General features: G+C 40.8%; 47 protein-coding genes (1 of these 47 only partly in view). 23 read left to right on the forward strand and 24 right to left on the reverse strand.

The window, feature by feature from the left end:
* From HQQ94_RS20350 to ampD, 7 genes are all read right to left on the reverse strand, one after another.
* Positions 1-326 carry the 5' portion of a patatin-like phospholipase family protein gene (locus tag HQQ94_RS20350; RefSeq protein WP_173296131.1) on the reverse strand. 1,942 nt of this gene lie to the left of the window's left edge, so the window shows 326 of its 2,268 coding nt (coding positions 1-326); its start codon is at positions 324-326; its stop codon lies off the left edge, out of view.
* 124 nt (positions 327-450) lie between these two features.
* Positions 451-1,881, reverse strand: a complete 1,431-nt coding sequence (gene lpdA, locus HQQ94_RS20355) for a dihydrolipoyl dehydrogenase (protein ID WP_173296132.1) — start codon at positions 1,879-1,881, stop codon at positions 451-453.
* A 177-nt stretch (positions 1,882-2,058) separates the two neighbouring features.
* Entirely contained in the window at positions 2,059-3,924 is a 1,866-nt protein-coding gene (gene aceF / locus HQQ94_RS20360; RefSeq protein ID WP_173296133.1) for a pyruvate dehydrogenase complex dihydrolipoyllysine-residue acetyltransferase, read from the reverse strand.
* A 13-nt stretch (positions 3,925-3,937) separates the two neighbouring features.
* Positions 3,938-6,601 (reverse strand): pyruvate dehydrogenase (acetyl-transferring), homodimeric type, encoded by a 2,664-nt coding sequence (aceE, locus tag HQQ94_RS20365; protein WP_173296134.1) that lies wholly within the window; start codon positions 6,599-6,601, stop codon positions 3,938-3,940.
* A 77-nt stretch (positions 6,602-6,678) separates the two neighbouring features.
* Positions 6,679-7,431: a pyruvate dehydrogenase complex transcriptional repressor PdhR gene (gene pdhR, locus HQQ94_RS20370; RefSeq protein WP_173296135.1), complete on the reverse strand. Its 753-nt coding sequence runs from the start codon at positions 7,429-7,431 to the stop codon at positions 6,679-6,681.
* Between the two features lie 260 nt (positions 7,432-7,691).
* Entirely contained in the window at positions 7,692-8,543 is an 852-nt protein-coding gene (ampE, locus tag HQQ94_RS20375; protein ID WP_173296136.1) for a beta-lactamase regulator AmpE, read from the reverse strand.
* Between the two features lie 66 nt (positions 8,544-8,609).
* Complete coding sequence (ampD, locus tag HQQ94_RS20380) at positions 8,610-9,176, reverse strand: 1,6-anhydro-N-acetylmuramyl-L-alanine amidase AmpD (protein WP_173296741.1); 567 nt, start codon at positions 9,174-9,176, stop codon at positions 8,610-8,612.
* Positions 9,177-9,462: 286 nt separating this feature from the next.
* On the opposite strand from ampD, the gene nadC reads away from it, so the two are divergent.
* The 9 genes from nadC to mutT all read left to right on the forward strand — a co-directional run bounded on the left by nadC (position 9,463) and on the right by mutT (position 17,506).
* A complete protein-coding gene (gene nadC, locus HQQ94_RS20385; protein WP_173296137.1) occupies positions 9,463-10,353 on the forward strand; it encodes a carboxylating nicotinate-nucleotide diphosphorylase in 891 nt (296 codons plus the stop codon).
* Positions 10,354-10,926: 573 nt separating this feature from the next.
* Positions 10,927-11,337, forward strand: a complete 411-nt coding sequence (locus HQQ94_RS20390; protein WP_173296138.1) for a type IV pilin protein — start codon at positions 10,927-10,929, stop codon at positions 11,335-11,337.
* Between the two features lie 96 nt (positions 11,338-11,433).
* Positions 11,434-13,149: a type IV-A pilus assembly ATPase PilB gene (gene pilB, locus HQQ94_RS20395; protein ID WP_173296139.1), complete on the forward strand. Its 1,716-nt coding sequence runs from the start codon at positions 11,434-11,436 to the stop codon at positions 13,147-13,149.
* Positions 13,150-13,194: 45 nt separating this feature from the next.
* Positions 13,195-14,463, forward strand: a complete 1,269-nt coding sequence (locus HQQ94_RS20400; protein ID WP_173296140.1) for a type II secretion system F family protein — start codon at positions 13,195-13,197, stop codon at positions 14,461-14,463.
* Between the two features lie 40 nt (positions 14,464-14,503).
* Complete coding sequence (locus tag HQQ94_RS20405) at positions 14,504-15,415, forward strand: A24 family peptidase (RefSeq protein ID WP_173296141.1); 912 nt, start codon at positions 14,504-14,506, stop codon at positions 15,413-15,415.
* Between the two features lie 40 nt (positions 15,416-15,455).
* On the forward strand, positions 15,456-16,052 hold the full coding sequence (gene coaE, locus HQQ94_RS20410; protein ID WP_173296142.1) for a dephospho-CoA kinase: 597 nt from the start codon (positions 15,456-15,458) through the stop codon (positions 16,050-16,052).
* Between the two features lie 19 nt (positions 16,053-16,071).
* The gene (zapD, locus tag HQQ94_RS20415; RefSeq protein ID WP_173296143.1) at positions 16,072-16,806 is read left to right on the forward strand and encodes a cell division protein ZapD; all 735 of its coding nucleotides are present in this window, start codon (positions 16,072-16,074) and stop codon (positions 16,804-16,806) included.
* A gap of 72 nt (positions 16,807-16,878) precedes the next feature.
* Complete coding sequence (gene yacG / locus HQQ94_RS20420; RefSeq protein ID WP_173296144.1) at positions 16,879-17,091, forward strand: DNA gyrase inhibitor YacG; 213 nt, start codon at positions 16,879-16,881, stop codon at positions 17,089-17,091.
* A gap of 4 nt (positions 17,092-17,095) precedes the next feature.
* The gene (mutT, locus tag HQQ94_RS20425) at positions 17,096-17,506 is read left to right on the forward strand and encodes an 8-oxo-dGTP diphosphatase MutT (protein WP_173296145.1); all 411 of its coding nucleotides are present in this window, start codon (positions 17,096-17,098) and stop codon (positions 17,504-17,506) included.
* A 138-nt stretch (positions 17,507-17,644) separates the two neighbouring features.
* On the opposite strand, the gene HQQ94_RS20430 is transcribed toward mutT, so the two are convergent.
* Together HQQ94_RS20430 and zntR are read right to left on the reverse strand one after the other, a co-directional pair.
* The gene (locus tag HQQ94_RS20430; RefSeq protein ID WP_173296146.1) at positions 17,645-18,862 is read right to left on the reverse strand and encodes an SO_0444 family Cu/Zn efflux transporter; all 1,218 of its coding nucleotides are present in this window, start codon (positions 18,860-18,862) and stop codon (positions 17,645-17,647) included.
* Positions 18,862-19,344: a Zn(2+)-responsive transcriptional regulator gene (zntR, locus tag HQQ94_RS20435; RefSeq protein WP_173296147.1), complete on the reverse strand. Its 483-nt coding sequence runs from the start codon at positions 19,342-19,344 to the stop codon at positions 18,862-18,864. Before zntR ends, HQQ94_RS20430 begins: the two co-directional genes overlap by 1 nt.
* A 393-nt stretch (positions 19,345-19,737) precedes the next feature.
* On the opposite strand from zntR, the gene purH reads away from it, so the two are divergent.
* The 6 genes from purH to pncB all read left to right on the forward strand — a co-directional run bounded on the left by purH (position 19,738) and on the right by pncB (position 27,139).
* Complete coding sequence (gene purH, locus HQQ94_RS20440; protein ID WP_173296148.1) at positions 19,738-21,327, forward strand: bifunctional phosphoribosylaminoimidazolecarboxamide formyltransferase/IMP cyclohydrolase; 1,590 nt, start codon at positions 19,738-19,740, stop codon at positions 21,325-21,327.
* A gap of 133 nt (positions 21,328-21,460) precedes the next feature.
* Positions 21,461-22,753 (forward strand): phosphoribosylamine--glycine ligase, encoded by a 1,293-nt coding sequence (gene purD, locus HQQ94_RS20445; protein WP_173296149.1) that lies wholly within the window; start codon positions 21,461-21,463, stop codon positions 22,751-22,753.
* 203 nt (positions 22,754-22,956) lie between these two features.
* The gene (locus tag HQQ94_RS20450) at positions 22,957-23,370 is read left to right on the forward strand and encodes a rhodanese-like domain-containing protein (protein WP_217274082.1); all 414 of its coding nucleotides are present in this window, start codon (positions 22,957-22,959) and stop codon (positions 23,368-23,370) included.
* A gap of 33 nt (positions 23,371-23,403) precedes the next feature.
* Complete coding sequence (locus tag HQQ94_RS20455; protein WP_173296150.1) at positions 23,404-25,269, forward strand: methyl-accepting chemotaxis protein; 1,866 nt, start codon at positions 23,404-23,406, stop codon at positions 25,267-25,269.
* A gap of 342 nt (positions 25,270-25,611) precedes the next feature.
* The gene (locus HQQ94_RS23160; RefSeq protein ID WP_375335725.1) at positions 25,612-25,809 is read left to right on the forward strand and encodes a hypothetical protein; all 198 of its coding nucleotides are present in this window, start codon (positions 25,612-25,614) and stop codon (positions 25,807-25,809) included.
* Positions 25,810-25,969: 160 nt separating this feature from the next.
* Positions 25,970-27,139 carry a nicotinate phosphoribosyltransferase gene (gene pncB, locus HQQ94_RS20465; RefSeq protein ID WP_173296151.1) on the forward strand — a complete coding sequence of 390 codons (1,170 nt, stop codon included), beginning with the start codon at positions 25,970-25,972 and terminating at the stop codon, positions 27,137-27,139.
* 22 nt (positions 27,140-27,161) lie between these two features.
* Here pncB and HQQ94_RS20470 read toward each other — a convergent pair whose 3' ends face one another.
* From HQQ94_RS20470 to rbsD, 7 genes are all read right to left on the reverse strand, one after another.
* Positions 27,162-27,920, reverse strand: a complete 759-nt coding sequence (locus tag HQQ94_RS20470; protein WP_173296152.1) for an isocitrate lyase/phosphoenolpyruvate mutase family protein — start codon at positions 27,918-27,920, stop codon at positions 27,162-27,164.
* Between the two features lie 378 nt (positions 27,921-28,298).
* Positions 28,299-29,294 (reverse strand): LacI family DNA-binding transcriptional regulator, encoded by a 996-nt coding sequence (locus HQQ94_RS20475; protein ID WP_173296153.1) that lies wholly within the window; start codon positions 29,292-29,294, stop codon positions 28,299-28,301.
* Positions 29,295-29,358: 64 nt separating this feature from the next.
* Positions 29,359-30,273: a ribokinase gene (gene rbsK / locus HQQ94_RS20480; protein WP_173296154.1), complete on the reverse strand. Its 915-nt coding sequence runs from the start codon at positions 30,271-30,273 to the stop codon at positions 29,359-29,361.
* Between the two features lie 45 nt (positions 30,274-30,318).
* Entirely contained in the window at positions 30,319-31,197 is an 879-nt protein-coding gene (rbsB, locus tag HQQ94_RS20485; RefSeq protein ID WP_173296155.1) for a ribose ABC transporter substrate-binding protein RbsB, read from the reverse strand.
* A gap of 40 nt (positions 31,198-31,237) precedes the next feature.
* Positions 31,238-32,209, reverse strand: a complete 972-nt coding sequence (gene rbsC, locus HQQ94_RS20490) for a ribose ABC transporter permease (RefSeq protein WP_173296156.1) — start codon at positions 32,207-32,209, stop codon at positions 31,238-31,240.
* A 13-nt stretch (positions 32,210-32,222) separates the two neighbouring features.
* Positions 32,223-33,707: a ribose ABC transporter ATP-binding protein RbsA gene (gene rbsA / locus HQQ94_RS20495; protein WP_173296157.1), complete on the reverse strand. Its 1,485-nt coding sequence runs from the start codon at positions 33,705-33,707 to the stop codon at positions 32,223-32,225.
* Positions 33,704-34,126, reverse strand: a complete 423-nt coding sequence (rbsD, locus tag HQQ94_RS20500; RefSeq protein ID WP_173296158.1) for a D-ribose pyranase — start codon at positions 34,124-34,126, stop codon at positions 33,704-33,706. The genes rbsA and rbsD overlap by 4 nt, the downstream gene beginning before the upstream one ends.
* A 314-nt stretch (positions 34,127-34,440) precedes the next feature.
* Here rbsD and HQQ94_RS20505 point away from each other — a divergent pair, with 314 nt between their 5' ends.
* Both HQQ94_RS20505 and HQQ94_RS20510 read left to right on the forward strand, forming a co-directional pair.
* Positions 34,441-35,727 carry a S8/S53 family peptidase gene (locus HQQ94_RS20505; RefSeq protein WP_173296159.1) on the forward strand — a complete coding sequence of 429 codons (1,287 nt, stop codon included), beginning with the start codon at positions 34,441-34,443 and terminating at the stop codon, positions 35,725-35,727.
* 265 nt (positions 35,728-35,992) lie between these two features.
* Complete coding sequence (locus HQQ94_RS20510; RefSeq protein ID WP_173296160.1) at positions 35,993-36,703, forward strand: hypothetical protein; 711 nt, start codon at positions 35,993-35,995, stop codon at positions 36,701-36,703.
* A 273-nt stretch (positions 36,704-36,976) separates the two neighbouring features.
* On the opposite strand, the gene hemE is transcribed toward HQQ94_RS20510, so the two are convergent.
* Entirely contained in the window at positions 36,977-38,041 is a 1,065-nt protein-coding gene (gene hemE / locus HQQ94_RS20515; protein WP_173296161.1) for a uroporphyrinogen decarboxylase, read from the reverse strand.
* 487 nt (positions 38,042-38,528) lie between these two features.
* Here hemE and rsd point away from each other — a divergent pair, with 487 nt between their 5' ends.
* The gene (gene rsd / locus HQQ94_RS20520) at positions 38,529-38,996 is read left to right on the forward strand and encodes a sigma D regulator (protein WP_173296162.1); all 468 of its coding nucleotides are present in this window, start codon (positions 38,529-38,531) and stop codon (positions 38,994-38,996) included.
* 383 nt (positions 38,997-39,379) lie between these two features.
* Complete coding sequence (locus HQQ94_RS20525) at positions 39,380-41,686, forward strand: TonB-dependent receptor (protein ID WP_173296163.1); 2,307 nt, start codon at positions 39,380-39,382, stop codon at positions 41,684-41,686.
* Positions 41,687-41,749: 63 nt separating this feature from the next.
* On the opposite strand, the gene HQQ94_RS20530 is transcribed toward HQQ94_RS20525, so the two are convergent.
* Positions 41,750-43,420: an alkaline phosphatase gene (locus HQQ94_RS20530; RefSeq protein ID WP_173296744.1), complete on the reverse strand. Its 1,671-nt coding sequence runs from the start codon at positions 43,418-43,420 to the stop codon at positions 41,750-41,752.
* Positions 43,421-43,984: 564 nt separating this feature from the next.
* Between HQQ94_RS20530 and HQQ94_RS20535 the strand changes: the two genes are divergently transcribed.
* Together HQQ94_RS20535 and HQQ94_RS20540 are read left to right on the forward strand one after the other, a co-directional pair.
* The gene (locus HQQ94_RS20535) at positions 43,985-44,410 is read left to right on the forward strand and encodes a hypothetical protein (protein WP_173296164.1); all 426 of its coding nucleotides are present in this window, start codon (positions 43,985-43,987) and stop codon (positions 44,408-44,410) included.
* A gap of 9 nt (positions 44,411-44,419) precedes the next feature.
* Complete coding sequence (locus HQQ94_RS20540; RefSeq protein ID WP_173296165.1) at positions 44,420-46,258, forward strand: phospholipase D-like domain-containing protein; 1,839 nt, start codon at positions 44,420-44,422, stop codon at positions 46,256-46,258.
* A 77-nt stretch (positions 46,259-46,335) separates the two neighbouring features.
* Here HQQ94_RS20540 and HQQ94_RS22380 read toward each other — a convergent pair whose 3' ends face one another.
* From HQQ94_RS22380 to HQQ94_RS20570, 6 genes are all read right to left on the reverse strand, one after another.
* Entirely contained in the window at positions 46,336-46,635 is a 300-nt protein-coding gene (locus tag HQQ94_RS22380; protein ID WP_217274083.1) for a hypothetical protein, read from the reverse strand.
* 148 nt (positions 46,636-46,783) lie between these two features.
* The gene (locus HQQ94_RS20550) at positions 46,784-48,076 is read right to left on the reverse strand and encodes a type III PLP-dependent enzyme (RefSeq protein WP_173296166.1); all 1,293 of its coding nucleotides are present in this window, start codon (positions 48,074-48,076) and stop codon (positions 46,784-46,786) included.
* Position 48,077: 1 nt separating this feature from the next.
* On the reverse strand, positions 48,078-50,006 hold the full coding sequence (locus HQQ94_RS20555) for an IucA/IucC family siderophore biosynthesis protein (RefSeq protein ID WP_173296167.1): 1,929 nt from the start codon (positions 50,004-50,006) through the stop codon (positions 48,078-48,080).
* Entirely contained in the window at positions 49,984-51,150 is a 1,167-nt protein-coding gene (locus HQQ94_RS20560) for an MFS transporter (protein WP_173296168.1), read from the reverse strand. The genes HQQ94_RS20555 and HQQ94_RS20560 overlap by 23 nt, the downstream gene beginning before the upstream one ends.
* Positions 51,147-52,976 (reverse strand): IucA/IucC family protein, encoded by a 1,830-nt coding sequence (locus HQQ94_RS20565; RefSeq protein ID WP_173296170.1) that lies wholly within the window; start codon positions 52,974-52,976, stop codon positions 51,147-51,149. The genes HQQ94_RS20560 and HQQ94_RS20565 overlap by 4 nt, the downstream gene beginning before the upstream one ends.
* Positions 52,976-54,163, reverse strand: a complete 1,188-nt coding sequence (locus HQQ94_RS20570) for an ATP-grasp domain-containing protein (protein WP_173296172.1) — start codon at positions 54,161-54,163, stop codon at positions 52,976-52,978. Before HQQ94_RS20570 ends, HQQ94_RS20565 begins: the two co-directional genes overlap by 1 nt.
* Before the next feature lie 334 nt (positions 54,164-54,497).
* On the opposite strand from HQQ94_RS20570, the gene HQQ94_RS20575 reads away from it, so the two are divergent.
* Positions 54,498-55,271, forward strand: coding sequence for an HpcH/HpaI aldolase/citrate lyase family protein (locus tag HQQ94_RS20575; RefSeq protein WP_217274084.1), 774 nt, complete (start codon positions 54,498-54,500; stop codon positions 55,269-55,271).
* A gap of 16 nt (positions 55,272-55,287) precedes the next feature.
* On the forward strand, positions 55,288-57,420 hold the full coding sequence (locus HQQ94_RS20580; RefSeq protein WP_173296173.1) for a TonB-dependent siderophore receptor: 2,133 nt from the start codon (positions 55,288-55,290) through the stop codon (positions 57,418-57,420).
* The last annotated feature ends 251 nt before the right edge of the window (positions 57,421-57,671 follow it).

Here is a 57,671-nt window from a genome sequence, read left to right on the forward strand (position 1 = left end):
CTTTGCTGCTTATTACGGTAACCTAGTGACTCCCTTGGAATTGTATCTGAATAACCATCAGACCAAGATTCATTCATCATGATCTTTTCAATTTCTGTTGCACTATACCCTAATGCATACATACCTGCGATATAAGCGCCAATGCTGGTTCCAACAATATAGTCTACGGGTACTCTGTTTTCTTCTAGTACTTTAAGCACACCAATATGAGCCGCTCCTTTTGCCCCACCCCCACTGAGTACTAATCCTATTTTAGGCCGCACTTCTGCATATGTTTGCATCGAGATAAAACAAAAAATTAAAAATAGTGCGATAAAACGTATCATAAGGGCTTATCTCTTCATTAGTCGACTTTAGAGGCTGCCGTATTGTATCAAAAAATACTTTACATATTCGACCCACAAAAAAGGCGCTAATAAAGCGCCTTTATGTTATCAAACTACATTCAAACTACTTCTTCTTTTTTTTTGCCTTTGGGTTCGGCAAATCTGTAATTGAACCTTCATAAATTTCTGCAGCAAGACCGACGGACTCATGAAGCGTAGGATGGGCATGAATGGTTAACGCTAAATCTTCGGCATCACAATCCATCTCAATCGCAAGACCGATTTCACCTAATAACTCACCACCGTTAACACCAACAATAGCTCCACCGATAACACGATGAGTCTCTTTATCAAAAATAAGCTTAGTCATGCCTTCGCTACAATCAGATGCGATAGCACGGCCACTTGCAGCCCAAGGGAAAGTCGCTGTTTCATAAGCAATACCTTGCTCTTTAGCTTCTTTCTCTGTAAGACCAACCCATGCGACTTCAGGATCGGTATATGCAATCGAAGGAATAACCTTAGGATCGAAGAAATGCTTAAGGCCAGAAATGACTTCAGCAGCCACATGGCCTTCATGAACACCTTTATGCGCAAGCATTGGCTGGCCCACAATATCGCCAATAGCATAAATATTTGGCACATTTGTGCGCATTTGCTTATCAACATTAATAAAGCCGCGCTCATCGACATTCACACCCGCTTTCTCAGCTTCAAGTGATTTACCGTTTGGTGAACGACCAATAGCCACAAGCACAACATCATAACGAACTGGCTCTTTTGGAGCCTTCTTTCCTTCCATCGTCACATAAATACCGTCTTCTTTCGCTTCAACGGCCGTCACTTTGGTTTCAAGAATTAAATTAAATTTTTTCTTAATTTGCTTGGTATAGACGCGAACGATATCTTTATCAGCAGCTGGAATCACTTGATCAAACATTTCAACCACGTCAATCTGGCTACCCAAAGAAGAATATACTGTGCCCATCTCAAGGCCAATAATACCTCCTCCCATAACAAGAAGCTTACCAGGCACTTCATTAAGCTCTAGTGCGTCGGTTGAGTCCCAAATACGTGGATCGTCATGTGGAATAAATGGCAGTTTGATTGGACGTGATCCTGCTGCGATGATCGCATTTTCAAAATGAATAACTTTAACGCCGTCTTCACCACTGACTTCTATTGTGTTTGGACCTGTAAATTTCCCCAATCCATTAACAACATCAACCTTACGCATCTTAGACATTCCGCCTAATCCACCAGTCAACTGACCAATCACTGTTTTTTTATACTCACGAAGCTTGTCTAAATCAATTTGTGGCTCGCCGAACACAACACCATGCGATGAAATAGCTTTCGCTTCTTCAATTACTTTAGATACGTGTAATAGTGCTTTTGAAGGAATGCAGCCTACATTTAAACATACACCTCCAAGTGTACTAAAACGCTCAATAATAACGGTATCTAAACCTAGATCTGCCGCGCGGAAAGCAGCTGAATATCCTGCTGGGCCTGCACCTAGTACTACTACCTGAGTTCTGATTTCGTTACTCATCTCTTCCTCTATTTTTTGTCATTGCGCTGACGAATATAACGTAAAACGGTTAAGAGTCAGCTATTGAACATTAATCTTCTGTAAGTGGCTGCATTTTACCCCGTGTTTGACACAGATAACAATCATTCACTTACGTGTTAAACATAAAAGGCTGCTTACATTAAGCAGCCTTCAATATTATAAAACTAGCGTGCGAATATCTGATAAACAGCTATTCAGATACGTAATAAATCGCGCACCTTCTGCACCATCAACCACTCGGTGATCATAAGAAAGAGAAAGCGGCAACATCAAACGTGCTTCAAACTCTTTACCATTCCAAACAGGCTTCATTTCAGATTTAGACACACCTAAAATACCAACTTCTGGCGCATTTACAATCGGCGTAAATGCTGTACCACCAATTCCTCCTAAGCTTGAAATAGTAAAACAGCCCCCCTGCATATCAGCAGAGGTCAATTTACCACCACGGGCCTTTTGAGACACAACTTTAAGTTCATCGGACAGTTCATGAATGCCTTTTTTGTTCACGTCTTTGAAAACAGGAACCACTAAACCATTAGGCGTATCAACTGCAATCCCAACATTCACATACTTTTTCATGATTAAGCTCGCGCCGTCTTCAGAAAGAGATGAGTTAAATGTGGGAAATGCTTCAAGCGCTTTAGCGACCGCTTTCATAATGAACACCAATGGCGTGATCTTCATACCTGAGTCTTTTTTCGCTTCCGCAGTATTTTGTGCTTTACGGAATACTTCAAGCTCGGTGATATCAGCATTATCCCACTGAGTCACATGGGGGATTTTCACCCAATTTCGATGCAGGTTTGCACCCGATATTTTTTGAATGCGCGAGAGCGGCTTACTTTCAATTTCACCGAACTTGCTGAAATCAATTTTTGGCCATGGCAGCAAATCTAATTCACTCTTACCACCTTTACTAGCATTGCCTGACTCAACAACTTTTACTGCCGCTTTAACATAGTTATGAACATCTTCTTTAACGATGCGATGTTTACGGCCAGTCCCTTTTACGTTCGCTAAATTGACCCCAAGCTCACGAGCAAGACGACGGATCACAGGCGATGCATGAGCATAAGCTGTGTTAGCCACAAAATCTTCTTTCGCTGATGCTGCATTATTAACAGCAGGAGCTGTGGCTATTTGAGGTGCTTGAGCAGGTATTGCTACGGGAGCCGCAATCAAAACTGAACCAGCAGTTTCAAACGTCATGATTAACGATCCTGTCGCAACCTTATCGCCTATGCTAATTTTAATTTCGGTTACTTTGCCGGCAAAAGGCGCTGGCACTTCCATAGAAGCTTTATCACCTTCAACACTGATCAGAGATTGCTCTTGCGTGACCGTATCACCAACATTAACCATTATTTCAGTGACTTCAACTTCATCACCACCAATATCAGGTACATTGACATCTTGTACCGATACCGCAGTTGATAAAGCCTGAGCCGCGACAGGGACAACCACTGGAGCTGCAGCTGATGAAGAGCCAGCCACTTCAAAAACCATAACCAAACTGCCTGTAGAGACTTTATCACCTACGGCAACCTTAATTTCTTTCAGTGTCCCCGCAAACGGAGCCGGTACTTCCATTGACGCTTTGTCACCTTCAACACTCATTAGCGACTGTTCTTCAGAAACACTGTCACCTAAGCTAATTAAGATTTCGGTCACTTCAACTTCATCGTCACCAATATCAGGGACATGAACTTCTTTCAGCTCAGCAGATACTGCCACAACAGGAGCCGCTACTGCAACGGACTCTGCAGAAGGCGCTGTTACCGAAGTCACATCTGATTCAAAAATCATAATCAATGAACCGGTCGAGACCTTATCACCCACTGCCACTTTCATTTCTTTCACTATGCCAGCTTTCGATGCTGGCACTTCCATCGCTGCTTTATCTCCTTCAACAGAGATCAAAGACTGTTCTTGCTCAACCTTGTCACCAACGCTAACAAGGAGCTCTGTGACTTCAACCTCATCCGCACCGATATCTGGTACATTAATTTCGATTGTCATTATATATTGCCTCTTACGCGTATAGCGGGTTTGTCTTGTCAGTGTCGATGTTAAATTTAGCAATGGCTTGTGCAACGACTGACTTTTCAATATCACCACGTTTTGCGAGCTCACTCAATGCTGCTACCACAACGTAACCAGCATTCACTTCAAAATGACGACGTAGATTTTCACGGCTGTCAGAACGACCGAAGCCATCTGTACCTAACACTTTGAATGTTTCTGAAGGCATAAATGCACGCACTTGTTCAGCATAATTCTTCATGTAATCTGTCGCCGCAATCGCAGGCTCACTTCCCATCACTTGAGTGATATAAGCTTGCTTTGGCTCAGCCTCAGGGTGAAGCATATTAAAACGCTCTACGTCCTGCCCTTCACGAGTTAACTCGTTAAAAGAAGTCACTGAATATACATCTGAAGCAACACCGTAATCTGCACTGAGCACTTGAGCGGCTTTACGCACTTCATTCATGATAGTACCAGAGCTCATTAATTGAACTTTATTACTGCCTTTATGTGACTCTAGTTTATAAATACCTTTGCGGATCCCTTCTTCAACGCCTGCTGGCATTGCTGGCATTGCGTAATTTTCATTCATTAGAGTAAGATAATAAAACACGTTTTCTTGAGTCTCACCATACATACGACGAATACCATCTTGCATGATGATGGCTAACTCGTAAGCAAATGTAGGATCATAAGAAATGCAGTTAGGCACTGTATTCGCTTGAATATGGGAATGACCATCTTCATGCTGTAAGCCTTCACCATTGAGTGTCGTACGGCCAGCAGTCGCGCCTAATAGAAAACCACGAGCTTGTTGATCACCCGCCATCCATGCCATGTCACCCACACGTTGAAAGCCAAACATTGAGTAGTAAATATAAAATGGGATCATCGGTAAATCGTTAGTGCTGTATGATGTTGCAGCGGCAACCCATGACGACATAGCACCAAGCTCGTTAATACCTTCTTGCAATACTTGCCCAGACGTCGCCTCTTTGTAGTAAGACACAACGCCACGATCTTCAGGAGTGTATTCCTGGCCATCTGGATTATAAATTCCGATTTGACGAAATAGTCCTTCCATGCCGAACGTTCGTGCTTCATCAGCAATGATAGGCACGATATTTTTACCAATACCTTTATTTTTTAACAAGATATTTAATGAACGAACAAATGCCATTGTGGTTGAAATTTCACGCTTTTGCTCAATAAGCAAGGTTTGAAAATCATCCACTTCAGGTAGAACTAATGCTTCAGTAAATTTAGGGAGACGCTGGGGTGTATAACCATGTAACGCCTCGCGACGTGCATGTAAATATTCATACTCTGCGGAGCCCTTTTCCAACGTAAGATAAGGAAGTTTTGATACTTTTTCGTCTGTTAGCAAGTCTTCAAGACCGAGACGGTTACGTAACTGGATAACATGAGTCATATCCATTTTCTTCACGCCATGGGCAATGTTTTTACCTTCTGCCGCTTCGCCCATGCCGTAACCTTTTACGGTTTTAGCAAGAATAACCGTCGGTTTACCTTTAGTATCTTGTGCATTTTTAAATGCAGCAAATAACTTAGATGAATCATGGCCACCACGTTTTAGTGCAAAAATTTCAACATCGGTCATATCAGAGACTAACGCAGCCGTTTCTGGATATTTACCAAAAAAGTGCTCACGCACATAGGCACCATCTTTTGATTTAAATGTCTGATAATCACCATCGACAGTTTCATTCATCAACTGCAATAGCTTACCCGTTGTGTCTTTAGCTAATAGCGAATCCCAGTTGTTACCCCAGATCACTTTAACCACATTCCAACCAGCACCTCTAAACAAACCTTCAAGCTCTTGAATGATGCTACCGTTACCCATTACAGGACCATCAAGGCGCTGTAGGTTGCAGTTAATCACAAAACATAAGTTATCTAGTTTTTCACGAGAAGCGAAAGAGATACCACCACGAGATTCAGGCTCATCCATTTCACCATCACCAAGAAAAGCATAAACACGCTGTGCCGATGTATTTTTTAAGCCGCGGCCATCTAAGTACTTAAGAAAACGAGCCTGATAAATCGCTGACATAGGGCCAAGACCCATAGAGACCGTTGGAAATTGCCAAAATTCAGGCATTAGCTTTGGATGAGGGTATGAAGGAAGCCCTTTACCATCAACCTCTTGACGGAAATTGTCTAACTGCTCTTCTGTTAGCCGACCTTCAACAAATGCACGAGAATAAATGCCAGGGGAAATATGACCTTGATAATAAACAAGATCACCACCATCCACGTCGTTTGGAGCACGAAAAAAATGATTGAAACATACTTCATAAAATGAAGCCGCAGATTGGAATGAAGCCATGTGGCCACCGAGGTCTAAATCTTTTTTAGACGCACGTAACACAATCATTATCGCATTCCAACGAATGACAGAACGAATACGACGCTCCAGCGTCGTGTTACCAGGGTAAGCAGGTTCTTGATTTGTAGGAATGGTATTGATGTAGTTCGTGGTGATACCAGTCGCCATATCAACACCGTCTAAGCGTGCCTTATCAAGTACTTGTTCTAATATATATTGAGCACGCTCAACACCTTCTTCGCGTACAACTGACTCTAGAGCAGATAACCACTCATTCGTTTCTAATGAATCTACGTCTTGTAGCATATGTTCAGACATTTTGCAGTCCTTCCCTATATACGTTATGAAATTTGAATTTTCAGAATATGCTCTGATGTTGACCTCATTTTGAGGTCTTAAACACCGCTTTTTAAACGGCGCAGACTTCGCTGCAACCGACTGTCTTCTTCCCTTACAGATAACATAACTTCTTCAATGTAACTTAAATGTTCATTCGAAGCTTCACGCGCTGCATCGGGATCTCGGCGAACAATGGCAGCGAGTAAAGCTCGTCTGTGTTCATTCGCCATAGTGGCAGCTTCCTCTCTTCGCTCAAGAAGCGCTAAATTTTGTGCCACATTTTTATGCAGCACAGGTGATAAACTTAATACAAGATGCAGCATTGCAACGTTATGTGATGCCTCTGCAATCGTGCGATAAAAACACACAATGGCATCAGCTTGATCATCGATACCTATCGCAGCTTCAACATCCATTACTGTTTGTTGAATATTCTGCATATCAGCATCAGTACCACGCAGAGCGGCAAAATATGCCATCATACCTTCAGTTGCATGACGAAATTCAAGCAAATCATACTGGCTCTCAGAATCGCTATGCATTAATTCCACTATAGGATCTGCTAAACTCTGCCACAATTGCTCTTTAACATACGTGCCACCACCTTGACGACGCATCAACAAACCTTTAATTTCAAGCTTTTGAATCGCTTCACGTAGTGACGGGCGTGATACTTCGAACTGAAGTGCGAGTTCACGCTCTGGTGGTAGCTTTTGACCCGGTTGAAGACTTCCTTCAAGGATCATTTGCTCCAATTGCCCCATAATGACATCGGATATTTTTGGCTGGTTTATTTTGCTATAAGCCATATGGCCCTCAGCTTCTATTGTAAATTGGTCTTACCAATTTAATTGACTGACGCACTCTACCAAATCACATTTTGAATGTCTAGCCTGTGTTCGAGATCATACAAATAGATGATGTGTGAGCATAGCCGAAAATTGATTCCTTAGCGGTCAGACCATTATCGGTAAATTGAAATATCGATACGGAGGCATATAAAAAATGAATAAAAGATTAATACCCCCCAAAAAAAAATTTAAATATAACAATTATTTAAAAAAAAGATCTAGGTCACCACTCCAAAAATCGTTAACACAGACAAACAGACAAGAAGAAGTAGAAAGTTACGTTTCCCAAGCTTTAACAAAGCTAGCGTTGCCTGAATGCATATAGGAGCCGATGAACGCTTAGTGTGAGGTTCAGCAGCTAGTGCGACTTGCATCACTATATCCCTAGCACTGCAACTAATAGAAAAACCATACTGCCTCCAACACACAAAAGCATGTGAAAACTGACCACTCAGCACGTATCCAAATGCAAAAATTCTGCTCGGTAGCCAGTCGAGTATTTTTAATGCATCAATCACTAAAGGAAAGTCTAAATTAAGCTTTTGACTTTCATCATTAAAATATCTTACCGTACAATAAAAAACGGCACCCGCGGGTCCTAAGATAATAAGAAATAATGCCACGGCCCCGTAAAAACGATAATTTGACCAAGCTACAATTTGACCAACTCGTGTTCCTAAATCTTCTGTGGAAATAGCCTCTAATGGCACACTAGGGTCTAGCTCATCGGCAAAATGATAACAAGCTTGAGAATCCCCTCGGCAAGCTGCAAGCATATAGCTTTTAAATAATTGTCTTTGTTTCTGATGGCTAAAACATAAAATCGAGATCCCTATCCACAAAATAAGACTCACTCCTCCCCAAAAAAAACCGTCGACAGCCCACATAGCCACCTGTACTGTGATGGCTGGTAAAATCAATGCTAAGACCATCATCACATCAGACGTGAGTTGTTTATTACCAAACAAGGATTTTGAGTAAACATCAAGTACTGAATCCAGTTGCCAAGATTGGGGTAGAAGCTTTAATCTTTCTATCAAAATTGCGACCAACAATGAAAACAGTGCCATCATTTATTCCTTAAATTCTATTGTCCATCTAAAATACTCGTTAAAAACACCTACAGATTATTGATTCTACATCTTACTCAAACCTGTCTTATAACGCACCCAATCAAAACATTCACCTGGATCCGTTTTTCGTCCTGGCGCGATATCACTATGACCAACGATTGTATCCGTATTCAGCATAGGATATGTAGCGAACAAGGCAAGAGTCAATCGAGTAAGCTCTTGATACTGAATGCCAGTATAATCTTGAAAATCAGTGCCTTCCACTTCAATCCCTATGGTGAAATCATTACAAGCTTGCCGACCATGATACTCCGATATTCCCGCATGCCATGCACGTTGTTCGCAGGACACATACTGTACAATTTCCCCATTTCTGCGGATCAAAAAATGTGCCGACACCTCCAAGCCTTTTAGCTCAACAAAATCTCTATCAGCCTCAATATCCAAACACCCCTGAAACAGTTGATCAATATAAGGCCCACCGTAACACCCCGCTGGTAAGCTAATGTTATGGATCACGAGTAAACTCACCTCATTGTCAGGACGCGCATTAAAATGAGGTGATATACACTTTCTAGCACAACCATCAACCCATCCATTATATAATTTAATCGGCAGTTCTCCTCTCATAGACAATAAATAACCCCCTAATGTCTAACATTAATAATGAACACTTTATCAGGTAGAATGATAACTGAGAAGCGCATTGGTGAGCCTCTAGATCATAACCACAAATAAACCTAAAGCCCGTCACACATTAACAATGCATGGACATGTTTACTATACCTCTAACTCTACTTTCTAAATCAAATTTGCTATCATCTAATAAATTTTTTTTTGCTGTCAAATCTAAAACTGATAGCGATGTTTTCATACTCTTAATCTGTTCATTTGCAGTAGTTAAAGGATATCAACCATGTTGGAAAATGACATCAGACTTGCCGTAAAAATCGCACTTGAGGAAGACTTAGGTTATCAAAATGGCACCACTTCAAATAAAGGTGAACCTCTCGATAAAGCATCGGCTGATATTACCGCACAATTAATTTCGGCAGATAAATATGCTCAAGCTAGCTTAATCACCCGTGAAGAAGGAGTATTTTGTGGGAAAGCATGGGCAGAACAAGTGTTTAACCAGCTAGGCGGTGATGTGGCTTTGCATTGGCATGTTGACGACGGTGATCTATTAGTCGCTAATCAGGTTCTTTGTGAATTTTCAGGTCCTGCTCGAACCATACTGACTGGTGAGCGCACAGCAATGAATTTTATACAAACTCTGTCTGGCGTTGCTACGTGCACTAAACACTACAACGACAAGATTGCCCATACTCACACTACACTTCTCGATACAAGAAAAACAATTCCCGGATTAAGAAGTGCCCAAAAATACGCCGTCACTTGTGGTGGCGGGAAAAACCATCGGATCGGTCTATTTGATGCTTTCCTTATCAAGGAAAATCACATTATGGCCTGCGGCGGAATGACTCAAGCGATTTCCAAAGCGCGAGCGCTACACCCAGACAAACTAGTTGAAGTGGAAGTGGAGAGCATATTAGAGCTTCAACAAGCATTAGAAGCGGGCTCAGATATCATCATGCTAGACAACTTCGATGTCACTATGATGATTGAAGCGGTCGAGTTGAACCAACGTTTACCTGATAGTCAACAAGCTAAACTCGAAGTCTCCGGAAATGTCACCCTTGAAACCATTGGCAGCTTTGCAAAGACAGGTGTCGACTATATCTCTGTTGGCGCGCTAACAAAGCACGTTCAAGCACTAGACTTATCTCTTCGATTTAAGAGTTAACATTCATGAATATCGCTAAGCCTGTAACAAAACTCACAGGCTTACCCTTCCTTTAGCCCACTATTTATTATCTGTATTTATCAACATACAACACCCTACCCCGACGTCAAAATTAAGTCATTAACACAACATAAATAATATTTTATGTTGGACAACATTTCATTCTGGCCAACCTTGTACTAACTTTTTATCTAGGTAAAAAAGCCATATCGGTGATTTTACTCTTAAGCACGTATTAAGTAGGCACCTAACCTCTCTATATTAATATCGCTATCAATATAAAGCTGGAAATAACATCAAGGTGCTTTACCTGAACAAAATGACGCACTACTAAAGCCAAAAGTCGCAGTTACGACTTCACGTGTAACCAACATAAACATTTAGCATATGGCCATAAAACAACGACACGTTAACAAAAAACACATTAATATATTTAGTAACCAACTCACCTCTGGCAAGCTCATGGTCAAGGTGAATTCAGGGGGGAATCTGCTAACACGGCAGCAACCTAGCTAAATGTCCTATACTAATATGTACACGTTAAGATTCGATGTTTGTCAGCGGAGAGCGTAAATGAAAAGTTTCACATTAAATAATACTAAGGGTTTCACCCTAATTGAATTAATGATTGTTGTTGCAATCATCGGTATTCTCGCCGCGGTAGCACTACCAGCGTATCGAGATTACACCGGCTCAGCCCACGGCGGGGCTGCCATGAAAGGGCTGGGTGCATTTACGTCAAAAGCGGTGACTTGTGTGCAATCAGGTGTTGCATGCGCCTCAATTGCAAGTGATATCACAACTGTAACAGCCCTCAGTTCAACCGCGACATTTGCTGAAGGCGTAGGTGGTAGCATTACCTTTGATGAAGGTAGCTGCGCGGTTACAGCTGCAATACTGGCTACTGGTGCTGTATCCTTCACCGCTGCGACTTCTGGATCTGGTGCGACTACAGTTCAATGTCAAGATGGTGCAGGTATATAAATCAAATGATTTACTTAGAAAAATATAGCTGGGATTATTCCAGCTATATTATTTAGGTGCGAAGATTAAATAAAATGCTAAAACGGGATGTATTAAATGCCGACAGCAGGACTTCATTTAGGTCTATCCACATTTTTTATTCGTCAAAATCTACTAACAGAAGAGCAGATAGCATCAGCTATCGCTAAATCTAATCAAGGGAAGCAACCTCTAGTCTCTGCCATCATTTCAGAAAAACTTCTCTCAGCCCGTGAAATTGCCGAACTCTGCTATGAGGAATACGGCACGCCACTTTTAGATTTAGATGAATTTGATATTGCCAGTATTCCTGAAGATTTTCTCAACAAAAAATTGATCGAGAAACATAAATGCTTACCTTTATTTAAACGCGGCCCTCGACTTTACATTGGCACCTCTGATCCCACCAATATTACTGCCTTAGAAGACTTTCAGTTCAGTGCAGGTATGCATGCTGAAGCCATTTTAGTCGAAGATGATAAGCTGACACATGCATTAGAAAAGGTGCTAGAAGAAGATATTTCAGCACTCGATTTAGAAGGTATAGATGAAAATGCTTTAGCAGGGATCGAGGTCGAGGACACTAGCAAACGAGATGATAATCAAGCCGGTGAAGGCAGTGATGATGCGCCTATAGTGATCTATATTAATAAAATTCTGACCGATGCAATCCGTAAAGGTGCGTCAGATCTTCATTTTGAACCTTATGAGAAGCGCTATCGCATACGTTTTCGGGTCGATGGTATCTTACACGAGGTATCTGAGCCTCCAATTAACTTATCAGGACGGATCTCAGCGCGATTAAAAGTCATGTCTAAACTAGATATCGCCGAGCGCCGAGTCCCTCAAGACGGCCGCATCAAGATGAAACTCTCACGGACTAAATCTATCGATTTTCGTGTTAGTACTTTACCCACTATTTGGGGTGAAAAAATAGTGATGCGTATTCTCGACTCCTCATCTGCTCAATTGGGGATCGAAAAACTAGGCTACGAAGATGAACAACGTAAGCTCTACGAGGAAATGCTCGCCAAACCCCAAGGCATGATACTCGTGACGGGCCCCACGGGGTCAGGTAAAACCGTGTCCTTGTATACTGGGCTCAATATTCTCAATACCGAAGAACGTAATATATCCACAGCAGAAGATCCGGTAGAAATAAACCTAGAAGGTGTCAATCAAGTTCACATCAACCTGAAAGCAGGACTGACATTCCCTGCTGCACTGAGATCTTTTTTACGCCAAGATCCTGATGTGGTCATGGTGGGTGAAATTAGAGATTTAGAAACCGCTGAAATCGCCATTAAAGCGGCTCAAACAGGCCATTTAGTCTTATCAACCCTACATACAAATTCAGCTGCAGAAACACTCACTCGTCTTATTAACATGGGAGTACCCGGATATAACATTGCCAGCTCGGTAAACCTCATCATTGCCCAACGGCTCGCACGCCGCCTCTGCCCTGAGTGCAAACAAACAGAAGATGTCCCCAAACATGAATTAACAAAGCTCGGATTTTCTCAAGTTAATATTGATGAAGGGATCACCACCTATAAACCTATGGGGTGTGAGTTATGCTCTGGTGGTTATAAAGGACGCGTCGGTATCTATGAAGTCATGAAAATGTCGGATGAAATAGCCAGAACGATTATGGAAGGAGGCAACTCTTTACAAATAGCCACCCAAGCAAAAGAACAAGGGATGAAAGATCTGCGCAGCTCTGGTTTACTAAAAGTTATCCAAGGTGTCACTAGCATTGCTGAGATCAACCGTGTCACCAGTTTTGAGACATAATTCTAATCGAGCTTCCTCTAAACAGAAGCAACAAAGGAAAATAGCATGGCCACGGTAATAGCGACTAAGAAGTCAAAAAAAATAAAATCAGCTGTTAAAGCCCAACCTAAAATTTATACCTTCGAATGGAAAGGACTCAACCGTGATGGCAAGAAAACCTCTGGAGAACTTCGAGGAGAAAATGCTGCGGTAATAAAAAATCAATTAAAATCTCAAGGAGTCAGCCCTAAGTCTGTTAAGAAAAAAGCCGTCTCATTACTCAAATTCGGCGAACCTAAAGTCACAGCAATGGACATTGCTATGGTTACCCGACAAATCGCAACCATGCTCCAAGCAGGTGTGCCATTGGTGACCACGATAGAAATGTTAGGCCGAGGCCATGAGAAAAATAAAATGCGGGAGTTATTAGGTACCATTTTAAGTGAAGTTGAATCAGGCATTCCACTCTCAAATGCACTGCGATCCCATAGACAATTCTTCGATGATCTCTATGTAGATTTGGTGGCTGCAGGTGAGCATTCTGGTTCTCTCGACGCTGTCTTTGAACGTGTCGCAATGTATAAAGAAAAAGCAGAAGCACTCAAATCTAAAATTAAAAAAGCCATGTTTTATCCAGCTGCTGTGGTGATTGTTGCCGTGGGTGTGACGACGTTATTATTACTTTTTGTTGTTCCTCAATTTCAGGATATATTCGCAGGTTTTGGAGCAGAGCTACCTGCATTTACACAGCTTGTTATTAATATTTCCGAAGGCTTACAATCATCTTGGTATATTTTTGCTGTTGCTATTATTATTAGCGTCTTTCTCTTTCGGCGCGCTCACCTTCACTCTCAATCCTTTAGAGATAGAGTCGATGCATTTGTCCTAAAAATACCCGCAATTGGCCCAATCCTTCATAAAGCTGCCATGGCTAGATTTGCCAGAACGCTAGCGACCACTTTTGCAGCAGGGGTACCTCTTATTGATGGATTAGAGTCATCGGCTGGGGCTTCTGGTAACGCTATCTATAGAAACGCACTACTGAAAGTTAAATCAGAAGTGACCTCTGGCATGCAGATGAACGTCGCGATGAGAACAACTGGCCTCTTCCCCGATATGCTAATCCAGATGGTGATGATAGGTGAGGAGTCTGGCTCTCTCGATAATATGCTGAATAAAGTCGCTAACATTTATGAAATGCAGGTCGATGATGCCGTCGACGGTCTATCGAGTCTAATAGAACCCATAATGATGGTGGTCATTGGCACCTTAGTCGGTGGATTAATTGTCGCCATGTATCTGCCTATCTTCCAAATGGGTAAGATCATCAGTTAGAATACTGATTCAGTCATATCAATGAAGAAACTAGGAAGTCATGTCGGAATTTATCTCAACTATGAGCCATAACATGTGGCTATTTGCCATTATCAGCTTTATCTTTGCAGCCATTATTGGCAGCTTTCTCAATGTTGTGATCCATCGTTTACCCGTCATGATGAAACGAGAATGGCAACAAGAGTGCAATCACTATTTAGATGAATACCATAAAGATATTATTAGTCCAATTATGCCAAAACTAGAGCAAGCAATAGACGGTTATCCAGAAAAGTATAACATCGTCATTCCATACTCTAGCTGCCCTACATGTCACACTCACATTAAACCTTGGCATAATATCCCTATATTAGGTTGGCTCATTCTCAAAGGAAAATGCGCCGCATGTCACACCCATATTTCAGCACGATATCCCATCATTGAATTATTGTCTGGACTTGTGATTTCCTTTCTTGCACTCCATTTCGGTCCAACCATTGAATTCGCTTTATCAGCAACGTTGACATTTGGCTTAATTATACTGACTGGTATCGATCTTGATGAAATGCTCCTTCCTGATCAAATCACTCTCCCGTTACTCTGGCTTGGATTAATCATCAACGTAAATCATGTATTTTCAAGTCCAATGGATGCTGTTATTGGCGCAGCCGCAGGCTATATCAGTCTATGGAGCGTATTTTGGGCCTTTAAATTATTAACAGGTAAAGAAGGAATGGGACATGGCGATTTTAAACTTTTAGCCGTTTTTGGTGCTTGGCTTGGCTGGCAAATATTACCCATTATCGTATTACTGTCATCATTGGTCGGTGCTATTGTGGGCATTGGGCTAATTTTAACAAAAAAAATAACCCGTTCAAACCCCATTCCTTTTGGCCCTTATCTAGCAGTAGCAGGTTGGGTAGCCATGATATGGGGCACCAGTATCAATACTTGGTACCTCTCAATGTTTTAGCATACTATCACTAACTTTCCGGTTAATAGGTAAACGAAATATGGCAAATATAATAGTCGGATTAACTGGTGGAATTGGCAGTGGGAAAACAACGGTTGCAAATATATTCGCCGAGTTAGACATTGATCTCGTCGATGCTGATATTGTCGCACGTGAAGTTGTCGCTGTTGGCACTGAAGGTTTAGCGCGTATCGCTGAACACTTCGGAGACGAGATCCTAAACCCAGACGCAAGCTTAAACAGAGCTAAGTTAAGAGAACGTATTTTTTCAGAACCTGAAAATTTAAAGTGGTTAAATGCATTATTACATCCGATAATAAGAACTGAGATGTGCAGACAACTCGATAGCACCCATTCACCTTATAGTATTTTAATCGCTCCCTTGCTATTTGAGAATGGATTAGATAAGTTAGTGAGCAGAACAGTTTTGGTTGATATTTCACCAGAGCAACAACGAAATAGAACTGTATTGAGGGATTCTGTACCTGCACACCAAGTACAAAGTATTATTGACAGCCAAGCTTCAAGGAAAGATAAATTATCAAAAGCTGATGACATTATCGATAATAATGGAGATGAGTCAGCACTGAGAAGCAAAGTAATGGCATTGCATAATCACTATTTAACATTGTCCTAATTAACGCTTAATTGATATCATGACAGAACTGATTTATGAGCAACCTCTAAATGAGAAAACCAGAAACTTTCTTCGTTTAGACTATTTATCTCAGCAGCTACAAACCAATGTGGAACAGGATCATCAACACAGATGTTTCTATCCACTTTTCTCTCTGTGTGAATTAACTGAACGTTGTGATTATCGCGGTGAAGTTTTACAAGATCTTGAGAAACAGATAGCAATTCTCTTTCACTGGCAAACTCTTCCTCATATAGACAAACAACAAATCGACGCTTATTTAACGCGCCTAATCACAGCCAAAGAACAGCTTCAAGCTTGTGAGCGACCTGGAGCAAAGCTAAAACAGGATCGCTTCTTAACAGCATTAAGACAAAGATTCAATATGCCAGGAGCATGCTGTAATTTCGATCTTCCTCAGCTTCACTATTGGCTAGCCAAACCTTGGCATATACGGCAGCAAGAGTACTTACTCTGGGTCGATGATTTGAACACTCTATTAACTCCGATTAAAATACTACTTGAGTTAACAAGGCAAGCAACTCAATATTATGACACAATTGCTCAAGCAGGCTTTTTTCAAGGCAATAGCAATCAAGCGCTCTCAATGGTCCGTGTCAAAATAGATTCAGGACAAGGTTGCTACCCGACCATTAGTGGCCACAAAAATCGCTTTGCGATACACTTTGTTCAATTTGAACAGCAAAAACATTCAGATCAAACAATCCAATTCCAATTAGCCACCTGCACTTAAAACCAATATTATTAGTCATTCTTCAAACCCCTTGGTGGTACACTGACACTAAAATACCTAATTGAGCTTTCCATGCCTACACACGTAAAGTGCCCAACCTGCCAGAAAGATGTACTCTGGAATACCGAAGCGACATTCAAACCTTTTTGCTCTGAACGCTGTAAACTAATTGATCTTGGGGACTGGGCATCTGAAAAACATGCTATCCCTGTCAAATCTGAATTCGATATTGATGAACTCGATAATCTAGGTTATGACGAAAGTAATTTCTTCAAAGAGGATTAACCCTATGCCCGAATTAGTCAAAAAAAGAGTGCATGTTGCAGTGGGCGTTATTATGAATAACAACCAAGATATTTTACTCGCGAAACGTCCTGATACGCTTCATCAAGGTGGTAAATGGGAGTTTCCTGGCGGCAAAGTAGAGCAAGGTGAAACGGTTACTGAAGCACTTAAAAGAGAACTAAAAGAAGAGGTCAATTTAACGCTAACCTCAAGCACTCCATTTATGGAGATAAGCCACGATTACCCTGATAAACAAGTGTTACTTGATATTCAACTGGTTAATCAGTTCGAAGGGGAAGCCACAGGCTTAGAAAATCAGCAGATCCGCTGGGTGACGAAAGCAGATTTAGTCAATTATGAGTTTCCGGAAGCAAATCACGCGATCCTTGAGAAAATTTTAGTTCATGCATTTTAACATTCAACATTAACACTAAGCTGGCGCTATTTCATCAATGAGCTTTAATCATTAACGAAACATATAGTCCTCTATTTTAATGTCATTAACTACCAGTCATTAACCACTGGTAGTTAATATCATAATTTGATCATCGAATTAAGAACAACAATCTTTACGCCACCAATTTTTCGGAAGCTTTTCAAGTAGCACTTTACCCATCAATATCATCAGCACAACACCTGATGTATATACTATGCTACTGGGTAACAGATTATGCTGCTCACCTATCTGCGGCATCACTTCAAAACCAAATGTGTCGACTAAATAATTCACCAAGACACCCGAAACCAATGCCACCCCCAGTACGCCACCTAAATAACCCAAAAGAGCACGCTTACCCAGCTCCTTAGCCACCACGCCTAAAGTTGCAATATTGGTAGCAGGACCAGCCAGCATAAATACCAATACAGCACCTGGCGATACACCAGCGAGTAATAACCCTGCTGCAATAGGAGTCGATGCAGTCGCGCAGATATACATAGGAATAGAAATCAACACCATCACTAACATGGCTAAGATCCCGTCTCCCCATTTAGCCATGAAATCAGCGGGAACATAAGTCTGCACCAAAGCCGCAAAAAATAAACCGACCAATAACCAAATCGTGGTGTCTCGAACCAAATCTGTAGCAGCATAATGCAAACCTTTACCGATACGGTTTATCACTGAAGTCCCTTTAAACTCGGTCGCAACATCCTTAGTCGACTCACAACAAGATTCACTTTCAGCATGTTCATCAGCGCCTTGCCCATCTTTTGTTCGATTATCTGAAGCAGACTGAACAACGTCATTTTTAACCTGACTGCTGCTACAACAAGAACTTGCTTTCTCAGGTGCTGTGTTAACTGTAGCTTTTATCTTCTTACTGCTACAGCATGATGACGATGGCTGGCTGGAGTCTGTCTTTATTGGCGCCTCCGGATCATCACGTCCAACTAATAATCCAGCAACGATAGCACTAGCAACCGCTGCAATAGGCCTCACAATCGCCATAAATGGACCCAATAATACATAAGATACAGTCACTGAATCGACTCCTGTTTCAGGCGTTGATACCAAAAATGAAGTCGTCGCAGCTTTTGAAGCGCCTGAACGCCTTAAGCCAACCGCTGCAGGAATAACCCCGCATGAACATAATGGTAAAGGTGCACCTAATACAGCAGCCTTAACTATGGTCTTAAAACCACTGCCACCCAGTTGTTTCTCCATCCAAGCCATAGGGACAAACATTTTCAACATGCCCGCTAGGACTAACCCTAACAGCAGCCAAGGCGCTGAATCTAAAAATAAGTCTATAAAATTGGTAAATAACATCATGACCCCTTGCTCTGACAATTTTTTGTATACTGTAGCTCATCATGTTGATGCGCCTTATTTTCACACTTTATGCTATCTGTATTTGACTCTAACGCTTCTAAAATGGAGCAATGTTCAGCACTTTCAGGCCCTCCACAACATGCATCTGATAGCCGTTGCAATGACATTTTAAAATAATTTAGCTCAGAAATTTTTTCATTCACTTGCGTCAGCTTAACGTCCACAAGCCCCTTAACATCAGCGCAAGCCCAATTAGATTTATCCAGCTCAATAGACAGCAGTTCAGCAATTTCAGCCAAGGTAAAACCGACGGCTTTGGCTCTTAATATAAAACGTAAGCGCTCTGCATCCTTTTCATTATACAAACGATAACCTGCATCGCTACGTGACGATGGTGCCAGCAAACCATGTTTTTCATAAAATCTTAATGTGTCAGCTTTCACTTCAGATTGCTTAGCCAGCTCGCCAATTCTATACATCTATGCAGCCCTTACCTATGCTCGTAATGAGTCTTGTGTATAATAGAGTATAAACCTTAGAGTTAAATCTAAGGTCAAGGGATTTTAAGCATAATAAATATGGACCCATCATTTTTTCTATCAACGACATTGAACCATGGCTTGAAAAACAACCAAAGCCAGCCGCAAGGCTGACAATATAGTCTTTGTTCGCTCAGGCGTATTGTGATATCACATATAAAAAAAAAGCCTAAAGATTCATTATGCGTTAAAATACGCGCGCCAAACTTAAAAGTCACACGAACAAAAAGCGAGCATCAGGAACCTTTGGAAAACAGATTCTAGTATGACCAATACTGCATAACTCTGTTTTCCGAAAGCTCCTTAAAATAACTACTGGATACTGTACCCAAAATGAATAATGCCAGACCCATTCGTCGCGCTCTACTGAGTGTTTCAGATAAAACCGGGATCCTTGAGTTCGCCAAATCTCTACATGCTCAAGGCGTAGAACTTCTTTCTACAGGTGGTACCGCACGCCTTTTAGCGGATAATGGTGTACCTGTCATTGAAGTATCAGATCATACTGGACACCCTGAGATTATGGATGGCCGTGTTAAGACTCTTCACCCTAAAGTACATGGAGGGATTTTAGCACGTCGCGGTATCGATGAGCTTGTCATGGAACAAAACAATATCAAACCAATCGACTTAGTGGCGGTCAATCTATATCCATTTGCAGCAACCGTCGCTAAAGAAGGTTGCACCTTAGCTGATGCCATCGAGAATATCGACATCGGCGGCCCTACTATGGTTCGTTCAACCGCGAAGAACCACAAAGACACCACTATCATAGTGAACGTTAACGATTATGCACGCGTCATCGAAGAGATGAATGCGAATCAAGGTAGCACAACACTTGAAACACGTTTTGACTTAGCCATTGCAGCTTTTGAACACACAGCGGCCTATGATGGCATGATTGCAAATTACTTTGGTACTAAAGTCCCAGCCCACAGTAAAAATGAGTGCCACGAAAACTCTCAGTTCCCGCGAACTTACAACACTCAACTCGTCAAAAAGCAAGACTTACGTTATGGTGAAAACAGCCATCAGTCAGCCGCGTTTTATATTGACACAAACCTCGATGAAGCTTCTGTTGCCACTGCAGTTCAACTGCAAGGAAAAGCACTTTCTTACAATAATATCGCCGATACAGACTCTGCTCTCGAGTGTGTTAAAGAATTCAATGAGCCTGCATGTGTTATCGTAAAGCATGCAAATCCTTGTGGCGTGGCAACAGGATCGGACCTTCTTGTTGCCTATAACCGTGCTTTCCAAACAGACCCAACATCAGCTTTCGGTGGTATTATTGCCTTTAATGGTGAACTCGATGCCGCTACCGCAAGTGCAATCGTTGAACGTCAGTTTGTTGAAGTGATTATCGCTCCCAAAGTAAGCCAAGCCGCTCGTGATATTATCGCAACTAAAGCCAATGTGCGTTTACTCGAGTGTGGGCAGTGGAACACAAAAACCACCAGCCTAGATTACAAACGTGTAAACGGTGGCTTATTACTTCAAGATAGAGATCAAGGTATGGTCAACGTCAATGATGTAACTATTGTCTCCAAACGCCAACCTACAGCCGCTGAAATGACAGATCTTATCTTTTGTTGGAAAGTGGCTAAATTCGTTAAATCTAACGCCATTGTTTATGCTAAAAATAGCATGACTATCGGTGTTGGTGCAGGCCAAATGAGTCGAGTATACAGCGCAAAGGTTGCCGGCATAAAAGCAACTGATGAAGGACTTGAAGTGCAAGATTCTGTGATGGCATCTGACGCATTTTTCCCATTCCGTGATGGTATCGATGCTGCTGCCGCTGCTGGAATTAGCTGTATTATTCAGCCTGGTGGTTCGATTCGTGATGAAGAAATCATTGCAGCAGCGGATGAGCACGGCATGGCCATGGTATTTACTGGTATGCGCCATTTCCGTCATTAATACCAGTACTCCCGGTGATCGTAATAAGAGAACACAATAAACTTATTTCCGAAATATAAGAAAAAGTTTAATTCAACATTTAACCCTTAATATTATTAAGGGTTTTGCCATTTTTAAAGAGAGATATTTAGCTATGAATGTACTTATTATTGGTGGTGGCGGTCGTGAACATGCATTAGCATGGAAAGCAGCACAATCAGAAAAAGTCGAAAAAGTCTTTGTAGCACCCGGAAATGCGGGGACTGAACTTGAGCCTAAATTGGAAAATATCGCGATTAATGTCGAGGATATCACCTCTCTGGTCGCCTTCGCGGAGCAATCTAACATTGAAATCACCATCGTCGGCCCTGAAGTACCATTAGCCCTCGGTGTTGTCGATGCTTTCCATGAAGCTGGGTTACCCATTTTTGGTCCTACGCAAGGGGCTGCTCAACTGGAATCATCTAAAGCTTTCACCAAAGATTTCTTAGCGCGCCATCATATCCCAACTGCAGCATATTCAAATTTCACTGAAATTGACTCTGCTAAAGCCTACATCATAGAAATGACTGAGGTGACGGGTTTCCCTATTGTCATTAAAGCCGATGGTTTAGCTGCGGGTAAAGGTGTCATCATCGCAGCAGATCAAGCTCAAGCCGATGCGGCAGTGGAAGACATGTTAGCTGGCAATAAATTTGGCGAAGCTGGTTCACGTGTCGTCATCGAAGAGTTTCTAAAAGGTGAAGAAGCCAGCTTTATCGTAATGGTAGATGGTAAAAATATTCTCGCTATGGCCACCAGCCAAGATCATAAAGCTCGAGATAATGGTGATAATGGTCCTAACACTGGTGGCATGGGCGCCTACTCACCAGCCCCCGTCGTGACTCAAGCCGTACATGATTGGACAATCAATAACGTGATCCGTCCAACTGTTGATGGAATGGCTGCCGAAGGTAATGTTTATACCGGTTTTCTCTATGCAGGTCTAATGATTGCTCCTGACGGCAGTGCTAAAGTGCTGGAATACAATTGCCGCTTCGGCGATCCCGAAACGCAGCCCATTATGATGCGACTTCAATCTGACATTGTAGAGCTGTGCCTTGCTGCCACTCGTGGTGAACTCAATAATGTCACAGCGCAATTCGATAGCCGAGCAGCTGTCGGAGTGGTATTAGCCGCAGGAGGGTATCCTGAAGCCTATCGCAAGCACGATGTGATAGAGGGGGTAGATTTAGGAAATCATAACGCAAAAGTATTCCATGCAGGCACCACGATGAAAGAAGGTAAAGTCGTGACTAACGGAGGTCGTGTACTCTGTGCTACAGCCCTTGGTAATACTGTGACAGAAGCACAAAAGTCTGCTTACGAGCTGGTTGATAAAATCCATTGGGATGATGTGTATTTTCGTACCGATATCGCTTACAGAGCAATGTCACGAGAAAGTTAATGACATCCTTTAAGTTACCCCAAAAACCGGTCTTGACCGGTTTTTTTATGCCTAAATTTAAATACGAAACCCAATATCATATACCGACTCAATAAAATACATGCAAAAAAATATACGTTGCCTATACTTTTAGACTGTAACAACTTAAATTAAATGTTATTTACACTTAAAGCTGTAATTGGTTAATTTTAATAGGAATTAAAATGAAAAAGATATTATTAGTGCTATTATCAGCCTTCACTTTAATGATTAGCGCTGTCACTATCGCAGCAGATAAATCTCCAGAAACCATTGAAGGTGCGACCACAGTCGACACAGTAAAAGCCAAAGAATTATTTGATCAAAGTGTGTTATTCGTTGACATGCGTAGCAGTAAAGATTGGGATTCTGGCCGTATTCCTGATGCAGAATACTTAGAACTCAAAACAAAATTTACCGAAGCAAACCTTTCAGCAGAACTAGGTAAAGATGAGCCTGTGGTCATGTATTGCAATGGCCATAATTGCTTACGCAGCTCTAAAGCAGCAGCACAGGCCGTTAGCTGGGGGTTTACGAAAGTTTATTACTATCGTGATGGATATCCTGCATGGAAAGCCGCTGGTTACCCAACTGAATAACCCTCATATATCCATCAAATAAAGGCAAACAACATGACACTCAGATTTCGTATGACCTTAGTGTCAATTGTATCTACTCTACTGGTTGCGCTATCACTTGCTTTCATTAATTACATGTCTCAAGCGCAAATAGAACAACGATTTAAATCTGCTATCAATACTGGACAAGCAGTGCTGTGGAAAAAAATAGTGGCGAGTAATGTCGACAGCATGTCTACTGGCTCTAGTGGTCTAACAAGAGATAGTGCCACTCGTAAAGCCATTAAAAAGGGCAATATAAAATCCTTGCAAGAGAATGTTAACACTACCTATAATTTGCTTCAAGCTCAGCATATTCTAACCAAATTACAGATAACTGATTTAGATGCAAATATTTTAGCTTCCTTACCTAATGTTCAAACAGGTAATACACAAAAGCAGCTAGTTAAAGACGCTATCGAGGAAGGTAAAATAAAAGGAGGTGTTGAAGTTGATGATAATGGAGATCTTATTATCTCATTTTCATTTCCGCTTTACATGCGGGGCAAAACAATCGGTGCAGCTATTTTTGGAAAATCTCTCAATGATGCATTAGATGATTTCAAACGTAATATTAATGCTGATGTTGCCGTATATAATACAGCGGGGGACTCGATTTATTCCAGTGACGCCACTTTGTTTAAAGACATTGATCTCGTTCGCCCTTTATTAACTGAAAGTGATGTTATTGTATTAAAACATAACGGTATTGTTTATTCTGTCGCTATGCAACCTATCTATGATGCATTCAATAAGCCTGTCGCACAGATCGTTAGCATGAAAGATTATACCCAAAGCTATGAAGCACAAAAACAATTTGAATTCGTGTCATACTTTTCGGTATTTATCGTTATTTGCTCTGCAGTGATTGCATTATATTTTTACATGAACCACTCTCTAAAGCCCCTAGAAAACTTAGTCGTGTCATTAAATCACATTGCGCTTGGCCAATTAAGCGAAGATATTGATATTACATCTAACGATGAATTAGGTCAGTTGCAACAAGCAATGCAAGCCATGGTTGTACAATTACGCAGCATGATGCAAGAAATTAATGGCGTCACGAATATGTTATACAAGTCAGCTCACGAAATGGCTGAAATTACAGATGAAGCACAAAAAAGCACCCTAAAACAACAAGCCGAAACAGACATTGTCGCAGCAGCAATGAATGAAATGACCTCGAATGTACAAAATGTCGCAGAAAATGCAACCAATGCGGCAAAAGCAGCCATAGACGCTAATTCCGAAACCAATTCAGGCAGAGAAGTCGTCAGTGGAACAATCTTGTTAATTAATGATTTAGCATCTGAAATAGCTAAAGCTGCTAATGTCGTTAATCGCTTAGAAGAAGCAAGTAACGACATTGGTAGTGTTCTCGATGTCATAAAAAGCATTGCAGAACAGACAAACTTATTGGCACTCAATGCAGCGATTGAAGCAGCGAGAGCTGGTGAGCAAGGGCGAGGTTTTGCCGTTGTTGCTGATGAAGTGCGAACTTTAGCCAGTCGCACTCAAAACTCAACACAAGAGATCAATAATATGATTGAAACATTTAGGCAACACGTATCTGAAGCTGTCACTGTGATGAAAAAAAGCCAAGATCAAGCCAGCATGAGTGTCGAAAAAGTCACAAAAGCTGGTACGTCGTTAGACTTAATTAGCTCATCTATCACTACCATTAATGAAATGAATGTTAATATTGCTAATTCTACTGAAGAACAAAGTGTCGTCACTAAAGAAGTTAATAGTAATATCATGAATATTACAGATTATGCTCATCATGCAGCAACAGCGGCAAAATCAATTAATGAAGCTTGCGGTGAGCTTAATCAACTTGCAAACGACCTACAAGATCGTATTAGTCATTTCAAATTATAATTCTGTATCTTATTGCATACCTGCTTGTCATATACTGCTTATTTAATAAAATAATTAAATTATTAATCCCAAACAAAATAGCCAAAACCATCAACGAAATAGACATAAGTGCTAATTATCGCAAGATTGTTCATAAATATCACTTATAATGATTCAATTACCCAATTAAAAATATTAGCGATATAAATTCAGTTAAGGATACTGAATGGACTCGCTTAAATAGGTCATTATGAAATACATGACTTTATCCATTAGGGCTTTTTTTCATCGTAAAAACGTGATGATTTCTGCACGGGGTTATTTTCGTCTTTATTCATTGGCTCCAGCTTAAATACCATTGGGATAAAGTTTAAGCTCTCTCTATTTTCTGACACTTTGTGGTCTTTAACAAAGAAAATGCTCGGCCCCTCTATTGGTGTTGCTGTCGCCTTCTCATTAAAATCTCCTCCATTACTCTTATTTTCGTGTATTACGGCAGGAGCAGCAGGGGCCAAACTCGATGGCCTGAGGCGCTTTTATTGCTACAGTTTTCGCTACTGAATGTGGTAAATTAGATTTAAAATCGGTTCATAAAAATACTCAAAATCGAGATTGTAATAAAAGTAAAATGAAACATCGTTTATTAGCTAAGGAGGATATTGACTACTTATCACCTGAAGCATAAATAAATTTAATATTAGACCAGAATGTGGAATAACATGTGAACAGCCCTATTATTACTAGCATTTTAGATACCGATGCCTATAAGCTCCATATGCAGCAAGCTGTATGGCATTTTTACCCACACACCAAAGTTAAACTTGAATTCTACTGTCGAAATGAAGAAAACTTACAACCTTACATCACAAGAATAAGGCAAGAGATTGCCCAGTTAGCTTTACTTTCATTGACTGCTGACGAATTAGATTACTTAACAACATTAGAGGTATTTAAGGCAGATTATCTTATATATCTAACCCAATATCGTTTTAACCCTAAAGAAGTCAATATCTCTATAAAAAACAATAAATTAAATATTACTATTGAGGGATATTGGCATCAGGTTATTTTGTGGGAAATCCCACTCTTAGCTATTATCAGTGAGATTCGTAACCAATTTTTGTACCCCGACAAAGGGTTATCAGCTGCCGAGATTCAATTAGAACATAAAATAAAATTATTAACTGATAAAAAATTAACTGATTTTAAACTCATTGAGTTTGGTACTCGTCGACGTTTTTCAAAATCCTTACAAGAATACGTATTGCATGCATTGGCAACAAAGTTGCCTCAACACCTTGTTGGCACGAGTAATTACTGTCTAGCCAAGAAATATAATTTACCTCCTATCGGGACCCAAGCCCATGAATGGTTTCAAGGTCATCAAGCCTTATCAAACAAGCTAGAAAATAGTCAGAAAATGGCGCTCAATAATTGGCTCAAAGAATACCCTGATAAATTGGGGATCGCACTAACAGATTGCATCACCATGGACGCATTTTTACATGATTTCAACCTTGAGCTAGCACAAGCTTATACGGGATTACGTCAAGATTCTGGTGATCCATTTATTTGGGGTGAAAAAGCAATAAACCATTATCACAAGTTAGATATCGATCCTCGCGTTAAAATGCTGGTATTTTCAGATGGACTCGATATCACTAAAGCCATCGATATATTTACATATTTTGAGGGAAGAGCTCAAACCTGCTTTGGTATTGGGACCAATTTAACCTGTGATTTGCCTGGAGTAGAAGCCATGAATATAGTGATTAAACTGACCCAATGTAATAGCCAATCAGTGGCAAAAATATCAGACAGTCCAGGCAAAATAATCTGTCGAGATAAAGCCTATCTATCCCGATTAAAGCATGCATTTGAGGTTGCTTAGCATGATTCAAAAAATGAGAAAATTACATAAGCAGCTGATTAACAGTACTATAATTAAGTCGATAGTCTTTATCTGTCAATCCTGAGTATGCCGCTAGAAAACTTGCTGGACCGACACTAAATCTAGATACTCCAAGCTTAAACAAGCCATCGATACTAGATGCCGTTAAATCTTCCACCATAAAGTTCAACGGCATCCCAAGCTCTTCCGCTAAGTATGCAGCCATTTTATCTGAACTGATCCCCGGAATAAAACCACAATTTGCACCAGCAGCTTGATAACTGACTAAGCGCATCTTAGCCATAGAAAGAGCCACATCATTTTCTGCTATCTCGTGTAAAAAAACATCAGTGCGAGCATTAATAAATATACTGCTGCAGGAGGTCGATGAACGAATGGCTTTAATCTTGGCTATCAAGATTTCAGGTGACTCATCGCCATCTTCAATATTAATCCCAACAACCCCCAGTTTAACAAGTTCAGCCACCAAAGAGACCACCTCTGACGCATTACGGCTATAGCCGGTTTCTATATCGACAGTAACGGGCAGCACACTAATACGTATAATATTTTTCACCGCATGCAATAACATCTCTCGAGGAAGTGCTTCGCCATCAGGATAACCTAGTGACCAAGCGACCGCAGCACTACTGGTTGCCAGTGCCTTTGCACCAGACTGTTGCACCAACACAGCGCTGGCAGCATCCCAAACATTCACTAACAACAAGGGAACAGCTTGTGTATGTAACTCGGTAAAAGTGGTTAGGTAAGCTTTAAACATAATCGATGACTCCATTTATAAGTTCCAAGTACTTTAGCAATTGCTACCATTACTAACGCGCGAAAAACGGAACTGAATGTAAGATTTATATTCAAAGTGGCTTGCACCAAGATCACACACTTTCCCTACATTAATGAATCATATACTGCTTTTAAATAGGCATGCTAAATAATATAAAAATAAAAACCTTAATTATCAATAGTTAGAATAATGTACTAACATTGGCATGTAACCTGCTTTCTATCAATAATTATTGTCATTCACGAGAGATTATTATGAGAAAACTCACTAAGATTGCCACATATTTATCCCAACAATGGCAGTTTTTTAAGCACCTCGGCGTGAGTCAGTGGGACGTGGAATAATGTAAATACATGATTATGGCCTAACAGCAACAGATCCTCGTGTGATTAAGCTTGGCCCTAGTAAGGTGCGCTGTCCTTCTCGATCAGGGCTTTGCATCCGTGTAAGTAACATGGCTATAGCCTGCTCGGCCATCATCTCTAGCGGTTGTCTCATCGTGGTAAGTGGTGGGTTAAAATATTGAGCACCGGGTATATCGTCATACCCAACCATAGACAGATCTTGTGGAATAATAAGTCCATGTTCTCCAGCCACTCGCATCGCCCCCATAGCCATTAAATCATTAGAGGCAAATACCGATGTCACCGCCCTTTGTTGGTTAAGCAATAAAGTCATCGCAACCACACCGCCTTCATAGCTAAATTCCCCTGATTGGATCCACCCTTCATCTACCTCCACGTTAGCTTCTGCCATTGCCCTGCGGTAGCCAGCAATACGATTTTGACTATTCGATTTTTCAAGTGGCCCAGCTAATAAGCCAATACTCCGGTGACCTGACTTTAGTAGGTGATTAGTCGCCATGTACCCCCCAAGCTCAGAATCATCTAAGATACGATCATAACCCGCCCGTTCCGGTCCAGAATCTAGCATCACCATAGGTATTGTGCCGTAAGAGGATACTGGTAATTGCCGCACATCAGAGCTCATCATTATCATTCCATCCACTCGCCTCTGGCTTAGCATGCTCATGTAATCTTTAGCACGCTGAATATCGCCTTGAGTGTTACATAGGATCAGATTGTAACCATGACGATAAGCAACCTGATCGACCCATTGGATCAAATTAGCATAAAATGGGTTATTCGAATCAGTAACTAGCATGCCCAATACTCGGCTACTGCCGCCTTTAAGGCTACGTGCAACCGTATTAGGCACATAATTGAGTTCAATAACTGCCGCCTCAACTTTAGTCTTACTCTCGGCAGACACAAATCGAGTCTTATTGAGTACATGTGATACTGTGGTAGTAGAGACGCCTGCCAATTTGGCTACATCGCGAATAGTGGTCATGCAATTCGACTCCTATCGAAAATTGACATTACGAATTCATATAAATTGACGATTACAATGCTTATTAAAGTGCTAAATTTAAGGTTTCTATACGAGTTGGGATAGAGCTTTGGGCACCAATACGAGTAACAGAAAGAGCTGCAGCAGCCTGACCAAAACGCACAGAGTCTAGCACTGATTTACCCTCTAGTAACCCAACCACAAAGCCACCATTAAATGTATCTCCTGCCGCGGTCGTATCGACAGCGTCGACATTAAAACCTTCAATATGTAATCCCTCTCCTTTATGCGACAACCACACACCTCGTTTACCTAAGGTTATCAATACCATCTCAATACCAAATCTCTCGTGCAATTTTTTGGCCGCAAGACTCGCATCCGACAATACTTTGATAGTAATACCAGTTAACAGCTCAGCCTCGGTTTCATTGGGCGTAATGATATCCACATTACGCAACAAAGCATCGGGTAATTCTTTTGCCGGAGCTGGGTTTAATACCACTTTAACTCCAGCAGCTTTGGCGAACTTAGCGGCTAATGTCAAAGATTTTATCGGTGTTTCAAGCTGTAACAAAAGCAATTCAGAGCCTTCGATCGTCGTCTTATATTCAGCTATAACGGCCTCTGTTAACGCCCCGTTTGCCCCAGGCCAAATACCGATGCGGTTTTCACCTGAATCTTCAACGTAAATCATGGCTAACCCAGTGTTCTCATCGGATATAGCCGTAACGCCATCAATATTGATGCCCATATCCGCCAGTCCTTGCTTCATCTGCTCACCAACAGCATCCATGCCCACACAAGCAATCATAGCCACATCTGCACCAAGTTTTGCGGCGGCGACAGCTTGATTCGCTCCCTTGCCACCGGCGACTATCTGATAATGTTTAGCTTCAATAGTCTGTCCGCCACATGGCGCTTTATTGACTTGCATGACATGATCAACATTAATACTGCCCACTACCGATAATTTGGCCATCTAAATATATCTTCCTTAGTTTGCTAACAGGCTTAAATAGTCTGCTTATTTAACAATAATTTGCAGAGGTACTGGTTGAAACTCAGCAACCACTTCACCTTTAAGTAAGTTAACAGCCGCTTCGACTCCCATCACACCCATTAATTCAGGCTGTTGTGCAACTGTTGCATTCAAAAGACCACGCTTTACCGCTGCAATACCTTCATCTGTACCATCAAACCCAACAATCACAATCTCTTTTCCTGCCCCACGTACTGCACGTAAAGCCCCTAGAGCCATTTCATCATTTTGAGCAAATATTGCTTGTACATCAGGCTTGGAAACTAACAGGTTTTCTGTCACATTCAATCCCTTAGTCCGGTCAAAATCAGCAGGTTGTGACGCTTGTAAATCAAAACCATGTTCCACCACTGAAAGAGTAAAACCTTCCCCACGATCACGTGATGCTGATGCACCAGCTACGCCCTCAAGTTGAATAACCTTGGCACCTTTGCCTAACTTCTCCGCTATAAAGTCACCAGCCAGTTTACCACCAGCCACATTATCAGATGCGATATGGGAAGCGACTTTTCCACGGGTAACACCACGATCTAATGTTACTAAAGGAATACCGGCCTGATTAACCATACGTGCAGCATTTGAGGATGCATCTGAATCTGTCGGATTCAATAAAATGGCTTTCACCTGACGAGTGGTCAAATCTTCAATATTGCTCAATTCCTTGGAAGGATCATTTTGGGAGTCTAGCACAATGAGTTTATACCCTAATTCCGCAGATTTTTTTTCCGCTCCTTCTTTCATCGAAACGAAAAATGGATTATTCAAAGTCGACACCACTAAAGCTAAAGTATCTTTTGCCATCGCTGAGGCTGTTACGCCTAAGGTCAAAACGAGTGCTGCAGTGCAAGTAAGTAGTTTGTTCATTTCAATCACCTTCATCCTAAGTAAATTTTTAGAGTTATTGTTATGTATTAGATTTTCGATCAGCCAAAACCGCTAACAAAATGACCCCTGCTTTAGCGATCATTTGATAATAAGAGGATACATCTAACAAATTCAGCGCATTATTAAGAAAGCCAATGATAAGAGCACCAACTAACGTCCCCCAAATAAAACCACGTCCCCCCGCCAAAGAAGCTCCACCAACGACAACGGCAGCAATGGCATCTAACTCATAAGAGGTGCCCGCAGTCGGCTGAGCCGAAGATAATCGTGCCGTCACGATCAAACCAGCCAGTGCCGCCATCATGCCAGATAACCCGTATACTGCAATTTTGACTCGGTCAACATTGATACCCGACAAGCGCGCCGCAGATTCATTACCGCCTATGGCATAGATATAACGGCCTAAACGGGTATGAGTCAACAATACCCAAATCAGCACAAAAATAATGCTCATTAACCAAACCGGCACAGGTATGCCCGCCATCCACCCTGTGCCAATAAAGGCAAAACTGTCGGCGACATCGGTAAAGCCTGTTGAAATAGGCCGTCCATCGGTATAAACCATGGTCAAACCACGGATCGCAGTCATGGTAACTAACGTGGCGATAAATGCTTGTACTTTCCCTTTTGATATTAATAAACCATTCAAGGCACCCAATACCCCACCAAGCAACAAAGTCAATGGTAAAGCAAATATCAATGGTGCGTCCATTGCAACCATGGACGCACCAAGTGCACCAGTTAACGCCAATATCGCGCCAACGGAAAGATCTATGCCAGCAGTCAGAATGACTAACGTCATGCCCACGGCAATAATGGCATTCACTGACATTTGACGTAGAATATTCATCAGATTACCCATGGTAAAAAACTGGTCATTTAATATCGATACCACGGCGATCAAGACTAAGAGCGCAATCAGTGCTTTTTGCTGCTTGACCCATTCAAGCACTTTAATGCCTGTAAGATTATAGGTTACTGTTTTATTCATTATTATTCTCTAATCAATGCTTGCCAATAGCCGCAGCCAAGAGCTGCTCCTGAGTGACGTTAGTCGCCTCAAATTCTCCGCTGATACAACCTCCGCTCATGACCATTATTCTGTCACTCATGCCCATCACTTCAGGCATATCTGAAGATACAAGAATAATGCTCATCCCCTCTTGTTTAAACTGATTAATCAGTTCGTAAATCTCCTTCTTTGCCCCGACATCTACACCTCGAGTGGGTTCATCTAAAATCAATATTTTAGGATTAGCCATCAAGCCTTTAGCTATCGCAACTTTCTGTTGGTTTCCCCCCGACAATTTACCTATTGGTTGATCAATCGATGGCGTTTTGACATTAAAAGCATCAATAAAATACTTTGCTTGTGTCAGTTCTGTTCCGCTCTTAATCACTCCCATATGAGACAGCGCATTCAATGAACTGAGACTCATATTTTGTTTCACAGACATGCCTAACACTAAACCATCACCTTTGCGATCTTCGGAAATATACGCAAGTCCTGCTTTTATCGCTTCACTAGGATGAACTGGGTGTATCGACTTCCCATACAATTGCACCTCACCACCGATGCGTTTCACATCACCGAATAAAATACGCATCAACTCTGTACGTCCGGCTCCCATCAGGCCGTTAAAGCCTAAAATTTCACCTTCGTGTAAGTCGAAACTAACATCATTAATCCCCTTGCCAGAAAGATGGCGTACCCTCATCGATATCTGACCGAGCGGATGCTCAATACGAGGATAGAGATCATGTAACTTGCGGCCAACCATTAACTCAATCAAGCTTTCCTCTGTCAGATCTGAGGTGGCAGACTCCGCAACAAACTGACCATCACGCATCACAGTCACTCGATCACTGATTGTAAAAATTTCTTGCAAGCGATGAGAAATATAAACAATACCAACTCCTTGATCACGCAGTTCACCTATCACTTTAAATAAACTCGTGGTCTCGCGATCAGTGAGCGCATCGGTCGGTTCATCCATTACGATGATGGATGCGTCAAATGACAAAGCCTTAGCTATTTCTATCATTTGCTGCTCACCAAGCGGTAAACTCCCCATCTTTTCACAGCTAGAGCGCTGCACATTCAATCGAGCCAATAAAACATCGGCATCCTCAAACATCTTCGACCAATCTATCAAACCAAGACGTTTTTTGGGCTCACGTCCCAGAAAAATATTTTCGGCAATAGAGAGGTCATTTATCAGATTTAATTCTTGATGTATGATGCTAATTCCAGCCGCTTGTGACTGACGAGGACCCGTAAATGTCACAGGCTGACCATGTAAAACAATCTGCCCTGCTTCGGCTTGATAAATTCCAGTCATTACTTTCATCATGGTGGATTTACCTGCACCATTTTCGCCCATTAGTGCCATAACCTGACCAGGAAATACATTTAATTGCGCGCCATTTAAGGCCTTTACTCCTGGGAAAGATTTTTCAATGTCTGTAAGACTAAGGAGTGCTTTCATTTAAAGACCACACCGGCTTGCAAAATAATATTGGCGTAAGGCGTGCATTCGCCAGTGCGTATCACTGCACGACTGTTGCTAGTCTTAGCTTTAAAATTATCATGACTAACAAGGTGAATTTTAATTGTTTGTGATTGCTCTTTGCCAATCTGGGTCAATAACACTAATAATTGCTTATGGATGCCTATATTATGAACCAACATTTCCTCGGCAATGATAACGGACTCTATTTGCAATTCTGTGGCTACCACTTTAAGAGTATCAATAAAAGCGGGAGTACCGTGAGTTAAGGCTAAATCAATACGCTCGCAAGACACTGGCACAGGTAGGCCGGCATCAGCGACAGTAAGCTCATCAGTATGCCCAGACAAACCAATAACTCGAGCCAAATCGCTGTTTAATAGTATACCTTTCCTCATATCACCGGCCTTAGTAAAATAGTTAATTATCGACGCAAACGATTGCGCAAACGATTACCTGTATACTAATACGTCACATGAAGTATTCCTAGTCGTTAAGCGTGATAAAGATCACATATTTATCATGTGTACTTAAGTCATCTAAATTGCTCGTTTTAAAGCATATCTAGACGCACGTAATGAGTGTGCATTTTATTTTGACAGTCAACCACAATTAGATGAACACCATAAACAAACAAAAAAACAACATGAAATTAAAACATATATACACAAACCAAAAATTAACGATAGCTTTACTCATCGTAATGTTATTTATGTCTGTATTACCTTTATCAGCAACAGAATACGTATCGGCAGAACCTGTGACTAATCAAGAAGCATTACAAACATTAAAACGAATCACATTTTGGACATGGGACGAAGACGTTTCTATGTTATTACAGAATTATGAAAATATTAACTTAAATGATGTTAATGCCAATTATGTTATCAATGAATTAAACATGCATCGTTGGGGACAAAAAATAACTGATTTTTTGGACTTAGCCACTTTATTATTATCATTTCAATCAGCAGAGTATCAACAAAATGAACAATTAGCGTTTGATCAAGCTAAATTAATAATAAACAATCTAAGAAAAGATATTAATCAACTAATACTAACCGTACATCCAGGTTTTAATTTAAATCATCATGTTCTCTCTGAGACATATCAAGGGTTAAATATAAAAATAGCTGTATTTGATTTATTTGACCCAATACTACTTGAACAACAAATTGAACATTATCCAAATGCATCTATAGAAGCGGTGCAAAATTTCGGCGATCCTGTACAACTCAATCACGGCAATACTGTTATTGATGTTATTTTGGCTATCGCACCTAAAGCAACCATTATTCCAGTGAGTGCTGAATCGAGCACTTATCATCAAGCAATGGCATATCTTGAAAATCGACCTGATATTCACATCATCAACATGAGTCGAGCATTTTCCAGCTTAGATAATGCATTAGACCCCATATTTTCACAGCAATTAAGTCATTTACTTAGTCAGAAAATAGTGACTAAGTCGCTAGGCAATACTGGAACAGACGTAGACTCAAATGTGACACCTTTACGAGAAAGCCTTGGATTAGCCTCTACGGGGAATTTATTTTCCTATGACTTAGCGTTAATTAAAGAATTTTTACCTACAATAAATTCAAATCCCAATATTGACCATTTATTGTTAGCCATTAATCTAGATACTTTTGCTGATCAAATTGCATTAAGCGCGAGCATTCCTGGCAATAATACCTTAGCTATAGCCACAAGCTTGAGCACTCCAGCAGATGCTGTATACGCTTGGTCAACAGCGAACTTTGAATCAGGAAGTTCCTTTGCTGCACCACAACTCGCCGCCATAAGCGCCCTATTATGGCAAGCTTATCTAGAACATCATCCTCAGGAGCCACAAAATGCACTTAACAAAGTCACTCAGGCACTCAAAGCAAATACACGCCCTTCTAACTTAGGGGCATTCAATACAGGACTAGGGTTAGTCGATGCTGATAAAGCATTACAGCATATTTTGTATCCATCATTTATCAAGCAAATCTAATCGGCACATTATACTTTCAAAAATGAAAAAGAGGCGGTTTAACTTGCTGTAAATGGCTGTTTTTGACACCAAACCAACTGATATCGTAATCGGGTAATGCCTAGTCTATTCTAGGCTAACCTTCATAATTCAAAGATAAACCACTGTTAAACATTAACTTTATTCACTTAAAATCATAGTAATGATGGATTGCCCCTCCCCCCGCCACTATTTATGCTTAAAAAGAGTAAACAAAACATAAAAACAAATATTAATAGAGGCGTTAATGAGCATTCCATTTTTAGAACAACACCAAGAAGCAGATATCCTTCGTGATAAGTTCCATGCATTACCTTTCATTCAAAGTATGTACACAGGAGAGCTAAATCAAACATTTATTCATTCATTTTTAGATTGTTTGTACGTAGAGAATTTTTTATTTGTACTTGAAATGGCCAAAATGCGCATCAACTTCTGTAAGCATCCAGCCTTTATAATCGATTTTTTAGACCCTCATACCATGACAGAATTTGGTGCCAAACTGAATGCTGTTGGTTTAAAAGCCCAAAGGGCAACACATTACGAACACTTAATAAACTTTGCTAAATCCTATGATTACCAGCAAAACAGCCCATTAAAAACAACATCAGTTGTTAGCCGAATGAGTCTACAAGGTATGAGCTTTTTTTCTGATCAAGATTTAGCGTTTGCCTTGGGAGCCTTATACGCCGACGAAGTGTACGCGTATATTTGTTTACCGGTATTTTACCATGGGTTTCTCAAATACAACGAGCTCACCGGGGTGATGGGTGATTTAACTTTCTTGAAAATACATGCATTGGAAAGCGAGCCCGCTCATATCAAACATGCTAAATATTTATTTGATTATGTTGAACAATACGGCTTGTCTATTGACAGATTTAAAGAAGGCTATACGGCATTGATGTCAACAACACTTGAAAAGTTTTCATGCCTAGACAAAACACTTTCACACTGAGTTATTTATGTCTATAACAAGTTAACTAACGAGTCGTTTGGCTTGTTATATAAGGATTACACTAAACGGCTATAGGGCAAATGAACGTTAACGTTTGCCCTGTTGAAATCTAGCTATACCAAGCCTTCCAAGAGGTAATTCCTAGGTAGAAGAACAATTAACACCATTGAACTCAACCACTTCTTGAAAGGCTGGATCCTTCATCTTGAGATCGTTTGAGTATAATAGACATAGAGCCCAATCTAAATGATGAGCTCTTATAGCTAGCTCATCTTACTTATGGTATTGACCTGATAGCTCATGTACTGAATTGATAAATGCACCCGCATGCTCAGGATCAACATGTTGATGTATACCATGACCTAAGTTAAATACATGCCCCGAGCCTTCACCATAACTAGATAGTATTTGATCAACCTCTTGATGGATACGTGCTGGAGAGGCATAAAGTACAGAAGGATCCATGTTACCTTGCAACGCGACTTTATGACCCACACGGCGACGTGCATCGCCAATATCAACCGTCCAATCTAAGCCTAGAGCATCACAACCTGTTTCAGCCATCGATTCTAACCAGAGACCACCACCTTTAGTAAATAAGGTCACCGGTACTTGACGTCCATCGGCATGACGGGTTAAACCATCGACAATCTTCTGCATATAGCGCAGTGAGAATTCACGATAAGCATGATGAGAAAGCGCGCCCCCCCATGAATCAAAAATCATCAGAGATTGCGCACCGTTAGCCACTTGCGCATTTAAGTACAAAATCACAGAATCTGCTAGTTTATCAAGCAGCATATGTAAAGCCATAGGCTCTTCGTATGCCATCTTCTTAATCTTCTCAAATGTCTTACTCGAGCCGCCTTCAACCATGTAAGTTGCCAGTGTCCAAGGAGAACCAGAGAAACCAATCAATGGCACTTCACCTTTAAGCTCTCGACGGATAGTACTAACGGCACGCATAACATAACCGAGTTCATCTTCGGGATCTGGAATTGAAAGCTTTTTAATCGCATCAATTGTATCTGTTGGCCGCGAAAAACGTGGACCTTCACCCGTTTCAAAATATAAGCCTAGACCCATAGCATCTGGTATCGTCAAAATATCAGAAAAAAGAATAGCCGCGTCAAGATCATATCTGCGAAGAGGCTGAAGCGTCACTTCACAAGCTAAATCTTTGTTCTTACACAAAGACATAAAGTCACCCGCTTCGGCACGTATGGCTTTATATTCTGGGAGGTAACGACCCGCTTGCCGCATCATCCAAACAGGTGTTCTATCGACAGGCTGTTTGAGTAAGGCGCGTAAATAACGATCATTTTGTAGTTCTGCCATTTGACTCTAATTCCTAGGCTTATTGATTTTAGCTGCGAATAGTTTAGCATTTTAGCCAAAAAAATAACCTCTCTCAAATCATTTATGTGACAAACACCGCTGCGTATTGAAGAATGGCCACACTGAGATGTTTAACTCGTAGAGTAAATACTGGTTAACATGCGATGTTCTGATAAATATTAATAACTAATGTTTTCAATATGACAAAAATAAGTTGCACAGAACACTGACCTTTGATATAAAAAGTCTGCGCTAGCAAGAACAATCAAGAAGCTCGTGAATCGGGCCAGAGAAATCCATACTCGCCCAGCGATAACCTTTGTTGCTGGGCAATTTTATTTATATTAAACTCAAATTACACCCTCCCAAAAAACTATTGCAACATTTTTTTTACTTTATCTGCTTAAATATACGAATAATGGTTGATTAATACCCTAGTTGTCACCTACATTAGAAGTCAGGAAAGACCTCTTAACTGGGAACTATCATGCTAAAACAATTAGAAAAAGTTGAACAAAGATGGGGAGGAGTAAATAACCTAATCGATCACTGGCTAAAAAACCGCCGTAAATTATTGATTAATTATTGTAAAATTGCGGGTATTCCTCCCTATGAGGCCACGCAAAAATCTCTCCCTGGTGTGATCTTAGTAAAAGAGTTTTGTGACCAATTAATGGACTATGTTTCTGAGGGGCATTTTGAGGTTTATGATCAAGTGGTAACAGCATGTGAAAAAAATGGTGAATCCAGCAAGGCATTAGCACAAAACTTAGTCCCTCGCATAAGTGAAACAACAGATTCGGCACTCGACTTTAATGATAAATATACAGAATCAGAAGATGATAAAGTGCTATTTCAACTCGATAAAGATTTGTCTTCTTTAGGTCATGCCATGGAAACTCGTTTTGAACTAGAAGATAAACTTTTAGAAGTTCTACACACTAAACATTCTTAGAAGATATGGCACTAACTAGCAACGATGACTTTTATCCCGAAGTCACCTTTTAAATACTGGACCCAGTATGCCGCGCAGTGACTGGATTCAACAACGTGGTTAATGGTGGCCCATTATATGAAAGCAGCCATTTGGGTGACTTTATTTCATGTACCTGCATAATCGTGTATGGACGGTATTCCCACTCTTAATGAGTATTCTTAATCAAATGGCTTGGGCCTATGGCTCAGTTTTATTCCGTTAAAATAGCAACGCTCTACTTAAACATTTTCCTCTTGCTATATACCCGCTTATTTATATGTTTTAAATAAAAATAACCTGTCTTTATTTACCGTATTTCTTAACCTATATTTAAATCACGATAATCATTAACAGGTTAAAAAATGAAGAGTTCATGCGCACTGATACTCATCACTTTCAATTTAATATCTAATGTTGCCTTTAGTGCTGAGCCTGATGACAATCAAGCAGAAGGCAGTATGGAACGAATTGTCATTACCGCCCAAAAAAGAGTACAGACATTACAGGATGTCCCCCTATCTGTCTCCGTTTTTTCTGGTGATAAAATTGATAAAGAAGGCACAGCAAATCTTGAAGAAGTCAGCTTTTCCATTCCTAATTTAACCATTAATGAATCCGGGATAAGCACTAATTTATTCATTAGAGGCGTTGGTTCAGGCGTGAACTTGGGATTTGAACAGACTGTAGGCACCTACATTGACGGTGTTTATTTTGGGCGTGCCCGCAGCGCACGATCTTCATTATTTGATATTCAACGCATTGAAGTACTTAAAGGACCTCAAGATACATTATTTGGCAAAAATGCAATTGCAGGAGCACTTAATATCTCAACACGTCAGCCAAGTTATGATTTAGAAGGCTATATGGAGGTCAATGGCGAACCTGAATTTGATGGACTCGGTTTTAAAGGTGCCATATCAGTTCCTATTTCAGACGAGTTAACCACCCGCTTTGCCTTAATGAAACACGTTGAAGATGGCTGGATTTATAATACTAATATCAATCAAACAGAACGCCAAAAAGATGATCTGATTTTTCGTACCACTTTACTTTGGGAGCCAAATGATGACATTGCAATGACCATAAAAGCAGAATACGGTCAACTCGATGCAGTAGGCCGTGCTGAAGTCACATCAAAATACCCTGATACCTTACCCTTATATGACTTGGCTAAAAATATCGATCCTAATTTTGGTGACGGTTTAAATTTAACCAAATCGATGGGAAGTACCACTGGTGGTTTTATGGGAGTAGAAAGTTCGGATAATGAAACAAATCTATTGAGCATGAATCTTAACATTGAATTCGACTCTGGTACCTTAACATCCCTTACAGCTTATAATTTCTATGAATTCAATGACCAAGCAGATGTGGATTACCTGCCTATCGACTTGATTCATATTTCATCTTTTCAAAGAAATAAACAGCTCAGTCAAGAAGTGCGTTTTACATCCAACACCATGAATGATTTTAGTTATATTGTTGGCCTATATTATCAACATAGCGATATGGATAGCCTGAGACGCACTGACATCGATGGCAATCTTGTAGGCGCCGGTTATAGTGGCCGCAGGAGTAATACCTTTGAACAGGAAAGCTCTAACCAAGCGATATTTGGCCAAGGCAATTATGAGTTTAATACAAATTGGACAGTAAACTTTGGCGCTAGACTTTCAAAAAGCAAAAAAACGTTATTTAAGAATTTATACATTGCCGAGCTCATGTCAGATCAAATCAATACTGACCAAGCAGCAATAGATATCTTTATTAATGGTTTGAATATTGTTCCCCATCAGTTTTCAACGGAGTCGAATCGTAATGGCGTCCCTGTTGAATTTGACCCAGTAAGAGAAGAAACCAATTTATCGCCTTCATTGAGTATTCAATACTTTCATGACAATGATGCCATGCTTTACGCCAGTATTGCGCAAGGCTTTAAAAGCGGGGGGTTTGATGAAGACAACAGTCTTGGCGATCCCGATAAAGAAGAATATGAAAATGAAGATGTGATTGCTTATGAAATTGGATCTAAAATGACATTGTTTGATCAATTGAGCGTCAATCTCAGTATTTTTAGAAGTGAATATGACAATATTCAAGTCAGTACTTATGATGGGCAATCAGGTTTCAATGTTGGTAATGCCGCCCAATCAATTAGCCAAGGCGTTGAACTCGATGGCCGCTGGTATATCAATGACCAATGGCATATCAATTATGCACTAGCCTATTTAGATGCCTATTATGATAGTTACACAGAAGGACCATGCACCTCTGCAGCGACAAACTGCAACGATGCTGGATTTCAAGATTTATCAGGTAAACCCTTACAATTTTCCCCCAATTGGAACGGTAATATTAATGTTCAATTTGAGCAAGCATTACAGGAAAACTGGTTATTGGTTGCTAATTTAACCCTTATCTATTCTGGTGAGCATCAAGTACCGGGAGATCTGGATCCTATACTTGCACAAGATGCTTTTTCTAAACTAAATGCCCGTGTTCAATTCGGAGATTATGATCAAAGTTGGTATATCTCTATCATAGGTAAAAACCTCACCGATGAAATCACTTCCAGCTGGGGCAACGATATACCTTTATCTCCAGGAGGCTTTTTTCAACATGTCGATCCCCCTCGTAGTGTAGAGATAGCACTCAACTGGAAGTTTTAATGGCTATTATCACAAGTAAGAGTGGTATCGATGAAATTATCAAGACCACTCTTAAGATAATCATTACTCAGGTAACAATGCCGTCATCATCTTTTGGCTCAATTCAACATGATATTGCAAGGTTGAGAATTGCTTAATGATCTTCTCTGGTCCAAATGCATACACAGGCAGAGGCGCGGCAGTATGAGTACCCGTTCCCCACACCACATTTTGCTCTGTAGATAAGGCCCTGCCGATTAAATTACCATGAAGCTCATCGCCATAAACGTAAAAAGCTTTAAAGTCATCGATCACAGGAAATTGCGCATCACCTAAGTAACGATGACCAGCGCTATAATAATCATTATTACCGCGTAGTGCGACTTTGGCTGCTTGCTCTGAGGTGACTTTAAATGCACTGTTTGGATTAATAACATCCGCCCAATCTTGACCAGTTGCGTTAGCTAATTCTGTCTTAGCTTTTACGTTATTCAACATGTCTTTGAAAGTGGCCGTTTGAGCATAAAACTTATCTAACAGCGAGAGTGCGCCAAAGTTAAACTTGGGTTGATAATCTTTACCCCGCATACCGTCGCCTGATAAACTTTGTGCTTCGGGTAAATTATGAGCTGAATAACTAAAGCCAAAACCACCGGTTTCATGATCGCCAGTAATGATAACCAATGTATCATCACGATCTTTAACCCACTCGTATACAGCATCAATGGCCTCATCGAATTTAATGAGTTCATGTAATAACCAGCCTGTATCGTTAATATGGCCAGCCCAATCAATTTGCCCGCCTTCTACCATCAAAAAGAAACCATCTTCATCTTTAGACAATACATCCAATGCTTTTAATGTCATATTGCGCAATGAAGGTTGAACGCAGCTGTTATTTGCCTTGCAGGCTTTATAAGCAATACCATCAGCCATCCCAGAGTTGGCAAAAAGACCGAGCAATTTAGTCCCTGTCGCCTTATTAAGTTGTTCACCATCAAAAGCTAAGGTGTAGCCGTGTTTATCTTGAGCTTCTAAAATCAAATTACGGTCATCTGTACGCTTTGATGCCTCATAAATTGCTGCAGGTGCCCCTACTTTTTCCATCGTGTTAATTGCTAGGCTATTTGTGCTAATGTCAGCGGGAAGAAATGCTCTAGCCCCACCGGATAAAAGTACATCAACACTCCCAGCTTCAATCATTTGCTCAGCGATTGCAGTCTCATGAGAACGATGAGGTTGATGAGATGCGAAAGCAGCAGGAGTTGCATGAGTCATACGAGTATCGGAGACCAATCCAGTCGCTTTACCTATTGCTTTAGCTTTTTCTAAAATAGTCTTGGTAATATCGCCAGCACGATCTAAACCTATCATCTCAGAACCAGAGGCTTTTCCAATAGCAAGTTGTGTGGCAGAGCAAGCTGAATCTGCAACAAGACTGCCATTAACCCCATATGGCGCACTAAGCGATAGCCCTAATTGCCCTGCTTCTGCAAATTTTGTTAACCCTGTTATGTTGCCTTTACCGTTATAGATTGAATGAGGTGCACGGCGAGCATATTCTTCCAGTAAACCTATCTGCTGGGCGCCCATGCCATCACCAATCATTAATATCAGATTTTTTACATGAGCCACTTCCTTTGGCATTTTCTCTTTTATTACTTCAGCTTCTTCCTTTACTTTAGTTATATTTTCATTATTACACCCTGTGATGAGTACAGCAGATATTGCTAGCATAAGTAGACTTTTATTCATCGTTATCATTATTATTCCTTATAGATAAATCAGAGTATGACTAACATTAGACGTAATATTAAAACCTTACCTTACCTTACCTTATCATGACAGCGAAACATTTTTACTAATGAGTTAACATTTATGTTTTACTGTCGAATAAAAAACCTAACCGTAAGCATTAATAATCAAAGGGGATTTAGCCAATTTTTTTTACAGAAAATAAAGTCATAAAAAACCCTACCATTAATGACAACTCACTTAGGCATACTTATCATATATATCACCCATTAGCTGCAACCAAAATTAAAAATATACTCTACAACTAGGATTTAATAAAATGTAATGTACTCTAGTCATATCATCATCGCAATGTTTTTATCATAACAAATGACAACACTAAATATTTAAATGCTAAACACTATTGTTATAATACGCCATTCACGATATATATATCGTGAGCATATAAGTTTAAAACGTTAAGTAAATATTTAACCAAATAACTGGAATAAAAATATATGCAATTTATTACTGTCTTTAAATTCATCAGTTTCAGTAATAAAAGCCTTTAAAAAGGAAAGGAAAATGCAAATTAAAGGAGTCCTACACGAACTCAGTAGAAGGTGGAAAGTTGATATCCCGACAAACTCACCCACTATTATCATTCAAGATAATCAACAAAAAAACTGGTATATTGATTGTCCTACCGACTCAAGTCAGTTAGTGATATATACATTTTTACTAGATAAGCCTACCACTTTCGAGGAACTTAGTTATTGGTTTTCGCTTAATGGAAATCGCAGCAGGATGCAAAGCGCCTGGATAGCCGAGAAGGATGAACAAATTTTGCTGGGCATATCCATGCCTGTAGAATTTATTGATGCCAATTTAGTCGAGAACCTAATGAATAATCTCCACGAGCTATCTGCTAGCATAATGTCAGATTTTCATCGTCATGTTGGCAGTTCGTCAGCTTTTCTCGCTCCTGCTGATCACACCATTTTTGTTTGAGGAATTACGATGTCAAATATCAATAACACTATGCTAACCTCTTTATCTCAGCCCTCAGATATAAGTCACCCACTTCAATCAGCAAGTCGATACCAACATATATCCTCTTCATCATCGACTGTAAATAGTACTCAACAAAACATGCTAGCACCGACAGGAAAAGCCAGCCCTTTTGAGAAAATAGCCCATACTACCCCAGATAAAATAGCAGAAGCTGACAAAAATAGACTGATAAAAAAAATACCAATGACATGCTTACCTGAACAACAGACAGTACATACTATACACCCAAAAGGAATAAATGCGCTCAATAACAAGCTTGATAATTTCGACAAAAAAAATGTTCAATTAGGTGAAGCTATGATCCTATCATCAGGAATAAATAGCGAAAAAGACCAGCAGCGTATGCTTGAGACTATCATTGAGGGAGCGAATAAATTTGCAGTCGTGACAACCTATGGCATTCGGCCTTTAGATAATGGCAAGCTATCAGCGACGATAAAATCACTTCTAAGCTCAATCGCTAACAAGCAAGACGATCCTAATTTTACTCTGGCTTTTTTATATAACAAAAGTACTTGGCAACAGAATTTAGTTGTAGGAAAACGTACTGCTATCAGCCAAAAAGATCCAAACCAATGGGATGAACTTGTTAAAGCTTACAATGAAGAAGTCACCAAGGAAGGAGGCAAAAAAATAGAAAATCTTAAATGCCGCGTGTTTTTTATTGCTGAAAAACCCTCTGGACTCACTGGATCACACCATAATAAATACTTGATTAATGATAATGGCATGATGGCCACTCTAGGCGCTAGTTTAGGCAATAAAACAAAATCACAATGGTTTGATAGTGGGGCTATCTTCCTCTCAAAACAGCTAGTGACATCGCAAAGAGATTATTTTCTAGATATGATGAAGAATCATGAAGGTCATATAGGTCAATTACAAATCTGTCCAGAGCAAGGCAGTGCTTCCCTTTTGCCATTTCCAGATGGCGAAGTGTTATCTGAGCATTTAAGTAATGTTGACATTAGCTCACCTTACGTAGAAAACACGCTCACTCCACCCATAAAAAAATTACTTGAAAACAAGCAATTTCAGCTTAACACTCCCTCGACTGAAGAAGTGCTCTGGCTGCAAAATGAAGGCAACACAACATTAAGCAGAACAGCCAAACCAATAGGTAAAGCCATTCAGCACATTTTTACATCAGCTCAAGCTGGTGACACCATTAAACTACGAAATTGCAGTATTAATGCTATTGAAGATTGGGGCTTAGATGCGCTTAAGAGAGGCGTTAACATTAACATTTTGGGGCCCGTTAATAAGTCAGATAGTGGGTTTTTTACTTCAATAGGCAAGATTAATTCAGCACTACAAGAAGAAAGCAAAATACATAACGCCACTGAATTAAATGATCAACTTGGGAAAATGCAAGTAAGTGTATTTAATCCTGTACAAGCCCTTAAAGATAAACACGATTTTAACCCTGGTGACTTAGGGGCCGTAGATCATGGCAAGGTATATATTTTAGATAAAGCAGATAGCCGAGATTCTATTATGATGACGGGCACGCACAACTTAGATGGACAATCATTTAAGCGTAGCAGAGAAAACATGCTGGTCATCAACCCTCAGTCCTCTAAATTAGACGATGCACTATTTAATCATATTTGGGATGCTTGCCCGACCTTAACTGAAAATGAATTATTAGAGTTAACCAATGAAGCGCAACGATATCATGGAATAAAAGCACAACCATTTTCAGTAGCACCGCTAGATATGTTTATGCAACCTCAAGTCCAAGGAATATCAACAGCATTAAGAGACAAACTGGGTATAAAGTAAGCCGCACTATAATCTATTTTTTATCAGTAAGAAGTAAAGCTAATTAGGTCATTGAGGCTACATAACATCAGCCATGTTTAGCGACTCACAACCTGACTAGATAGACCTCTCAATATTTGGCCTATTTTATCAAAAACGGCATCACACCCACTCACATTATGACGTTGCTGCAAGTATTCTGGTGAATGATAAGATAGCCAAACTTTACCCGTTTCATCTTGCCAAAATAGGGCTTTTTGAGGTAAATCTATGGCAGTTTCATCGACAGTATATGGACTCTCAACCGACACCATTCCCTCTGGCAATGCATTCCCAAAACTAAGACCGCTCATGCCTAAAGTAACAATTAAAGCCCCTAATAATTTTTTGTTCATCATCCCGTAATATGCTCAACCATAATAAATTGCTATATCAATAGACCAAGTTAACCACAAAAAATTTCAATCAATGTTATCAATGCCATTAATACGAGAATAATTAATGGCATGAATTCAAAAGTGCTAAAGTCTCACAGCGCGACCCATCTTAAATGGATATAAAACGTCGTTTTGGCGGTGCATGCATTAAGAAGTTTTGATGCGAAATATTCCATGCATAAGCCCCTGCATGAGTAAATACCAGATAATCTCCAACCGCAAGCTTATCCACATACTGTTGTTTAGCCAATACATCTTTAGGGGTGCATAACTGACCCACCAGCGTTACCCTTTGTTGTTCGAGGATTGGCGTTATCGTTGACACTAAGTCAAAGTCAAAAGTACGATCTTTTTCAGGATTAGCACTTAACTCGGAACCATTATTAACGTTATGGTGAGCCAATAACTCCGCTTGTGTCAGCACAAAAAAAGGATGATTATGATCTTGTGCTGCTGGGGTTCGAAAGTGGTGTGTACCACCATGTGCAATCGCAAACCATTGACCATGATTCTTTTTAATGTCTAGTACTTGCATCACATAGTAGCCCATCGCCGCCGTGACAAATCGGCCACATTCGAACCGTATTTTAACCTTCTCCATATCAGACTTTGTGATTAACACCTGAAGCTCTGCACAAAAACGTGACCAATCGAATACCTGCTGAGGATCGGCGTAATTAACCCCTATTCCTCCTCCAACATTCAACAATGGTAAATGTACATTATACCTTTGACACCAATTTTTAAACGTTGAGAAATATAACGCCATCAAATCGAGGTGGCGAGCAACATCTAGCTGGTGAGACATAAGGTGAAAATGAAAACCAACCAACTCAACTAAAGGTTTACCCGCCAATGTTGGCAAATCACCTATCAACGCCATGGCTGCATCTAATTCACACGCGTCGATACCAAATGGAGTTGGCTTGCCTCCCATCGTCAGGCGAGTTTCTGCTATCCCCTCTAACGAAATATTCATCCGTAATAAAATACGACAATGACGCTGCTTATGTTGACAGAGTGCACCTATCCGCTGTAATTCGGTTAAACTCTCAACGTGAATAGCATCCACATTAAGATCGATTGCTTGTGATAGCTCGCAGAGCAGTTTCCCAGGTCCGCCAAAAATCAATGGAACCTGAGGCTGACACTCATGTAACCAATTCAACTCTCCGCCGGAGGCAGCCTCAAACCCTTGAACTATAGGCGCTAACTTTGCCAATATTTCAGCTTCAGGATTGGCCTTAGCAGCATAGTAAAGTTCACAATTACTCGGCAATGCTGCGACCATAGCTGTAGCGTGTGATTGAAGTTCATCAAGATCATAAAGGTAAGCGCATAGCGGTGTTTGAGATGATTCTTCAGCTTTCAGGCTCAAAATAGTGTGAATAATATTATCCATTTCAGACTCCAGATGCTATAGGAGATGGCTGTAAATCAGTGCCAACGATAGCGAATGATTGTTCAGCTAAATTAGCCATGACTTCATTTTTCAACATTGCAAGAGGGTTGGTTAATTGCGTATAGCTCGACAAGCGATCCGCCTTCATAAACAATCGTGTACTCAAATTATTTTTAGCAGGGATCTTCTCACCCTGAAGTAAACCGACAAGCTCAGGTTCCTCGCCTTCTACCTGCTGCCATTGTTCAACTACATTTGCCAACAATTGCCAAAGCTCAGTCTCTAAAGCCCGATCTCCAGCTGCTAGGTGAAACATCGCTTCACTGACATTATTGATAAGGCTACAATAAGCAATTCTGCTCCAACCCAGCTCCCGGGTATAATAAACAGAAGATTTTGCCTCTTCAGACAAATCTGGCAGTGAACTACTTGGCCAGAACTCAGGCAGTAATTTGGTTCCCTCTAAATCTCTGAGCCAGATATAAGCCGGCATATCATCTTCAAAACCAATGACCGTATTTTGTAAATGAGGCTCAAAAGCCACCCCACGTTTGAAAAAGAAATAAAATATACTCGGTAACAGCACTTCAATATAAGCCCCGAACCATTGAACGACAGTCTGCTGGTAACTTTGCTGGCGACGCTTAGCAACTTCCCTCATCCTCATCTCACCAATGCTATCGCCTTGACTATCCCAAGCAAATAATGCACCAGCCATTTCAGGCTTATATTGCTCAAGTTGCGAAATAGATATCCCTTCTCTGTAGAGAATACCAAAACACTCTGACACCATAAGATGGTCAGATTGACTGACAGAAACACCATCTACATTCTCTAAAGCACTTAAATCCAATGTGCTTGCGCCGGGTTCGGCCATTAAAGAAAAATTGGGGCAATGAGCATAACCATCACTGGCTACTTTCATCAACACACGGCTTAGCGCTACAGCACTTTCAAGTTCGTACCAAGCATTTTTACGTACACAATTGGTTAAACGAACATGAATAGAAAACTTCATGAACTGATTAATATCAGGTATGTAAGTCGTTCTTACTGATGATGTAGGACAAACCTTTGCCCCCATTTCACCTAAAGGCTTAATCAAACCGAAAGCCATTGCCCGCTGAACTAAAGGCTGAGCTAATATGGTTTTCACCTCCCAAGGGTGACAAGGATAAAGACATACATTGCTTGGTTTAATACGGTCAATCCACTCCATAGGCTTGACATCTGTGCAATGCAGTTGTTTGATCAAACTGGGATCTACTTCAAACCAATATAGAGGGAAATTAGCCTGTATTTCTGGGGAACAAGCCAGCATGTCATCGAACGAAACACCATGACGACTCTTAGGTGATGGGTGCATCGCATGGCCCCACAACAAACTTTGTTCTGAACCAATAAGACTCTTTACTGCAGCATTCATATCAGTATTTAATACTAACCGATTCTTTTCATTCAACCTTTGCAAAAAAGCTTGCGTAACATTAATGCTATTGGCTATTTGCTCCTGTAATTCATGGTTAAATTGAGTATTTGTTAGTTTAGCCAAATGCTGAAGCATAAATTCAATGAGATGTTCAGTGCGACTAATTTGCCAAACACAGCCTAATTTTTTGAAATATATTGGGCTTGAAATACTCACTCGCCCCAGCAAGCTTACCCTATCAGCTATCAATAATAATACAGAGCCAGATTCTGGAAATCTGATCCGTACCTTTTGCTGTTCTTGTGTTAGCAGCAAAGACAGTGAAAGTGGACAATCTGGCAAAGCATCATCAAAATCGACCTCTTGGCGTACAATAGCAAACTCTCTCAAATAACAATTAAGCAAGCAGGCTATGGCATTGGACTCGGCTTGCTCTCTAAATACCTGAACACGATATTTGTCATCCTCTTGCTCAACTTTACTCTGCGATTGAATCTGCATCTTGTGCTACCTCTTTGAAAAAAAACATTAGCCCGACTAAGGCACAACCACAGCTTAATGCTGCAAGTAAAAATGGGAATGACAACCCCACTATTTGAGTCACACTGCTGGCACAGACACCGGCTGCCACACCAGCCCACTTACCCCAAGCATCAAAGCGTCCAAAGGACAAACCCGCATCACCATGTTGAATTCGATTGCTGACTATCAAATGTAAACCATTAAAAATAAGCACCATCCCCAGACCAAATAGCACTCTAAGCATCAGTAAATATGAACTTTCACTTAGTAAAAATTGCCCCAAACAAGATAAGCCAAACAGCGCAAGCCCTATTTGTGTCTGTAATTTGGCCGATAGGGTTAATGATTTAATATTAAAAGCAAACAGTAGATAGATAAGGTGTGGCAAACTGTAATAGAAGCCGCTTAATGCATCACCTTCAACTCCTAATTGTTCGCTGTAAGGCAGGAAGTAAGGGAAAGTCACCACCATGGCAAAACAGAAGAAAAATTGCAGCCAGAGTACCTGTGAAAAATCAGTACTTGGCACCGACTGAGTCATCGCACACTTCGAGGCTTTACTTACTGTATTTTCAGAAGACTCATCTTTAGGTAAACCACTACAAATGATCAAAGCCAATACGGGAAGCACGGCTAACATTCGGTAAATGATTAGAGGATCGTCTATATGAGTAAACAAACCTAAAATGATTGGTGCAGAGACCAATGCTAATCGCGCCGAACTTTGCGTTAAATTAAGACTATTGGCCAAGGCTTTGCCCTGATAAAAACGACTCAGATATGCATTTGATGCCGCCAGCGTACCGCCACTGACCCCTTGCACCACTAAACCTAGAGCAAATAATGGCACTGAATCCGCAAAACCTGACAACAAGAAGCCGACAGTTAAGCCTATTTGCGCCCTTAATAACGAGGTCTTCTTACCGTATTTATCAGCAAATCTCCCCCACCAAGGAGCCGTTAATGCGGTGCAGATAGTAGGCACTATAAACATGAGTCCCACTAAATAGCCGGACTCATCAGCGCCTAAACTGGCTAGCATTCTAGGTAGAAAAAGTGGCATTCCTAGGGCAGTAAAAGCTGTCAGAAAATGGCAAAACAACACCACAGCAATGACTTTCATGCCACTACCTCATCTAATGCCAACACTTGGCTATCTATCAAGGGCGACGCTTGTTCACAAAAAGACGCCAGTAAAAAATTCGGCGCACTTTGACCGTAAAACTTATTAACATCACTTGCGCCCGATTGTGCCTTACTCAGTAAACTGCCAGAACAGAGTAAATATTTCACCGGTAATTTAGCTTGCACCAGTAAATAATGATGCGCGTAATCCGTTGCTATACCTTCCTCTTTCAGTGCGTTAAGCTCTCTGATTAAAACGCTACGTAATTCAGCATATAAAGGTCGAACCTGTGCTATCCCAGATGCTGCCATCGCTTCTATAATCGCAGCGATATCAAGTTGCAATGTGATCGTAGTAAACATCTGCGCAAGAGCTTCATCATCACTCACAAGGATTCTCTGGTCGATCAGTGCTTTAGGACTGTTTTCAGCCAGAACAGAGGTGGGTAAACTAGCCTCATAACGACTGGCTAATAACCTCGCAGAATCATTATCTTTCATCACCAAAGACAAATTCCCATCTTGACGGTAAGCCAAGATAGCATTTTGCTGGTTTGACTCTAATGCGATGCCATACTTAAGCCACAAACGCAGATGAACCTTAAGCATTAACTCTAAATATTCACTAAACCAACGCCGCCATTGCCCCTGATAATACCTGTCCGCTAGATGCATTAAATATAAGCGACCATCAGGCATGAGACTCGCCAACGCAGCAACTGGAACCAACAACTTATCTTGCATCGTAGACGGATAGCGGCGCACAATATAAGCACAAAGTTTATTGTCTCCAAGGTGACCCCCATGTTGCTCATCAACATGTTCGATACGATCGCCAAGTACTGGATCGACTCGTGCAATCGCCGTCAAAGCACACTCGAACCAATGGCCGTCATACAAGGTACTTGGCTTAATAGAACGAATATTTTTAGCGCCTAACGTCGCCATTAATAACGGCACCTTGATATGTATACCTGGTGAACGAACCAATGCTAATGTACGGACCGATAGACTAGCCTGCACTGTTAATGCCGACTTAGGCGCAATGATAACGCCTTCTAGACAGTCATCTACACTCTTGAGGGTTAGCGGATGCAGGGGAAACAAGTCATGAGTGTGTGTCAATGACTCATCCAAGCCAACGTCACTCATACTCGGCCAACACTCAGGAACGTTAGAAGTTAACGTGACCATATCCTTAGCAATAGCCAACCAATTAAGCTCAAATTGGTTGGCAAATTCAGGAGCATATAATGTCAATGCTTGTGTATCAAAGCCCACCTTAGCCCGTGCAGTCGGATAATAAGGATGATCTAAATAAGCGGCCACCTGATCGCTAAACATCAAACTTTCCTGCCAATCTCCAATCTCACTTAATGGCACACAGAGCTCATCCCTCTTAGCATTAAATGCTTGCCTACAGATCATTCTATGCGCAGCAGCACAATCCGCTTCTTGAATATAATTGATAAATAATGCTTTAGATTCTGCCGACAAATCAGTTGATAGACAGGTTAACCAAGCTTGATACCCTCGTTGATAAAATGTGGCATCAGTGGTACTGATAACATTCTGGCTGAGCCAGACATCTGACACTGCACGCCACTCTTGCATATAATGACTAGCCACAACAGGCACATAGATAACTCCTGTATGCAGATGACTCACCTTAAGCCAAGCTTGAGGTATGGCATCATGCCAGTACTCGATTAAATCGACTGGCAGTGAAGTGACAATCTCACCTTTAGAGACAATCTCACACACATTCTCTCTAAGACATGCGTCAATAATTCGCTGGGTAATGTATTGTTCGGCTGTAGGCATTAGTTAAACTCCCACTGTAAGTCTTGTGAAATGGTATCAGCAGCAGCCTCTAAGCTCGCTAAATCTTCTCCCCACAGTATTAATTCACCGAGATAATCTTTATTTGAATGGCTAATTTTTATACGATCACCTATCGATTTAATTGAAAGGTATCTCACTTGATGACTCAATAATTCGAGAGAAAATGAACCTGAACAACTGATGATATCTCCCTCTTGCTTAGCTGGAAAATAGCGAATAATTGCATGAGGAGTTTGTGTATCTAATGAAGGTAGAGATTCACCACTATGTAGTAATAAAATCATCTCGAACCAATCGAAACTAAGTAGCTCATTGAGTAAAAACTCTCGACCATCCCCTATACTCCGATAATTAATCTCCACGAGTACGGGCCCATTTTTGGTTAATATAAACTCGCTATGGCATACACCAAAATTAATGCCAAAATCGTCTATCTGAGCCAAGGACTGCTCAAGGTATTGAGTACAAATAGGGCCATTCCAACTCGCTTGAGTTTCAATAAAATATGGCAGTTCAGACAAAGAGACATCAAAACCACCGATAGCACACAAGTGTTGTCCGTCGCCTAATGTTTCTACGGTAAATAAAGGGCCTTCAAGGTAGGATTCGAGTAAAATAACACTATCTGAAACACCAAATTTAGCTGCGTAAGCAGACAGTTCAGCCAAATTACGACACAAGACAACATCCATACTCGCCACCCCTTCACGAGGTTTAACAACCAAAGGGAAAGGAATATTTTCAGGTAAACTCTCACCGATACACCAACTAAAAGACCATACACTGGGAAGGTTAAGTTCAAGCAATTTGGTCCGCATAGCAGCTTTATTTTTTGCTTGATAGCACAGTTCCCAATCCTTGCCCGGACAGGAAAAATACTCGGCAACCATGGCCGTCGATGCTTGCAGATGATCACTATTAGAAAAAACCACATAAGGAAATACATCTAAAGTATGTAAGCGTTCGATCACAGCTAAAGGATTAAATACATCACATTCGATAATATGATCCGGACACATCTCCCGGCCAGAAAAATATTGCTTATGTGCTAAACCATGATCAGTTAACAGCCACACTTCGTAGCCCAGTTTTTTAGCTGCCGGTATAAAACCTTCCACCACGGCGCGGTTTTCAACATGTGTAATTAAAACCAATTTAGGTTTCATAACTTAAGCCCCCTTATTTATACCAAGTAGTCACTCATATTCATTAAATCTAAATCCTCTTAATCAATAGCACTAAAGAATTAGATCCATCATTGAACGGACAACAATTTAAACGATAACGATTATCATTTAAACAAGGTTTACATTTAGGAACTTAATGTATAAAAATAGATAACGAAATGATAATCAACTGAAATTAATAGTTATTTATTAGCTAGCCAACAATAATATGATGATAGAAAAATGAGAGGTAAATTTGTATATAACAAAAAGCTTGACCAATAAACACAAATGAGAATAATTATCACTTCATTGATACTAAGATGTAATGATCATGATGCTGACTGAAAATTCACTCAAATTAAAACTCATCAAGCAAGACGCTGTATTTGGGATATTGAACTCAATCCCCTCTCCCGTCATCTGTGAAATGTTTGCTTATGCCGGATTTGATTTCGCCGTTCTGGATACTGAACATGTCCTGATCTCTGATGAAGATTTAGCCCATTGCATTCGTGCTGCTGACTGCTCAGGCCTACCACTTTTGGTCAGAGTCGCCGATGCTAACTCAGCAACCATTGGAAAAATATTAGATGCTGGCGCAGCGGGTATCGTGGTATCTCGAGTATCAAGTGTAGCAATGGCCAAACAAGTCATTTCAGCAGCCAAATATCCACCATTAGGTCGTCGTGGAATAACCGGTGGCCGTAATACAGGCTTCGGGACGATTCCTTTGCAAGATTATGTCGACTTAGCTAACAGCGAAACCTTAGTTTGCCTAATGATTGAATGTGCTAATGGCATGGCATCACTGCCTGAAATAGTTGAATTAGAACATATTGATATGATTATAGAAGGGGCGCTAGATTTAAGTTTGTCGCTCGGCTATGGCACACAAGTGACTCATCAAAATGTCCAAGCACAAATCCATAAAATGGCGCAACTTTGCCAAGCAAAAAACATCCCATTTTGCGCCATTCCGCGAACACCTGAACAGCAAGTCAGCTGGCGTCAAAAAGGCACTCAAGCATTTTTGATAGGTGAAGATCGCGGGATGATTTTTAAAAGCTTAAAAAACCAACTTGAAACAATAAAAAAGACCAAATAAAACCTAGGGACAATGTATGTTAAACGAAAAAAATATCTTCACCTTTACCACGTTAGCCGTGGCCATATCGAGCAGTCTCATCAGTGCTACCGTTATTGCCAAAGAGGCAGAAAAAGAGCAAAAAACGGAAACAATTGTTGTTACTGGTAGCCTATTGGGTAATTCTGAAATTGCCGATCTAAAAACCTACACTGGTAACCGCTCCATCATCACTTCAGATCAAATAGAGCGCACAGCAGCACGCTCTATCGATACCGCACTGCAACAAGTCCCCGGCATCAAGATTAAAGATGAAACCGGCACCGGCGTGTTACCGAATATCTCGGTTCGAGGTTTAGATAGCAGTCGAAGTGGCTATGCCCAAATATTGCTCGATGGGATCCCGATGACACTCGCGCCATACGGACACACGGGGCAATCATTGTTTCCGGCGACCCTGTTTATGATAGACAGAATTGATGTTGCCCGCGGTGGCGCATCCATTCAATACGGCCCTAATAACGTTGGTGGTGTAATCAATCTTATTTCAAAGCCTATCTCCACCGATTGGGAAACCAGCATCAACGAACGCATCACTTTCTTTGGCAGCAACCAAAACTTATTTGATACCAATATCAGTACTGGTGGTGCCGTCAATGATGACTTTTCCATGCGTATAGACGGTAATTTCACTAAAGGTGACTCGTTCAGAGAACATTCAGCCACTGACGTTAAAAACCTGATGCTGAAAACCGTGTGGAATATCGACGAACAAAATAGCCTAGACACCACATTACAATATTATGACGCCTTCTCTGAACTGCCTGGCGCATTAAATACGCCAGCTTATGAGGCTGATCGGACCCAATCTCTTCGCCCTAATGATCAGTATAACGGTGATACGAAACGCGCCTCACTGAAATATACCCATGTACTCGATGATTCAGACATTATCGATTACGGTGAATTTGACATCACCACATTTGGTCACCAGAGCTCGCGTACTTTCCAATGGGATTACTACGATGAAAACTCAGATACTGATGGTAACTTAGGCACACATTGGGCCGATACCACCCAAGAGGCTACCCACCTACGAAATTCACCACGTGAATTCACAGTGTTCGGTATCGAGCCTAAAACCAGTTTGCTTATCGATGGTGACATTAGCCAACACATTATCGCTGGGGTGCGTTACGTTAACGAAGATATCAGCTACCAACTCAATCACATGAACAAATCAACACTCGAAACAACTCGCCTACGAGATTGGCACATGGACACCAATGCCATGGCCTATTACATTAGTAATAAAGTCGGTTTCTTCGACGACAGGTTATCTGTCACACCCGGGCTAAGGTATGAAGATGTGCGCATGACCTTTACCAATAGAGGTGACAATTATAGCCAAGATAACCATGTCCAAGAGTGGCTTCCTGGTCTCAGCTTAGGCTATGAGTTTAGCGATAGCTGGTTCGCCTATGCCAATGCCCAACGTTCACTTAGAACGCCGCAAATTGCAGACTTAAGGCGCCAAGGTCAAACACCTGAATCAGAATTATCTTGGAATTATGAAACAGGAGTTCGTTTCACCCCAACAGAGCGAAGTAGCCTAAATCTGGCCTTATATCGCATCGATTTCACCGATAAATCAGAATACGACAAAAATATAAATATGTTCATTAACATAGGTAAAACCCGTAATCAGGGTATCGAGCTAGAGGGCACTTATTCTCCCCTATCTTTGCCTGATCTCACCTTAACCGCCGCATATAACTATCTTGATACCGAGCAGCTTGATGGGGAATTTGCCGGAAATCAATTGCCTTATGTCTCCAAACATCAACTTTCAGCCAGTGCCCTGTATAGCATTCAAAATATTGACCTAGGATTACTCGCCTATTATTACAGCGGATCCTTTGCCGATTTGGCCAACACGGTTGAAGAAAATGCCTCGGGCACTGCCGGAGAAATCCCCGCTTACACTGTGGTCAACTTCAACGTGAGTACTGAGCTGTTCAAGCAAAATAGTCACGGATTGAAAGTCGGTTTATCGGTTAACAATCTATTTGATAACGAATACTACTTTAGAGGATTAGATGTTTCTCCAGCCGGTCGTGTACCTGCACCTGGTCGCTCATTTAGCTTAGATCTAGGTTACACATTCTAATGATAGCGATTGTATAAGCCAGTGGATTAGATACATGACGAATATAGCTTTAATCTTACGTTGAAGCTATTTTTTATACATTCTCGAACAAACCTTTCAACTAGATCTGAGAATATTATAGCTTTAGGGTATCAAGTTAATGATATGGCTAACCAATCGCGTACTGTCAAACCACTGTAATAACGACAGAAGCATCAACCACAATCAATAATAAAAGAGGCTAGTAATAGCCTCTCTCTAATATTGTTAGA

This window comes from Shewanella sp. VB17, assembly GCF_013248905.1.
Taxonomy (GTDB): domain Bacteria; phylum Pseudomonadota; class Gammaproteobacteria; order Enterobacterales; family Shewanellaceae; genus Shewanella.

Bases quoted from the DNA above. Each gene is read 5' to 3' on its own strand.
- ampD (WP_173296741.1), bottom strand. From the start codon at position 9,176: ATGAGAGGAGAACTGCCGATTAAATTATATAATGGATGGGTTGATGGT.
- HQQ94_RS20575 (WP_217274084.1), top strand. From the start codon at position 54,498: ATGATGCTGACTGAAAATTCACTCAAATTAAAACTCATCAAGCAAGAC.
- hemE (WP_173296161.1), bottom strand. From the start codon at position 38,041: ATGGCAGAACTACAAAATGATCGTTATTTACGCGCCTTACTCAAACAG.
- HQQ94_RS20450 (WP_217274082.1), top strand. From the start codon at position 22,957: ATGAAAAAGATATTATTAGTGCTATTATCAGCCTTCACTTTAATGATT.
- HQQ94_RS20390 (WP_173296138.1), top strand. From the start codon at position 10,927: ATGAAAAGTTTCACATTAAATAATACTAAGGGTTTCACCCTAATTGAA.
- purH (WP_173296148.1), top strand. From the start codon at position 19,738: ATGAATAATGCCAGACCCATTCGTCGCGCTCTACTGAGTGTTTCAGAT.
- HQQ94_RS20400 (WP_173296140.1), top strand. From the start codon at position 13,195: ATGGCCACGGTAATAGCGACTAAGAAGTCAAAAAAAATAAAATCAGCT.
- zntR (WP_173296147.1), bottom strand. From the start codon at position 19,344: ATGTATAGAATTGGCGAGCTGGCTAAGCAATCTGAAGTGAAAGCTGAC.
- HQQ94_RS20555 (WP_173296167.1), bottom strand. From the start codon at position 50,006: ATGCAGATTCAATCGCAGAGTAAAGTTGAGCAAGAGGATGACAAATAT.
- HQQ94_RS20455 (WP_173296150.1), top strand. From the start codon at position 23,404: ATGACACTCAGATTTCGTATGACCTTAGTGTCAATTGTATCTACTCTA.
- rsd (WP_173296162.1), top strand. From the start codon at position 38,529: ATGCTAAAACAATTAGAAAAAGTTGAACAAAGATGGGGAGGAGTAAAT.
- HQQ94_RS20535 (WP_173296164.1), top strand. From the start codon at position 43,985: ATGCAAATTAAAGGAGTCCTACACGAACTCAGTAGAAGGTGGAAAGTT.
- HQQ94_RS20560 (WP_173296168.1), bottom strand. From the start codon at position 51,150: ATGAAAGTCATTGCTGTGGTGTTGTTTTGCCATTTTCTGACAGCTTTT.
- HQQ94_RS20530 (WP_173296744.1), bottom strand. From the start codon at position 43,420: ATGAATAAAAGTCTACTTATGCTAGCAATATCTGCTGTACTCATCACA.
- rbsA (WP_173296157.1), bottom strand. From the start codon at position 33,707: ATGAAAGCACTCCTTAGTCTTACAGACATTGAAAAATCTTTCCCAGGA.
- HQQ94_RS20570 (WP_173296172.1), bottom strand. From the start codon at position 54,163: ATGAAACCTAAATTGGTTTTAATTACACATGTTGAAAACCGCGCCGTG.
- HQQ94_RS20505 (WP_173296159.1), top strand. From the start codon at position 34,441: ATGTCTGTATTACCTTTATCAGCAACAGAATACGTATCGGCAGAACCT.
- pilB (WP_173296139.1), top strand. From the start codon at position 11,434: ATGCCGACAGCAGGACTTCATTTAGGTCTATCCACATTTTTTATTCGT.
- purD (WP_173296149.1), top strand. From the start codon at position 21,461: ATGAATGTACTTATTATTGGTGGTGGCGGTCGTGAACATGCATTAGCA.
- rbsK (WP_173296154.1), bottom strand. From the start codon at position 30,273: ATGGCCAAATTATCGGTAGTGGGCAGTATTAATGTTGATCATGTCATG.
- lpdA (WP_173296132.1), bottom strand. From the start codon at position 1,881: ATGAGTAACGAAATCAGAACTCAGGTAGTAGTACTAGGTGCAGGCCCA.
- HQQ94_RS22380 (WP_217274083.1), bottom strand. From the start codon at position 46,635: ATGATGAACAAAAAATTATTAGGGGCTTTAATTGTTACTTTAGGCATG.
- HQQ94_RS20540 (WP_173296165.1), top strand. From the start codon at position 44,420: ATGTCAAATATCAATAACACTATGCTAACCTCTTTATCTCAGCCCTCA.
- HQQ94_RS20550 (WP_173296166.1), bottom strand. From the start codon at position 48,076: ATGGATAATATTATTCACACTATTTTGAGCCTGAAAGCTGAAGAATCA.
- HQQ94_RS20470 (WP_173296152.1), bottom strand. From the start codon at position 27,920: ATGTTTAAAGCTTACCTAACCACTTTTACCGAGTTACATACACAAGCT.
- aceF (WP_173296133.1), bottom strand. From the start codon at position 3,924: ATGACAATCGAAATTAATGTACCAGATATCGGTGCGGATGAGGTTGAA.
- aceE (WP_173296134.1), bottom strand. From the start codon at position 6,601: ATGTCTGAACATATGCTACAAGACGTAGATTCATTAGAAACGAATGAG.
- HQQ94_RS20405 (WP_173296141.1), top strand. From the start codon at position 14,504: ATGTCGGAATTTATCTCAACTATGAGCCATAACATGTGGCTATTTGCC.
- HQQ94_RS20510 (WP_173296160.1), top strand. From the start codon at position 35,993: ATGAGCATTCCATTTTTAGAACAACACCAAGAAGCAGATATCCTTCGT.
- ampE (WP_173296136.1), bottom strand. From the start codon at position 8,543: ATGGCACTGTTTTCATTGTTGGTCGCAATTTTGATAGAAAGATTAAAG.
- HQQ94_RS20580 (WP_173296173.1), top strand. From the start codon at position 55,288: ATGTTAAACGAAAAAAATATCTTCACCTTTACCACGTTAGCCGTGGCC.
- nadC (WP_173296137.1), top strand. From the start codon at position 9,463: ATGTTGGAAAATGACATCAGACTTGCCGTAAAAATCGCACTTGAGGAA.
- HQQ94_RS20475 (WP_173296153.1), bottom strand. From the start codon at position 29,294: ATGACCACTATTCGCGATGTAGCCAAATTGGCAGGCGTCTCTACTACC.
- HQQ94_RS20430 (WP_173296146.1), bottom strand. From the start codon at position 18,862: ATGTTATTTACCAATTTTATAGACTTATTTTTAGATTCAGCGCCTTGG.
- yacG (WP_173296144.1), top strand. From the start codon at position 16,879: ATGCCTACACACGTAAAGTGCCCAACCTGCCAGAAAGATGTACTCTGG.
- pdhR (WP_173296135.1), bottom strand. From the start codon at position 7,431: ATGGCTTATAGCAAAATAAACCAGCCAAAAATATCCGATGTCATTATG.
- HQQ94_RS20525 (WP_173296163.1), top strand. From the start codon at position 39,380: ATGAAGAGTTCATGCGCACTGATACTCATCACTTTCAATTTAATATCT.
- zapD (WP_173296143.1), top strand. From the start codon at position 16,072: ATGACAGAACTGATTTATGAGCAACCTCTAAATGAGAAAACCAGAAAC.
- coaE (WP_173296142.1), top strand. From the start codon at position 15,456: ATGGCAAATATAATAGTCGGATTAACTGGTGGAATTGGCAGTGGGAAA.
- rbsB (WP_173296155.1), bottom strand. From the start codon at position 31,197: ATGAACAAACTACTTACTTGCACTGCAGCACTCGTTTTGACCTTAGGC.
- HQQ94_RS20565 (WP_173296170.1), bottom strand. From the start codon at position 52,976: ATGCCTACAGCCGAACAATACATTACCCAGCGAATTATTGACGCATGT.
- rbsC (WP_173296156.1), bottom strand. From the start codon at position 32,209: ATGAATAAAACAGTAACCTATAATCTTACAGGCATTAAAGTGCTTGAA.
- mutT (WP_173296145.1), top strand. From the start codon at position 17,096: ATGCCCGAATTAGTCAAAAAAAGAGTGCATGTTGCAGTGGGCGTTATT.
- rbsD (WP_173296158.1), bottom strand. From the start codon at position 34,126: ATGAGGAAAGGTATACTATTAAACAGCGATTTGGCTCGAGTTATTGGT.